This window comes from Lysobacter enzymogenes (genome assembly GCF_023617245.1).
GTDB lineage: Bacteria > Pseudomonadota > Gammaproteobacteria > Xanthomonadales > Xanthomonadaceae > Lysobacter > Lysobacter yananisis.
This window is the reverse complement of the sequence record NZ_CP067396.1, coordinates 5,915,344-5,971,592: the sequence shown is the minus strand read 5'-3', so window position 1 is coordinate 5,971,592 and position 56,249 is coordinate 5,915,344. Positions and strand designations below refer to the sequence as shown.

Genomic DNA, 56,249 nt, shown 5'->3' with positions numbered 1-56,249 from the left:
AGAGCGGTGACGCCGGCGTCGCCGGCCAGGGCACACGAGCGTCCCATCGCCGTATGCCCCGCCCAGGGCCGCAGTCCCGGGCCCGGTCTGGGGCCGAATAGGCATAATGCCGGCAATGCCGAAACAGACGCCCCTGCCTTTCCCCGACGCCGCGCCGGCCGACGCCGCGCCCGCCTCGGGCGATGCCGTGCCGGCCGCGACGGATCGACCCGATCGCGCCGCCGACCCGGAGCAGGACCGCGCCAGCGCCACTTCAGTCTCATCGAACATGCCCCAAGCGTCCGACCCGAATCCTTCCGAGCAGCCCGGCCAGGCGGCCGCCGAACGCGACGACAGCGTCCGTCCCGCGGCCGACGGCAGTGCAACTGTCCGCACCGCGGCCGACGGCGCCGGCTCCGCCGCGCCCGCGGAAAATGGCGCCGACAGCGCCGACAGCGCCGACAGCGCCGACAGCGCCGACAGCGCCGACAGCGCCGACAGCGCCGACAGCGCCGACAGCGCCGACAGCGCCGACAGCGCCGACAGCGCCGCTGTGTCCGTGCCCGCCGGCACCGGCCATGCGGCGTCCGCCGCCGGCTCGTCCGGCCCCAGCGACCCGCCCGACGAGCACGACCCAGAACAGCCCGAACTGCCGATCGCGCCGCCGGCCGCTGCGGCCGCACCCGCCGCCGACCCGGCCGCGGCCGCGCCGCGCCCGTGGTGGGCGCGCCTGCTCGGCCAGCTGATGGCGCCGTGGGTCTCGCTGACCGTCGAGCCGAAGAACCCGCAGCAGCACATCGCCGAGCAATGGCACGGCCGCCCGGTCTGCTACGTGCTCGAAGACTACGGCCTGTCCAATGCGCTGATCCTGGAGCGCGCCTGCCGCGAGAGCGGCCTGCCCTCGCCGCTGCAACCGCTGCCGGGCGATCCGCTCGGACGCAAGCGCGCCTACGTGGCGCTGTCGCGGCGCAACGCCGGCACCCTGGCGCCGGCCGGCCCGCCCTCGGCCAAGACCCACTCGGGCTCGCTGGCGCGGCTGCTCGACGCGCACCGCGCCGACCGCCAGCTCGACGTGCAGCTGGTGCCGGTGTCGATCTTCGTCGGCCGCGCGCCGGACCGCACCAGCGGCTGGTTCTCGGTGCTGTTCTCGGAAAACTGGACCCTGGTCGGCCGCTTCCGCCGGCTGCTGGCGATCGCGCTCAACGGCCGCCACACCACGGTGCGGTTCTCGCCGCCGGTGTCGCTGCGCGGCATCGTCGACGAAGGGCTGGAGCCCGAGCGCACGGTGCGCAAGCTCTCGCGCGTGCTGCGTACCCACTTCCGCCGCATCCGCGCGGCGGTGATCGGGCCCGACCTGTCGACCCGGCGCATGCTGATCGACCGCGTGCTCGCCAGCGATCCGGTCAAGGAAGCCATCGCCGACCAGGCCCGCCGCGACAGCACCGACGTCGCCGAAGCGTGGAAGAAAGCGCATGCGATGGCCTACGAGATCGCCGCCGACTACTCGCATCCGGTGGTGCGCTCGGCCAGCTTCCTGCTCACCCCGGTGTGGAACCGCATCTACCGCGGCGTGCTGGTCCATCACCTGGACAAGCTCAAGCAGGAAGCGCCCGGCTTCGAAGTGGTGTACGTGCCCTGCCACCGCAGCCATCTCGATTACCTGCTGCTGAGCTACCTGCTGTACACCAAGGGCATCGTGCCGCCGCACATCGCCGCCGGCGTGAACCTCAACCTTCCGGTGGTCGGCACGATCCTGCGCAAGGGCGGCGCGTTCTTCCTGCGCCGCAGCATCCGCGGCAGCGCGCTGTATTCGGCGGTGTTCTCCGAATACGTGGCGCAGCTGGTCGCCGGCGGCTACTCGATCGAATACTTCATCGAAGGCGGACGCTCGCGCACCGGCCGGCTGCTGCCGCCCAAGGGCGGCATGATCGTGATGACCGTGCGCGGCTTCCTGCGCCAGCCGACCCGGCCGGTGCTGTTCCAGCCGGTCTACATCGGCTACGAGAAGCTGATGGAGGGCAACAGCTACCTCGACGAGCTGTCGGGCAAGCCGAAGGAAAAGGAATCGATCTGGCAGCTGCTGTGGGGCATCCCCAAGGTGCTGCGCTCCAACTACGGCCAGGTGGTGGTGAACTTCGGCGAGCCGATCAAGCTCGGCGACATGCTCGCCGAGCACGCGCCGCAGTGGGACGGCCGCCCGCTGGAGGAAGACGACAAGCCGCAATGGCTGTCCGACACCGTCGATGCGCTGGCGCAGCGGATCCAGGTCAACGTCAACCGCGCCGCCGACGTCAACCCGATCAACCTGCTGGCGCTGGCGCTGCTGTCCACGCCCAAGCACGCGATGGGCGAGGCCGACCTGCTCGCGCAGATCGCGCTGAGCAAGACCCTGCTGGCGGAACTGCCGTACTCCGACCGCGTCACCGTGACTCCGCACACGCCGCAGGAAATCGTGGCGCACGGCGAAGAGATCAACGTGCTCGAACGCATCGCCCATCCGCTCGGCGACGTGCTCGGCGTGGACGAGGACAAGGCGGTGTTGCTGAGCTACTTCCGCAACAACGTGCTGCACCTGTTCACCGCGGCGTCGTGGATCGCCTGCTGCTTCCAGCACAACCGGCGCATGAGCCTGGCCGGCGTGCTGCGCCTGGGCCGCAGCGTGTATCCGTTCCTGCAGGCCGAACTGTTCCTGCCGTGGAGCGAGGACGAATTCGCGCAGCGCCTGGCGCGCACAGTCGAGGTGTTCATCCGCGAAGGCCTGCTGGAGAAAGTCGCCGACGACGACGGCGGCATCCTCGCCCGCAACGCCGGCCAGACCGACGAGGTGTTCCGCCTGCGCGCGATCGGCCACTCGCTGCAACAGGCGTTTGAGCGCTACTACATCGCCATTTCGGTGTTGGTGAAGAACGGCCCGGGCACCTTGTCGGCGGCCGAACTGGAAAGCCTGTGCCAGCTCGCCGCGCAGCGCCTGTCGCTGCTGTACGCGCCGGCCGCGCCGGAGTTCTTCGACAAGACCCTGTTCCGCGGCTTCATCCAGAAACTGCGCGAACTGCGCCTGGTGTGGCCCGACAGCGAGAACAAGCTGGCCTTCGACCAGCGCCTGGACACCTGGGCCAAGGACGCCAAGGTCATCCTCGGCCGCGAACTGCGGCATACGATCGAGAAGATCAGTCCGGAGATGGCGGCCAAGCCGGCGGCGGCGCCGGCGGCGGGCTGAGGCCGCCGCCGCTATGGCGCGTTTGCGCAAAAACTGCGCTCAAAACTAATCCGCCAACCGACCGCGATCGCGAACGCGAGCACGTGCGATACGCCGGTGCGTTTTATGGCCGCTTTCAGCGATTGTCCGACCGTGTCGGCTAATGGAATACTGCCGCGCTTTCAGGGGATGCTCGAAGGGGTCGTCAGTCGTATGAAGAGGTTGTTGCCGTTCGCCGCGGCTGCTTTCGCGTGCGCTTTTGCGCCCGCGGCGGCTGCGGTCAAAGAGGATGTGGCCGGTTACACGGCAGAGCGTTCGGCGTTGGCCGCTTCGCTGCCGGTGAAGATCGTCGTGCTCGATACCCGCGTACGGCCGCAGATCGGGCTCACCCATCGCGCTATCGCCGATGAAAGGCCGCGGGCGCCGGACGTGCGAGCTGCCGCGTTGGGTGCCGCCTTGGCCGGGGGATTGCTGCCGGCATTGGCGATAGCGGGCGCGGAGCGGCAGAAATTCCACAACTGGGCCAGGGATGCTTTCGCTCCGATCAAAGCGTCCGGTTGCGATTTGCGGATCGACCCGTCTTTGCCCAAGGCCGTTTCCGATGCGGTGCGCAGGAGCGCCTGGGGCGCTTCGACGCCGATCGAGACGGTGTTCGCCGACGGGCGTGGCGTGGATAGGGCGATCGAGCAGGGCGCGCCGCGCCAAGTTGTGAGCCTCAGCAGTTCGCTGGCGCCGGACATGAATGCGCTAGTTACGACCGCGCAGATCCAGGCCTATGCCCAAACCGAAGGCGCACCGCGTTGGCAACGTGAGCCGGTTTGGCGCGATGAGCTGATCGTCGTGTCCGATCTTGTGGAGGTTCCCTCGAAGACGCAGGCCGACGTCGACCGATTGGCCGAACAAGAGCGGGCGCGTTACCAGGCCACCGGCAACGCGGAGAAGATCCGCAAGCTCAATGCACAGGGCGGCGGAGACCGGTTCGACCGCAAGCTCGCCCTTGAGGCGCAACGGCAGCACGAGCGCAACATGGAGGAGGCGCTAGCCGGCATTTGGCCGCTCGAAGTCGAGAAGCGCATGCGCGCGGATGCCTGGAGCGCGAACGATTGCGCGCGAATGCGCGAGGCGATCGATCAGGCCGGCCTGGATCTGGGGCGGATGCTGGACGCTCTGTACGCGCAACAACTGCCGCCTCGACTCGACCGCGAAGCCAAGCCGGTGTCGGACGATGCAAACGGCCGCCATCCGCACCCGCTGCCGGGCGGCATCTATGTTTATCGCGCCGACTACGACCAGATTCCCCTGGGTTATCGCCAGGACCTGTTGAAAGTCGACGACTGAGGCGGGCAGGCGCCGCGCGCGGCCGAGGTGGGGCGGCTGGGCGCGGCGGCCGGTGCGGTCTCCCTGCCCCGGCCGGATGACGATGCAGGCTGATATTCGTCACTCTCGATCCGGGCGGTGCTCAGCTAACATGCCAGGACGTTCCGTCTGGGTTCCAGCCGATGTCCGTCGTCACCCCGGCATCAGACCTCGCCGCCGCTGCATCCGGGCCGTCCTTGGGCGACAGCCCCGGCGCCTGGCGCGAAATCCCGCTGCTGTCCGCGCGCCTGCTGTGGCGGCACTGGCCGGCGTTGGCGTTCTGGTTCTTCGCCCAGCGGGTCTGCTACGACCTGTTGATGGACCTGGCGGTCAAGCTCGGCGAGCGCTCGCTGCTGCTGTCGTTCGCGGCGCTGTCGGTGCTGATCGTGACCCAACTGGCCGGCACCATCTTCATGTTCCAGTCGCTGCGGCCGTCGCTGCCGATGCTGGCCGGCGGGGCGACCACGCCCGACACCCGGCCGGATCCGCGCGCGGTGCGCAAGCAGTGGATCACCGCGCTGGCGATCGCGCTGCTGCCGTTCTTCGCCTATTACGTCGGTTGGGGCTTGATGGAGAGCCTGCGCCGCTATTTCACCACCGCCTACATCTTCGGCGTGTGGGAGCGCGAGGACCTGCGCCACGTGCTCACCCTCAAGGGCCTGTGGATCGCGCTGGCGGTGGCCTGGGCGGTGCGCTGGTTCAGCAAGCGCCGCGCCGTTGCGTCCGGGCATGCGTCGTGGAGCGTGCTGGCGACGGTTTGCGAAGCCTATTGGGTGTTCGTCGGCGTCGCCGCGATCGGCCAGATGGTCAAGGCCGGGCAGGAGTGGTGGCACCAGCGCGCGGTGTACGTGGCGGTGAGCGATTGGTGGGAAAGCCCGACCGCGCTGTTCAAGCTGCTGGCGCCGGCCAAGCGCGCGCTGGCGCCGGCGTGGGAGTTCGTCGCCACCGCCGCGGGCGCGGTGGCGTTGCCGCTGATCTGGCTGGCGATCACCGCGATCGTCTACGGCATCGATCTGCGCAAGGCCCAACGCATCGACGCCGCCGACGCGCCGCTGGAGCGCGCGGTGGCGCGGTTCAAGGCCATGCACTTCACCCTGCGCATGCTCGCCGACAAGGCCAGCGCCGGCTGGACCAGCAAGGGCGTGCCGGTGGTCAACAGCCTGCGCCTGGTGCTGCGCGCGGGCCTGCCGGCGCTGCTGACGCTGTGCGTGTGCTGGCAGCTGCTGGCGTACCTGGATTCGTGGTCGTGGCGCTGGATGCAGCAGTGGGTCGGGCCGACGGACCCGGGTTGGCAGCGGGTGCAGGGGCAGATCTACGCGGTGTTCCTCAACACGCCGCTGTCGTTCCGCACGTCGTTGCTGACCGATGTGCTGCGCGTGGTGTTGCTGGCGGCGACGTTCGACCGGGCGATCGCGCGGCTGCCGCGGGTGGGGTGAGAGGGCGAACGCCCCTGGGTTTCGCGGCGTTGCCGCGACACGACTTCGACGTTTCTGGAAGGCTTCCGAGCGAGGGCGGCTTCGACGGTGGGAGGGGCTTCAGGCCCGACGCTTTTGTCCCAGGTCGCTTCGACGCGGTTGAGCGAAAAGCGTCGGGCCTGAAGGCCCTCCCACGAAGGCCTTCGGCGAGAGCCGTCGCGCGCCATTGCGGCTACAGCGCGAATTCCAGATAACGCCCGCCGACGGTCTCCGAGCGCTTCATCTCGATGCGCGCGCGCAGGTCCTCGAGGCGCTGCCCGCGCGGCAGCACGAAGGCGTGCTGGAACGCGAACGGCCGGCCCGGCACCGCCAGCACCTGCTTGAAGGCGTCGTCGTAGCCGCTGCCGCAGGTTTCCGGCAGGCGCGGGCCGGACAGGCGCGGCAGCGCGGCGCCGCCGGTGTCCCAGCGCCGGCCCTGGGCGTCGACGATCGCGCCGCGGCAGCCGTCGAGGTCGACGGTCTTGGTGCCCGAATCGGGGATCACTTCGTAGCGCAGCAGCACCACTTCGGCGTCCTTGCGCAGCGGGCCGCGCAGGCGCGGGTCGCGCGCGGGCACCGACTCGGCCGCGACCAGCTTCCAGCGCGCGCCGGCGAACGCGGTCCAGTCGTGTTTGTTGGCGGCCACCGCGATGCTGGGGTTGAGCAGGCGGTACTGCCGCAGCGCATCGCGGTACGGCAGCCACAAGGCCAGCGCGCCGAGCACGGCGGTGCCGGCCAGCCAGCCGGCGTTGCGCCGCCACCAGCCGGCCGGCGGCGCGGCGGGCGAGGCGGCGGGTGCGGCGGATGCAGTGGTGTCGTCGGTCGTCGTCATCGGTGCGGCGCTCACATGCGCAGGTCCAGGACCGGCTTGGCGTCGGCGCGCAGCTTGTCGGCCGCGGCCTTGTCCAGTTTCAGGTCGACATCGACCAGGCTGTCGCCGCCTTCGGGCAGCAGCAGGCCCCAGTAGAACTGCAGGTGCGCGCCTTCGAGCTTGTCCGGCGGCAGTTCGAAGAACCAGGCGCCGGTCTCGGCCAGCCCCGGCGCCAGCTCGCGCTCGCTGAGGTTGATGCCCTTGAGTTTCGGCCGCTCCTTGTTGGAGGCGACATACACCAGCCCGTCGCGGGTGCGGATCTGCGCGGTCAGGTAGCCCGGGCGCTCGAGCGCCTCGACCTTGGCCAGCACCGACAGCCACACGCCGGGACTGCGCAGCACGCGGTCCTCGGGATGGCTGAAGTCGCCCTTGAGCAGATAGGCCTGGGCGACCTTGAGCTTGCCGACCTCGACCGCGAAATTGCGCCCGGCCGCGCGCGCGGCCGGCGCCGGCTGCAGCAGCGGCGCGTCGCGCTGTTCGTAGCTGGACTGGCCGTTGCGCAGCGCCACCACCGCCGCCAGCGCCAGCGCGATCCACAGCGCGTCGCGCCAGCGCCAGCGCGGCAGCCGCCAGCGCGCGTGGGCCGGCGCGGGCGCGGGCTGCGCCGGAGTGGGCGAGGGCGCGCTCATGGCGCCACCAGCCGGTCGCGCAGATCCTGCACGGGCAGTTCGAACTTGGCCTTGGGCGAGTCCTGGATCCAGCCGCTTTCGCCGTTGAGGTAGGCCTTGGCCTTGTAGTCGCGGCCGAACAGGCCGAACGTCTGCGACGGCGCGTAGACGTAGCCCGGCGGCAGTTTCCACACTAGATCCACGCGCTGTTTCAGCCGCGGGTGCAGGTCGCCCAGGATCGTGTGGTCGTCCGCGGCCAGCGGCAGGTCGGCCTTCACCGCCTCGCGCTTGGGCCCGACCAGGATCAGGTCCTTGATCAGGTAGTCGTAGCTGCCGAAGCTGCGCCCGGTGCGGTTCTCGATGTCGGCCTGCAGCACCAGGTAGAGCTGGTTCGGTTCGATCCGGCCGCCGGGGCGGTAACGCGCCACCCAGGCGCGCAGCGGCGTCACCGCCATCGCCCCGGACTGCGCGCGCTGGCCGGCCGCATGGCTCGGCAGCGGCTTGGTCTTGCTCTTGGCCGGCTTGAAGCCGCCCAGGGCGATGGTCGCGACCAGCGCGGTCGCGGCCACGGCCGCGGCGGCCTGCCACCACGGATTGCGCGCTGCGCCGATCAGTTCGTCCTTGTTGGCCATGCCCGGACCCGTTGCGAGTGCGCGCACCGTAGCACAGGGGCCGCGGCCGGCTGCAGCCAATGGCGTCACCCGGCGCGCATGACAGCTGCCATGCGCGCGGCGCCGACGCTCAGGCCGGTTCGTCGGGAATCAGCGCGCTTTCGAGCCGGGCGATGCAGTCCTTGAGCCACAGCTTGCGCTTCTTGAGCCGCTTGACGGTGAGTTCGTCGGCCTGCGGGTCCAGGCCGAGCCGGTCGATGGCCGCGTCGAGGTCGCGATGCTCCAGCCGCAGGTCGGCGAGCTGGCGGGCGATTTCGGCGGCATCGGCGCTGACGGTCATGGCTTGAGCTTAAACCGCCGCCGTGTCCGCCGTCATCGTCCGTCGCGCGTCGCGCTGAAACCCGCGCGGCGGCGGGCTGCGGGCGGTGCGGGGCGTGTTCACCGACCCTTGGCGTAGAATCGGCGGCCTGATGAGCACCGTCCTGCCCCTAGCCGAACCCATCCGCCGCGCCCGCGATGCCGCCGCTCCCGCCGATCCCGAGCGTCTCGGCGCGCGCCTGCGCCATCAGGTCGGCCGCGCCATCGCCGACTTCGGCATGATCGAGGACGGCGACAAGGTCATGGTCTGCCTGTCCGGCGGCAAGGACAGCTACACCTTGCTGGACATCCTGCTGCAGCTGCAGAAGAAGGCGCCGGTGAAGTTCGAGCTGGTCGCGGTCAACCTCGACCAGAAGCAGCCGGACTTTCCCGAGCACGTGCTGCCGCAGTACCTCGAATCGATCGGCGTGGCGTACAAGATCCTCGAGCAGGACACCTACTCGGTGGTCACCCGGGTCGTGCCCGAGGGCAAGACCATGTGCTCGCTGTGTTCGCGCCTGCGCCGCGGCGCGCTGTACACCTACGCCGCCGAGCAGGGCTTCACCAAGATCGCGCTCGGCCACCACCGCGACGATTTGGTCGCCACGTTCTTCCTGAACCTGTTCTTCCACGCCAAGCTCAGCGGCATGCCGCCCAAGCTGCTGTCCGACGACGGCCGCCACGTGGTGATCCGGCCGCTGGCCTACGTGCGCGAGGACGACATCGTCGAGTACGCGGCGGCGAAGCAGTTCCCGATCATCCCGTGCAACCTGTGCGGCTCGCAGGAGAACCTGCAGCGCAAGCAGGTCAAGCGGATGATGGACGCCTGGGAACGCGACACGCCCGGGCGCCTGGAGATCATCTCGCGCGCGCTCGGCGACATCCGGCCGTCGCAGCTGAGCGATCCCAAGCTGTTCGATTTCCTCGGCCTGGGACAGGCCGGCAGCGCGGCGTCGAAGCCGCCGGTGTGGCTGGACGAGGCCGGGTCCGACGATCCGGTCGCGCAGATCGGATGATCCGTCGCTGCATCCTCCCATCGTTCCCGCGCAGGCGGGAATCCAGGACTTTTCGTGCGGGAACGCATGAAGTCCGCGGACGCCCGCTTTCGCGGGAATGACGAAACCCGGCAGGCGCGAGCCCGCGACGCCGACTCCCCCTCCTCGATTTACTTTCCTGGTTCCCGAATGTTCTTCCGCAATCTCACGTTCTTCCGCTTCCCCACCACCCACGACCTGGCCGAGCTCGACAAGGGCCTGGAAGAGTGCCGGCTCAAGCCGGTCGGCCCGCTGGAGCTGTCCTCGCGCGGCTTCATCTCGCCGTTCGGCCGCGCCGACGAAGAAGCGGCCATCAGCAACCGCATCGGCAGCGCGATCTGGCTGACGGTCGGCGGCGAAGACCGTCTGCTGCCCGGCGCGGTCATCAACGACATGCTGGCCAAGAAGCTCGCCGAGATCGAGCAGAAGGAAGGGCGCAAGCCCGGCGGCCGCACCCGCAAGCGGCTCAAGGACGAACTCATCACCGACCTGATGCCGCGCGCCTTCATCAAGCCCAGCCGCACCGACGCGATCATCGATCTCGAACACGGACTGGTGATCGTCGACAGCTCCAGCCGCAAGACCGCCGAGAACGTGATCAGCGAGATCCGCCGCGCGGTCGGCAGCTTCCCGGCGCTGCCGCTCAACGCCGAAGTCGCGCCGCGCTCGATCTTGACCGGCTGGGTCGCCGGCGAACCGCTGCCGGACGGGATCATGCTCGGCGACGAATGCGAACTGCGCGACCCGGTCGACCAGGGCGCGGTGGTCAAGTGCCAGCGCCAGGAGCTGGAAAGCGACGAGATCGCCAAGCACCTGGAAACCGGCAAGCAAGTCACCCGCCTGGCGCTGAGCCTGGACGACCACGTCTCGTTCGTGATCGGCGAAGACCTGATCGTGCGCAAGTTCAAGCTGCTCGACGGCGCGGTGGACCAGCTCGAACACAGCGACGGCGACGGCCTGCGCGCCGAGCTGGACGCGCGTTTCGCGCTGATGAGCGCGGAGGTCAAGCGCCTGTTCGTGGTGATGGAGAAGGCGCTGAAGCTGTCGAAGGTCGAGGCCTGATTTCGCGCGCGGGTCGCGGATGCGGCGCGACCTGCCGCAACGCGGTCGCGGCTCGCGCCGCTCCTGCAGGGAGCGGCCGTAGCCGGCGTCTCGCCCTGTAGGAGCGGCGCAAGCCGCGACCGCGACACCGCGATTACGGCGAACCTCGCCCTTGCCCGCGTTGTGCCTGCCGCCGCAACGAAAAATCGCCGCCGCCTCGCGCTATGCTTCGCCCCATGGCGGTCCCACACCCATGACGAGCCTCCTGCGCCTGCTGACCGGCCGGCCGCCGGCCGCGCCGCGCACGATCTCGCGCGAGACCGTCGCCATCGTCCTGGCCAACGGCCAGCGCGTCGAGGTGCTGCGCGTGCGCGATCCGCGCGCGCGCCGGATCAAGCTCAGCGTCGACGAGCGCGGCCCGCGCCTGACCCTACCGCTGCGCGCCAGCGAGATCGCCGGGCAGCGCTTCGTGATCGAGCACGGCGACTGGCTGCTGGCGCAACTCGCGCGCGCCGGCACCGACGCGCCGGGGCTGCAGCCGCACCGCACCGAAACCCTGCCTCTGCGCGGCACGGAGGTGCCGTTGCGCTGGCAGGACGCGCGTTACCTGCGCATCCAGACCGGCGAGGACGCGATCGAGATCGCCGCGCCCGAAACCGTCGCGCTGAAGTCGCTGCAGCGCGCGCTGCGCGATTTCTACGAAGGCCAGGCCCGCGCCGACGTCGGCCGCTGGCTGCCGCGCTACCTGCCCGGGTTGCCGCGCGCGCCGGCGCGGTTGCGTTACCGGGTGATGTCCTCGCAATGGGGATCGCTGGCGCCGGACGGCGCGCTGTCGCTGGACCTGTCGCTGGTGCTGGCGCCGCCGGCCGCGTTCGAATACGTGCTGGTGCACGAGCTGTGCCACCTGATCCATGCCGACCACTCGCGCTCGTTCTGGCGCGAGGTCGAGCAGCGCTGCCCGCAGTGGCGGCTGCAGCGCGAGTACTTCCGCGACTCGGGCCGCGCGCTCAAGGCGCGGCTGCGCAAGCTGATCGCCGCGGACGAGTGACGCCGGCGCGGCGCCTGGGCGGATGCCGGCGCGGGATTGAACAAGGCCGCTTGCGGCCGCCGATGCGGCCGTGCGCTTCGAGCCGGCCGGGATGAGTCGATCGACCCATCCGAGCCGGTTTGCCCGAGTCGGTCGATCCCCGTCGAGCGATCCCGTTTGCGCGATCCTGATCGAGCGGTTCCGTTCGATCGATCCCGTTCGAACGATCCAGCCAACCGGCCGGGTCCCCGCCGGCTCGCCCCGGTCGGTGTCGCTAACGCAGCGCGCCGCTCAGCCGGCGAGGAAGCCGCGGAACAATTCGCCGACCACCGCCGGTTGTTCCATGTGCAGGTGATGCGTGCCCGCGCGCGTGTGCAACACGCCGTCGCGCAGCAGGCCCGCGCGCTCGCGCCGCAGCGCATCGGGCATGTAGCTCTGCGCCGGATCGGCCCAGATCATGCAGGTCGGGCTGTCGATCGCGCGGATCAGCGAACGCATCTGCCCTTCGCTCATGCGCTGGGCGCTGGTGAGGGTCAGGCGCGGGTCGCTGCGCCAGACGAAGCCGGCCGCGCCGGCGTCGCCGCGCACCGGGGCGATGCCGCGCTCGACCAGCAGCCGCGCCACCGGTTCGCTGAGGTCGTTGGCCATCATCCGCACCTTGATCGCGATGGCGATGTCGTCGAACACGCGCAGCTGCTTGGCGCCGACCGCGGCCATGCCGGCGAAGGCCTCGCGCAGGCGGGTGCCGACCCGCTCCTCGGGTTCGGACAGCGAGCCCAGCGCTTCGATCAACAGCAGCTTGTCCACGCGCTGCGGTACCGCCGCGGCGAGCATGCTGGCGGTGGCGCCGCCGAGCGAGTGGCCGAGCAGGTGGAAGCGCTCCCAACCCAGCGCGTCGGCCACCGCCAGCGCGGCGCGCGCGCCGGAGACCAGGGTGTATTCGGCCGCCGCCGGCAGGTGCGCGCTGGCGCCGTGGCCGGGCAGGTCCGGCGCGACCAGGTCGTAGCCGTCGAGCCACGGCGCCAGCGGCACGTAGCTGGCGGCATTGTCGAGCCAGCCGTGCAGCGCCAGCAGCTTGGGCGCGTGGCTGCGACCGTTGCGCAGGCCGGCGAGGCGGCCGAACACGGTATCGACGACGAATTCCTGCATTGCGGCCATCGCGGCATCCTGTAGCGAAACGGCGCCCGCGCGCGGGCGTTCCAACGGGTGGTGGGGACGGGCGCCGGCCCGGTCGGGCTCGCCCGACGCGGCGCGGACGATCCGCAGCGGTCGGCCCGCAACGCTTGGATTAGAGCAGCCCGGGTTAGAGCAGGCTCACCAGCCGGCGTCGAACGGCGCCCATGAGAGCACGCGCCGGTGACAACGCGCATCGGCCGCGGCCGTGGAACGTGCCGGCGCGCTCACTCGCGGCGACGCGTTTCGGGCAGCGGGCGCGGTGGCCGATGTCGAATCGACGCGTTCGCAGCCGGCGCGTATGGCATCGACGGGCTTCGCATCGACAGGCTTCGGAACGTTCGGACTTCGAATCGGCACGACTTCGGCAGGCCGTGGATCGCCGGGCTGACTCGCATCGGCCCGGCTCGCCCGGGATCGAGCGCTCGCGCAGCGTCGAAGCTGAAGCCGGCCGATTACGGATCGGCCGGCAGCCACCCGGCCAGCTCGCGCCGCACGATCCCGGCCAGCGCCTGCGCGTGCGCCGGCGATTCGTTGAGGCAGGGCACGTAGCGCAGCTTGCCGCCGCGCGCGGCGAAATCTTCGGCCAGCATCATCGCCACTTCTTCCAGCGTCTCCAGGCAGTCCACGGCGAAGCCCGGCGCGACCACGTCGACCTGGCGCACGCCGCGCGCGGCCAGCGCGGTCAGGGTGTCGGCGGTGGCCGGCTCCAGCCAGGGCTCGCGGCCGAAGCGCGATTGGTAGCTCAGCGTCCAGGCATCCTCGGCCAGGCCCAGCGCCTGCGCGATCGCGCGCGCGCTGGCCTCGCACTGGCGCGGATACGGGTCGCCGGCCGCGGCCAGCCGCTGCGGCAGGCCGTGGAAGGAGAACAGCAGATGTTCGCCGGGACCGTGGGCGGCGCGGTGGCGGCGGATCGATTCGGCCACCGCGGCGACCCAGTCCGGATCGGCGTGGTAGTCGTGGACCAGGCGCTTGTCCAGGCCCTGCGCCGCATCGAGCACATCGCCGACCGAGGCGGTGGTGGTGGTCGAGTACTGCGGATACAGCGGCAGCGCCAGCACCCGCTTGATCCCCTGTTCGCGCAATCGCTGCAGGGTCGCGCGCCACGACGGCTGGCCGTAGCGCATCGCGTGGATCACCCGCAGTTGCGGCAGTTCGCGCTGCAGCGCTTCGGCCAGGCGGCGGGTGTGCACCGCCAGCGGCGAACCTTCCGGCAGCCACACGCTGGCGTACTTGTGCGCGACCTTGCCGCTGCGCAGCGGCAGGATCGCGAAATGCAGCAGCGGGCACCACAGCCAGCGGCTCATGTCGACGACGCGACGGTCGTGCAGGAATTCGGCCAGATAGCGGCGCACGGCCGCGGTGTTGGCGGCGTCGGGCGTGCCGAGGTTGACCAGCACCACGGCGGTGTCGGCGGCGGGAGCGTCGTTGCTTGCGGTCGCGGGCATGCGCATAGGATGACATCCGCGCGCGGGCGAGGGGCATCGTTTGTTCGAATCGCCGGCATCGACGGCGCCGATGGACGGCCCGATGGACGGCCCGGCGGTCGGCCGCCGGCGCGGTTCGGCCCGCGCCGAAACCCCGGCGCCGCCCGCGCAGCGCGCCGCCCGCGGATCGCGCTCGCGCGGCGGACGGATCGGCGCGGCCGCGCCGGCGCGGCCTACAATGCGGCCGTCTCGCGCTCGCGCGCGGCCGCCCGTACAGCGTCAGTTCGGTGGCGATTCATCGCTTTCGCACTAGCTTGAACCGATCGCCGCCGTCGCGGTCTGTACGTCCGGTCGCCCGCGCAGGCGTCCTTATCCGCGAATCGCTCGCACCACACCGCCGGAGCCGTCCATGTCCCGTCCGCAGTCCCGCCTCCTGAGTCTGAGCCTGGCCCTGAGCCTGGGCCTGTCCGCCACCGCCGCCGTGGCCGGTCCCGATGAGGACCAGCGCGCCCGCGATGCGATGCGCGTGCTCGGCGACATCCAGCAGATTCCCGAATCGGCGATTCCCGACAAGCTGTTCGACGAGGCCCGCGCGATCGTGGTCGTGCCCGACACGCTCAAGGTCGGCCTGGTGTTCGGCGGCCGCCGCGGCCACGGCCTGGTGTCGGTGAAGAATCCCGACGGCACCTGGTCCAATCCCAGTTTCATCAAGCTCACCGGCGGCAGCGTCGGTTTCCAGGCCGGCGTGCAGTCCTCCGACATCGTGCTGGTGTTCCGCGGCGCGCGCGGCCTGGACTCGATCGTCAACGGCAAGCTGACCCTCGGCGGCGACGCCAGCGTCGCCGCCGGCCCGGTCGGGCGCACCGCCGCGGCGGCCACCGACGGTCAGCTCAAGGCCGAGATCTGGTCGTGGTCGCGCGCGCGCGGCCTGTTCGCCGGCATCGCCCTCGACGGCGCGGTGCTGTCGATCGACGATGCCGCCAACCAGGCGGTGTACGGCAGCGGCAACACCCCGCGCATGATTTTCGAGGGCCGCGCCAGCGGCCAGCCGTCCAACGCCGTGGTCGATTTCCGCGACCGCCTGGAAGAGGCCAGCGCGGCCGCGCGCGCCAAGCGCGTGGCCGAGGACCAGCGCCCGGAACTGGGCACCACGGTGTATCCCGCGCCCGGCGTGACCGTGGCCCCGCCGGCCGGCGCCGCGCCGACGCAGGCCGCGCCCGCCCATCAGCGGCTGGCGCCGGCCCAGCCGGCGCAACCGCAGCCGGTGCAGGGCCAGCCGGCGCCGTTCGAGAACGTTCCGGCCCAGCCCAACCCGGCCAAGGTCGAGCCGCTGCCCTGAGCGCGGCCCGCGGCGCGGCGGTTTCCCGATTCAGGCGGGACGCCGCCGCCGCACGGGCGTGCGGGCCGCGCCGCTGCGCCCGCCGCGTCGGTACACCGGCGTTCGCCGCGCCTGCGCGAGCGCCGCACCTTGCCGGTTCCGGCCGGTGGCGCAGCAGGACTTATGCCACATCGGCTTAAGGACGGTTGCGGTATCCTTGCCCCTTCATCATCGAGTAGCGAGCATCGTCATGGGCGCCTGGGGCATCGGTCATTGGATCATCGTCCTTGTGATTGTTCTGCTGGTGTTCGGGACCAAGCGCCTGGGCAGCGTGGGCAAGGATCTCGGCGATGCGGTGAAGGGTTTCAAGAAGGGCATGGCCGACGACGAGGACAAGCAGCCCGGCCAGCTCAAGGACGAGACGCGCAACAGCAGCGACAGCAATACGTCCGCGCGCAACGACGAGCGCAACCAGCGCTGATCCGGCGCCGCCCCGTCTCTTCCGCATAGCCACGCACGCATGTTCGACATCGGCTTCTCGGAAGTCTTCGTGATCGCGATCGTGGCCCTGATCGTGCTCGGGCCCGAGCGCCTGCCCAAGGCGGCGCGCTTCGCCGGGCTGTGGGTGCGGCGCGCGCGCGCGCAGTGGTATTCGGTCAAGTCCGAGCTCGAGCGCGAGCTGGCCGACGATGAGCTCAAGCGCAGCCTGCGCCAGGCCCAGGACGATTTGCGTTCGGCGCAGCAGCAGTTGCGCGACGGCGACCGCGCCCTGCGCGAAGGCGTGGACGATCTCAACCGCCGCGTCGCCGGCACCGGCGCCGCCGCTGCGGCCGCCGACGATGCCGCCGCCGCGCCGCGCGATCCGGCGGCGCTGGAAGATCAAGCCTTGGGCGACGGCGCCTCGAACGGCGCGGCTTCGGACCGCGCGGCCGCGTACGCCGCGCCCGCGCACGCCGCGGCCGACACCGCGCACGCCGAGCCGTCGCACCTGGACTACTCCGGCGCCAGCCAGCCCGACTACCGCCCCTCCACCGCACAGACGCCGAACGATGAGCGACGCTGATTCCCGCTCCGGCGATCCCAACGACTACACGCCCGAACCGCGCTTGCTCGATCACCTGATCGAACTGCGCGCGCGCCTGCTGCGCGGCGTGGCCGGCCTGATGGTCGTGTTCCTGGGCCTGCTGCCGTTCGCCAACAAGCTCTATCACTACCTGGCCACGCCGCTGCTGGCCAAGCTGCCGGCCGGCAGCCAGCTGATCGCGGTCGAAGTGGCCTCGCCGTTCGCCGCGCCGTTGAAGCTGGCGTTCTTCGCCGCGCTGATGATCTCGATGCCGTGGCTGCTGTACCAGGCCTGGGCCTTCGTCGCTCCGGGCCTGTACAAGCGCGAGAAGCGCCTGGCCCTGCCGCTGCTGGTCTCGGCGCTGGCGCTGTTCTACATCGGCTGCGCGTTCGCGTTCTTCCTGGTGCTGCCGTCGGTGTTCGGCTTCCTGGTCAAGGTCACCCCGGCGGGGGTGTCGATGATGACCGACATCAACGCCTACCTCGACTTCGTGCTGATCCTGTTCCTGGCCTTCGGCATCAGCTTCGAGGTGCCGGTGGCGCTGGTGATCCTGGCGCTGCTGGGCTGGGTCACGCCGGCCCAGCTCAAGGAGGCGCGCGGCTACGCCATCGTCGGCATCTTCATCGTCGCGGCGGTGATCACCCCGCCCGACGTGATCTCGCAGCTGATGCTGGCGATCCCGATGTGCGTGCTGTACGAGCTGGGCATCATCGCCGCGAAGTGGGTCGCCACCGAGCGCGCGCGTCCGGCCGACGACGCGTCCGAGCCGTGAACGCGCCCGGCGCGCCCGCCGGGTTCTGGCCGCGTTACCTGGCCTGGTCGCTCGACGCGGCCCTGGTCGCCCTCGCCACCTGCCTGCTCGGCGCAAACCACTGGCGGCTGCTGATCGCCGCCGCCGCGCGGGCCTGGGATGCGCTGAACCAGCGCGTGGCCGATGCGATGGCCGCCTCGGCGCTCGACGACCTGGCCTTCGGCGGCTTCCTCGGCCGCCTCGGCGCCGACCCGCAGGTGCATGCCGCGGCCGCCGCGGCGACCGCCGCGCTGCTGTCGCTGGTGCTGGGCTGGCTGATGGTCTACGCCGTGCTCGGCTTCGCGCTCGAAGTCGCCTGCATCGCCTTCACTTCCTGGCGCGCGACCCCGGGCAAGCGCGCGCTGGGCCTGTACGTGGCCGCGCGCGACGGCGGCGAACTCGGCGCCGGACGCGCGGCGCTGCGCTACCTGGGCGGGTCGCTGTCGTGGCTGAGCTTCAACATCGGCCACCTGGTGGCGATGGCCAAGCCCGAGCACCTGGCCCTGCACGATCGCCTCGCAGGCGCCAGCGTGCGCCGCCGCGGCGGCGCCGGACTGCCGCCGTGGGGCTGGGCATGGCTGCTGCTGCAGCTCGCCGCGGCGCTGGCCGCGTGCGTGTGGCTGGCATGGACGATGCAGGCGAGCCTGGACGAAGCGCTGTACGCCGCGCTGTGAGCCGCGCGGCAACGCGCGCGACAAGCCGCGCTCAGGCCTCGAAGCGATCCTGCCGCGCCGGCGGTTGCGGCGTCGCGCCGCCGGCCGCCGCGCCGTCGCCGTCCTGGGCGAACACATCGCGCCAGGCGTAGTAGCAGGTGCCGCACATCACCACCAGGAAGGCCATGCCGTAGGCGGTGAACAGCACCCAGGCGAGCAGGTGGCCGAGCATTGGCGTCACCGAGGCGCCGAGCACCATCACCACCAGCGCGGCGACGCTGACCAGCAGGCCGGCGAGCATCGCGCCGAGCATGAACAGCATGGTCGCGAACAGGTACGAACCCAGGTTCCACAGCGAGGCGCCGAAGCTGCGCTTGACCGCGTCCGACAGGCCCAGCCCGGAGAACATGATCTGCGGCACCGACACCAGCACCACCGCGGTGCTGAAGTAATAGAACAGCAGCTGCGCCAGCGCGACCAGCGCCGGTTGCTCGGCGGTCGGCACGGTGCTGATGCGGCCGGTGATCGCGCCGCGCACCATCTCCTGGTACTGCGCCCAGAAGTCCTCGCCGGTGGCCCACAGCAGCAGCGAGCCGCAGATCAGCGCCAGCGCGATCTGGATCAGGCCCAGCAGCGCCAGCGGCAGGGTGCGGTGCAGGCGCAGCGGCGCGAACAGGTCGCGCGCGCGCACCGGGCGGCCGTTCTCGGCCTCGCGGATCACGTGCATCAGCCCGCCCAGCAGCACCGGCAGGACCAGCGCCGCGGCCAGCATCGCGATCGCCAGGATCCGGAACAGGCCTTCCAGGTCGGGCTCGCCGCCGAGCCGCAGCGGCATCGTGAACACGTACATCACCAGGTACAGCACCGCGATCAGCAGCAGCGCGGCGCCGAAGATCGCGCGCGGATTGCGCGTGCCCAGGTTGATCGCGCGCAGCAGCCATTGCGCGCCGTGGGTCAGCGGCACCTTGCGTATCGACGGGGTCATCGGATCGGTTCCGGGCATGGCGAAGCGGGCGGGCGTGGCGGAAGCGGCGGCGCCGGCGCGGCGGGCACGGTCAGCGGCCGTGCAGCGCGCGGGCGTGGCCGACGAAGCGGCGCAGCACCCGGCGCGCATGCGGCGCCGCGCTGATCTCGCGCGCGACCGTGCGCGGGCACAGGCCTTCGTTGCGCAGCGCGTCCTGGCGCGCGCGCACGTAGCCGCGCATGTGGCCGGCGCTGAATTCGGGATGGAACTGCACGCCCCAGGCGCGCTCGCCCCAGCGGAAGGCGTGGCAGGCGTCGTGGCTCGAGCGCGCCAGCACGGCCGCGCCCTCGGGCGCGCGCAGCACCGTCTGCAGGTGGGTGGCCTGGGCCGGGAACCGTGCCGGCAGGCCGGCGAACAACGGATCGGCCGCGGCGGTGGGGTGCAGTTCCAGGTGCACCGTGCCCATCTCGCGCCCGCCCGGGTGGTTGCCGACTTCGCCGCCGAGCGCGTGCGCCAGCAACTGGTGGCCGTAGCAGATGCCGAACAGCGGCAGCCCGGCGTGGGCGGCCTCGCGCAGCCACCGCGCGCTGCGCTCGCTCCATGGCGCGCGGTCGGTGACCATCGCGCCCGAGCCGGTGACGATGGCGCCGGCGAACCCCTCGCGTCCGGGCAGGTCCTCGCCGGCCTCGACGTTGACCACCACCGCCTCGTCCCGGCCCAGGCCGGCGGCGACGCGGATCCAATGCGGGAAGCCGCGATGGCGGCGCATGGAGGGGACCGGCTGGCCGGTCTCGAGGATCAGGAAGGGCGGCTTCACGGGGCGCTGGCGGGTACGGCCGGGTCCGGCGGGGGAGGGCCAATGATGGCCCGACTCGGGGGAAAAGTCCTGAAATTTCAGGGCTCGCCGCTATACTAACCCGCTTTGCCGCAGCGCAGACGAGACCATGAGCGCGACCGACGCACCGACCACCGCGATCACCTTCCAAAGCATGATCCAGCGCTTGAACGCCTACTGGGCGGAGCGCGGCTGCGTGCTGATCCAGCCGCTGGACCTGGAAGTCGGCGCCGGCACCTTCCACCCGGCCACCTTCCTGCGCGCGCTCGGCCCGGAGCCGTGGAACGCCGCCTACGTCCAGCCCAGCCGCCGCCCCACCGACGGCCGTTACGGCGAGAACCCCAACCGCCTGCAGCGCTACTACCAGTACCAGGTGGCGATGAAGCCCAGCCCCGACAACATCGTCGAGCTGTACTTCGATTCGCTCAAGGCGCTCGGCGTGGACCCGCGCGTGCACGACCTGCGCCTGGTCGAGGACAACTGGGAATCGCCGACCCTCGGCGCCTGGGGCCTGGGCTGGGAAGTCTGGCTCAACGGCATGGAAGTGACCCAGTTCACCTACTTCCAGCAGGCCGGCGGCATCGAGTGCAAGCCGGTGCTCGGCGAGATCACCTACGGTCTCGAGCGCCTGTGCATGTACCTGCAGAACGTCGACAACGTCTACGACCTGGTCTGGACCTACGGCCCGGACGGCACGCCGGTGACCTACGGCGACGTCTACCACCAGAACGAAGTCGAGCAGAGCGCGTACAACTTCGAGCACGCCGACGTCGAAGAGCTGTTCCACCGCTTCGACGCCTGCGAGAAAGAAGCGCAGAAGCTGATCGACCTCGGCCTGCCGCTGCCGGCCTACGACCAGGTGTGCAAGGCCAGCCACAGCTTCAACCTGCTCGACGCGCGCCGCGCGATCAGCGTGACCGAGCGCCAGCGCTACATCCTGCGCGTGCGCCGCATCGCCCAGGGCGTGGCCGAGGCCTACTTCGCCCAGCGCGAGAAGCTCGGTTTCCCGGCGCTCAAGCAAGCGAACGCAGAAGCCGCCTGACCTCATGAAGCCCCTCTCCCGCTCGCGGGAGAGGGGTTGGGGTGAGGGTTCTACCCGCATCGTCGAAACTTTCCCGGCGCCGTCCGCAGGACGCGCGGCGACACCGCAAAGGCCACCGCATGAGCACGACCCAACCCCTCCTGATCGAACTGGGCACCGAAGAACTGCCGGTCAAGGCGCTGCCGGGCCTGGCCCAGGCCTTCTTCGACGGCGTGCTCGACGGCCTGCACAAGCGCGGCGTCGGCTTCGACCGCAACGGCGCCAAGCCGCTGTACACCCCGCGCCGCCTGGCCGTGCTGTTGAACGCGGTCGACACCCGCCAGCCCGAACAGCGCAGCGAGGTGCTCGGCCCCTACCTCAACATCGCGCTGGACGCCGACGGCCAGCCGACCAAGGCGCTGCAGGGCTTCGCGGCCAAGGCCGGGGTCGAGTGGACGGCGCTGGAGAAGACCAGCGACAACAAGGGCGAGCGCTTCGTCCACCGCGCGGTCAAGCCCGGCGCCGACACCGCCAGCCTGCTCGGCGAGATCGTGCGCGAGGCGCTCGCGGCGATGCCGATTCCCAAGCCGATGCGCTGGGGCGACCACGACTACGGCTTCGCCCGTCCGGTGCACTGGCTGGTGGCGCTGCTGGGCAAGGACGTGGTGCCGGCGCAGGCGCTGGGCGTGAGCAGCGACCGCATGAGCCGCGGCCACCGCTTCATGCACGACAAGCCGGTGTGGTTCAGCGCGCCGCAGGACTACGTCGAATCGCTGCGTGCCGCGTTCGTGCTGGTCGATCCGGACGAGCGCCGCGAGCGCATCGTGCGCGAAGTCGAGGCCGCCGCGAGCGCCGACGGCGGCCGCGCGCGCATCGACGAGGGCATCCTGGAAGAGGTCAACGGCCTGACCGAATGGCCGGTGGCGGTGGCCTGCGGCTTCGAGCGCGAATTCCTCGCGGTGCCGCAGGAAGCGCTGATCGCGACGATGGAAGCGAACCAGAAGTTCTTCCCGGTGCTCGACGCGTCGGGCCAGCTGACCGAGCGCTTCGTCGGCGTGGCCAACATCGAGAGCCGCGACGTCGCCGAGGTGCGCAAGGGCTACGAGCGCGTCATTCGGCCGCGATTCGCCGATGCGAAGTTCTTCTTCGATGAGGACCTGAAGCAAGGGCTGGCGTCGATGGGCGAGGGGCTGAAGACGGTCAAGTATCAGGACAAGCTGGGGAGCGTGGCCGATAAGGTCGCGCGGGTGACGGCCTTGGCGCGCTCCATCGCCGCGCAGGTCGGCGTCGATCCGGAGCAGGCCGCGCGCGCGGCGTCGCTGTCGAAGAACGATTTGCAGTCGCGCATGGTCAATGAGTTTCCGGAACTGCAGGGTATCGCCGGGCGGTACTACGCCAAAGCCGCCGATCAAAGCAGCGAAGTTTCCGATGCGATCGACGAGGCCTACATGCCGCGTTTCTCGGGCGATGCGATCGCGCCGTCGCCGCTGGGTCGAGTCGTCGCCATCGCCGAACGCCTCGATACGCTGGCGGGTGGTTTTGCCGCGGGATTGAAGCCGACGGGCAACAAGGATCCTTTCAGCTTGCGTCGCAACGCGTTGGGGTTGGCGCGCACTCTGCTTGAAGGCGGATTGGATCTTTCGTTGCAAGGGCTGCTCGACGAAGCGATCAAGCTCCAACCGGTGCAAAAGCAGGGCGGTAGCGGCGATCCGTTCGGCCTGTTCGAGCTAAGCGAATTCGTCTACGACCGCTTGCGCAACTATTACGGCGAGCGCGGTATCGTAATGGCGCAGCTGGAGGCAGTGAGCGCCGTCGCCCACGGTTCGCTGCTCGACTTCGACCGCCGCCTCACCGCCATCGCCGAATTCGCCAAGCTCCCCGAAGCCGAAGCCCTCGCCGCGGCCAACAAGCGCAGCCGCAACATCCTCAAGAAGGTCGAGGGCGAAGTGCCCGACGCCATCGACCCGGCGCTGTTCGCCGAGCCGGCCGAGCGCGAGCTGGCCGAGGCGGTGGATGCCGCCGTTGCCGACACCGATCCGCTGCTGGCCCGGCGCGACTACGTCGCCGTGCTCGGTCGCCTGGCGCGGCTGCGGCCGCAGGTGGACGCGTTCTTCGACAAGGTCATGGTCAACGTCGACGACGCGGCGGTGCGCAACAACCGGTTGGCCTTGCTCAAGCGCTTGTCCGACCGTCTGGGCAGCGTGGCGGCGATCGAGCATTTGTCGATCTGACCGCTCGCCGCGCGTGCGCGGCGGCCCCCTGTAGGAGCGGCGCGAGCCGCGACCGCGGTAATCGGCGTGCGGCGAAAGATCGAAGTGTGGGGTGGCGTCGCGACCTGAGCGAAGAGCGTCGGGCCTGAAGGCCCTTCCACGGGGAAGGCGGGGCACTGCGCGGCAACGAAGGGCCCCACGCAAACAAAAAGCCGGCTTTCGCCGGCTTTTCGTTTTTCCGCGACGCGCCCGCTTACTGCGAGCTGGCGCCGAACTTCCAGTTCACCTCGACCATGTACGAACGGCCGTAGATGTTGTAGTTCAGCGAGTTGTAGTAAGGGTAGACGTCGAAGGTCTTGTCGCGCTGCGGCATCTTGTTGAACAGGTTGTTGACGGTGAAGCTCAGCGACAGGTCGTCGCCGAACTCGTAGCTGGCGCTGCCGTTGAAGCTCAGGTGCGCGCGCATGCGGCCGGCGTTCTCGGCCGAGTAGCCGGCCGGGTCGACCTGGGCGGCGTAGTTCGGGGTGCTGCCGTAGCGCACGCCGTACAGGGTCGTGGTCCACGGGCCCTTGTTCCAGCTCAGCGAGGCGCTGCCGATGCTCTTGAACTCGGACGAGTAGAACGGCTCGCGCAAGTAGTCGATGGTCGGGTCGCCCGGGTACTGCTGGTTCTCGTGCTTCAGGGTCACGTTGTAGTTGGCGCCCAGCGCGAACGAGCCCCAGATGCCGGTCTCCCAGCGGTAGTTGAGCTTGGCGGTGAGGCCGCGAACTTCTTCCTTCGACACGTTGATCGGGTTGGTGCGCACGCTGTCGAGCTGCAGCGGCACCGGCGCGTCCGCGGGCAGGCGGGTGATGCGCGCGAGCGCGTCGGCGCAGGTCGGCGAGTTCGCGTCGAGCTGGCCCAGGCGGCAGGCCGATTCGTTGCGCAGCACCGCGTCGATGTTGAGGTCGTTGACCTCGTCGTCGATCTTGATGTTGTAGTAGTCCACGCTGACGTCGAAATTGCCGCTCGGCGCCCACAGAATGCCGGCGCCCCACGACTTGGCGGTGATCGACTTGAGGTCCTTGGCGCCGCTGCGGCGGCCGGACACCGATTCGGCGTTGTAGGTGCAGTTGCCGATGCTTTCGTCGGGTTCCTCGGTCGCGCAGCGGTAGTAGTCGACCACGCTGGTGTAGTAGCCGCTGTCGCCGGCGAACACGTAGGCCATGTCCGGCGCCTTGAACGCGGTGGCGTAGTTGGCGCGCAGCAGCAGCGACTGGATCGGGCGGTACTCCAGGCCGATCTTGTAGGTGCCGTCTGAATCGGAACTGGCGCCGACGTTCTTGTACTTGTCGTAGCGGCCCGACAGGCTGGCGGTGAGCTGGCTGAAGATCGGCACGCGGAACTCGACGCCGAGGGCCTGGTTGCGGCGCTTGCCCTGGCCCTGGGTGCCGGTGAGGCTGAAGAAGTCGCCGGCGACCACGCGCGGGTCGGTCGGGTTCTTCCACGACTGCTCGCCGGCCTGCAGCACGGTGGCGAATCCGACCGCGCCGGCCGGCAGGTGGAACAGCTCGGTGTTGGTCAACTGCAGGTTGAAGTTCTGGGTCCAGGTCTCGGACTTGGTGCGGATGATGTCGGTGATGCTGTTGAACTCGGCCGGGGTCAGCGCGCGGTAGAAGCCGCTGTCGTCGGTCGGCGCGTACACCGGGTAGGGGCCGACGTGGTCGATCACCGGGCCGAGGAAGCGGCGCTCGAAGAAGTCGTCGGCGGCCGCGCTCAGCAGCCAGCGCTGTTTGCTGTCGACCTTGTACTGCGAGCGGGCGAAGTAGGCGTCGTAGTTCCAGTTCGATTCGCCCAGGCTGCCGCGGCCGCCGAAGGCGAGGTTGTAGGAGTCGCTGGTCTGGCGCTCGTTGGTGGCGTCGACGTCGCCGGTTTCCTCCGGCGCGAACACGCGCTGGTAGGTTTCGTAGCGGCCGCTGGTGTCGTTGTAGAAGATGCCGTTGGTGTCGACCGAGGTGGTCCAGAAACGGGTGCCGGGGTTGGCCTCGGACTTGTTGTGGCCGACCAGCAGCGTGCCGTACAGCTCGGTGCGGTCGTTGAGCGCGTAAGAGGCGTTGAAGTAGCCGCTGAGGTCGCGCTTGCGGTTCATGATGGTGAGGTAGCCGACGTCCTCGCGGCTGCCGCAGTAATAGCCGCGGCCCGGGCGGAAGTCGCGGGTCAGGGTGCCGTTGAACAGGTTGCCGAGGGCGCCGCAGGCCGCGCCCGGATCGATGTATTCGTTCGGCAGCACGTCGGCGTTGATGCGCACGAAGTTGCGCGAGCCGTAGCGCGCGTCCGGATCGGGATTGTCGTTGGTCGAGTCGATGCGGCGGCGGTCGTAGCCGTAGATCGGGTCCTGCATGCTGTACTGCAGGCCGTAGGTCAGGCTGAAGGGGCCGACCTCCTTGCCGCCGATCAGCTGCAGGCGCGCGTTCTCGCCGCCGCCGCCGTCGTAGCCGCCGAAGCGGAAGTTCAGGTGGGTGCCGTCGACGCGCTTCTTGAGGATGATGTTGACCACGCCGGCGATCGCGCTGGAGCCGTAGATCGCCGACTGGTTGCCCGGCGCGATGTCGATGCGCTCGACCATCGCGGTGGGAATGCTGGCCAGGTCGGTGAAGTTGCTCTGGCCGTTGTAGAGCAGCGGATAGTCGGCCATCGGCCGGCCGTCGATCAGCACCAGGGTGAAGCCCGGGTCCAGGCCGAGCAGGCTGATCGGCTCGGCGTTGGTGGTGAAGCCGCCGGTGAACTGGCTGTCCTGCACCGCGCCGGTCGCCAGCGGCTGCGCGCGCAGCACGTCGTAGACGTCCTTGAAGCCCTGGCGCTTGATGTTCTCGGCGCTGATCGAAATCACCGGCGTGGCGGTCTCGATTTCGCTGCGCGGAATCAGCGAGCCGGTGACGGTGACCTTGTCGATCTCGGTCGGCGCAGAGGACGGCGCGGCGTCCTGGGCGCGGGCGGGGGCGGCGATCGCGGCGGCGGTGAGGGCCGCGCCGATGGCGGCGGTCAGCAGATGGCGGTGCACGGTGTCGGAGCTCCTGGGTTCTGGGCGGCGCCGCGGCAGCGGGCGCACCTGGGGGACGATTCCATGGCATGGGAGATCGCAGGGCCGACGCGGCGCAGGCATGGCGCAGCGGTGCCGAAAAAGCAGAATGAGCGAGTCCCCGATGCCGAAATTACGCGTTGCGAACGGTCGTACGCAATACGTCTGCGCGGAATGCGACCCGTGTCCGCAATCGATGCACAAAAGGTAGGGGGATGGCCTTTATTTGCGTTGCGCACCGGCATCGGGCGAGGCGGGCGGACGCGAACGGCTTGCAGCGGATTCGCCCTCCGGCGTTCGCCGGACGGCGCGGTGCGCCGTCGTTGCGCGCATCGCCCGGCGCGCGCTGCGCGGAAGCGGCGCGGCGTGCCGTCGCGGCGGCATCACGCATTGTTGACGCGCCCTCGTGTTGTTAAAAATTCTTAAGCAATACAAGCCGTTACCGGTTATCCTCCGTGCCATGCGATCGATCCCCCGTCTCTTCCTCGCCGGCGCCCTGGGCCTCGGAGCCGTCGGCGCGGCCCAGGCGGCCAAGGTCGAAAAAGTCGATATCCACGGCCTGGACGAGGCGATGACCAACAACGTCCGGGTCTCGCTGTCGTTGGTGGACAGCATCGGCAAGGAAGTCTCCGGGCGTCGCCTGGGCTATCTGCTGCGCGAAGCCGAGAACGAGACCCGCGAGGCGCTGGAGCCGTTCGGCTATTACTCGCCGACGATCAAGGTCGAGGATTCGCGCGGCACCCGCCTGATCGCCACGCCGTCGACCGACACCGCGGCGCAGGCCCGCGACGACGATCGCGGCGCGCCGGGCGAGCGCGACGGCGCGGCCGCGAACGCGAACACGAACGCGAACGCGAACGAAGCCGAGGCCGGCGCGAACGCCGCCGGCGGGGCCGGCGACGGCGCAAGCGATGCGCCCGCCGCGGCGCCGGCGCGCGGCGGTTCGTCCTCGCCGCCGATCCGGGTCACCATCACCGTCGACAAGGGCGAGCCGGTCAAGGTGCGGCGCTCGGACATCGCCATCCTCGGCGCCGGCAGCGACGACCGCTATCTCAACCAGGACCTGGCCGCGTTCCGGCCCGGCCCCGAGCAGGTGTTCGACCACGCGGCCTACGAGGCCAGCAAGACCAAGATCAGCCGGCGCCTGGCCGAGCGCGGCTATTTCAACGCGGATTTTTCTTCGCGGCGGGTGGAAGTCACGCGCGCGCAGCACGCGGCGGACATCGACCTGGTGTGGACCAGCGGCCAGCGCTACGACATGGGCGCGATCAGCTTCGAGCAGACGCCCAAGCGCATCATCCGCGACAGCCTGCTGCAGAAGCTGGTGTATTGGGAGCAGGGCAGCTACTACCACCAGGGCAAGCTCGACCGCTTCCGCGAATCGCTGGCGCGGCTGGATTATTTCTCCAGCATCGACATCGAACCGCTGCCGGACCAGGCGAGCGACGGGCAGGTGCCGGTCAAGGTGACCCTGACCCCGGCCAAGCGCAGCATCTACACCGCCGGCGTCAGCTACGGCACCGACAGCGGCGCCGGCGTGCGCCTGGGCGTGGAGCGGCGCTACGTCAACGACCGCGGCCACAAGGCGCTGGCCCAGGTCGACTTCGCCCAGCGGCGCAAGACCGCGACCCTGCAGTACCGCATCCCCGCATTCGCCTGGCTCGACGGCTGGTACACCTTCAGCCTGCAGGGCAGCGACGAACAGACCGACTACATCGATTCGCGCCGGATCGAACTGGTCGCCAGCCGCAGCGGCAAGATCAACCAGCACTGGACCGCGACCGCCTCGCTGCACGGCCTGCGCGAGCGCTGGGCCTATTACGACGAATTCGACGACGACCCGGAAACGCGCCAGAACTACCGCACCGCGACGTTCCTGTATCCCTCGCTGCGCGCCGAATACGTCGACGTCGACGACAAGCTGTATCCGCGCAAGGGCATCAGCGCGACCGGCCTGATCCGCGGCGGCCTGGAAGCGGTGGGTTCGGATGCGAACTTCATCCAGGCCCAACTGACCGGGCGCTGGTTCAAGGGCCTGGGCGAGCGCAGCCGGTTGATCGCGCGCGGCGAGATCGGCCACACCTTCACCAACTCGCTGACCGACATGCCGCCGTCGCTGCGCTTCTACGCCGGCGGCGACCGCAGCATCCGCGGCTACGAGTGGCGCGAGGTCGGCCCGCGCATCCCGCCGGCGGAAGGCCGCAAGGCCTATGCGCTCGGCGCCAAGAACGTGGTCACCGCGAGCATGGAGTACGAGCACTACGTCAACGAAAGCTGGGGCGGCGCGGTGTTCGTCGACAGCGGCAGCGCGTTCGACGACCAGAAAGACCTGAAGATGCGCACCGGCGTCGGCGTCGGCGTGCGCTGGCGTTCGCCGGTGGGCCCGCTGCGCATCGACATCGCGCGCGGCCTCGACGACCCGGATTCGGGTTTCCAGATCTACCTCAATATCGGCGCCGACCTGTAAGGCGCGCACAGGACTTTTCCGCAGCTGATGAGCGACACGCCCCCGCCGCCGCCGCCGCCGACCCCCACCGCGCAGGAGCTGCTGCTCGAACGCCGCCGCCGTCGCCGCGCCGCGGCCCGACGCTGGGCCTGGCGCACCAGCATCGCCGCGGCGGTGTTGACCCTGCTGATCGCGTTCGCCGCGTACTGGCTGATCTCCACCATCGCCGGCCGCGACGTGCTGCTGGCGCAGATCGTCTCGCGCCTGCCGGCCGATTCCAGCTTCACCTGGAAGTCCGCCGAAGGCCCGCTGTCGGGCCCGCTGACGCTGCGCGATGTGCGCTTCGCCTACAAGAAGACGGTATTCACCGCGCAGCGCATCTACCTGGACCCGGCGCTGCGCCCGCTGCTGGGCCGCAAGCTGCGCCTGGACGCGATCCAGGTCGAGGGCGCCACGCTCGACATCGAGAAGAGCGACGAGCCGTTCGAACTGCCGCGCTGGCCCGACGTGCTGCCGCAGATCGAACCGCCGCTGGCGCTGCAGGCCGACGACGTGCGCATCGACGGCTTCAAGATCGCCCAGGCCGGCGAGCACCTCATCGACGTGCGCCAGTTGCGCGCCGGGCTCGACGCGCAATCGGGCAAGCTGCACGTGGAGAAATTGGTCGCCGACACCGACCGCGGCCGCTTCACCGCGCACGGCGATTACCAGCCCAGCCGCGATTTCAAATCCGACCTCACCGTCACCGCGGTGTTGCCGAGCGCGCCGGGCCGCACGCCGCCGCGCCTGGGCCTGGTCGCGCGCGGCGACCTGTCGCGCATGGACGTGGCCGTGGCCGGCGCCGCGCCGGGGCCGGTGCGCATGACGCTGACCTTGCGCGGCAAGGAAGAGGCGCCGGACTGGCGCTTGCACGCGAAGGCCGACGCGCTCGACATCGGTCTGCTGACCGCGCCCGACGCCAAGCCCAGCGATACGCCGATGGCCTTGCGCTTCGACGCGCAGGGCAGCGGCGGCGTCGCCGCGCTGGAAGGCGAGTTCCGCCAGGGCGATATCGCGGTCGAGGTGCTGCCGTCGAAGGTCTCGCTGAAGGAGCAGGTGCTCGACGTGCAGCCGCTGGCGCTGCGCTTGTTCGACGGCACCGCCACGCTGCGCGGCCACGCCGATTTCACCGACGCCGACAACGGCCGGTTCAAGTTCTCGATCAACGCGCGCGGCCTGAGCTGGGGCGGCCAGGCGCCGCCGACCACGCTCAAGTCGGTGGCCAAGCCTTCGCAAGCGCCGCAGACGCCGGCCACGCCGGCGGTGACGCTGGAAAGCGCCGACTTCGGCTTCGCCGGCACGGTCAAGGACTGGGCCGCGATCGGCAACGCGCGGCTGCTGCGCGACAAGCAGGCGGCGACGGTCGAGTTCGACGGCCGCGGCAACGATCAACGCATGAGCTTGAAGTCGCTCAAGGCCAAGATGCCGACCGGCCTGCTCGACGCCAGCGGCGACGTGGCGTGGGCGCCGAAGCTCGGCTGGGACCTCAAGGCCGCGTTGTCGGGCTTCGATCCCGGCTATTTCGCGCCGGAATTCAAGGGCGCGGTCGACGGCAAGCTGGCCAGCACCGGCGCCACCCGCGACGACGGCGGGCTGGAGATCCAGGCGACCGCCGAACAGCTCGGCGGGCGCCTGCGCGAACGGCCGCTCGGCGGCCGCGGCCGCTTCCTGATGCACGGCGCCGCCACCGGCAAGACCGGCGACGCCTACGAAGGCGAAGTTGCGCTGAGCCTGGGCGGCAGCAAGCTCGAAGCCAAGGGCAAGTACGCGCAGAGCATCGACGTCGACGCGAAGTTCGCGCCGCTGCAGTTGAACGATCTGCTGCCGAGCGCGTCGGGCAGCCTCAACGGCACGCTCAAGCTCACCGGCGCCGCCGATGCGCCCAATGTCGATGCCGATCTCACCGGCAGCGCGCTCAAGTACGGCGACTACCAGGCCGCCAGCTTCAGCGCCAAGGGCAAGCTGCCCTGGCGCGGCCGCGGCGGCCAGCTGGCGCTGCGCGCCAGCGAACTCGATGCGGGCATCGCGCTGTCGTCGCTGAGCGTGGACGCGCAGGGCGCGGTGGAAGCGCTGCAACTGCAGGCGCAGGCGCGCAGCGACGTCGCCAACCTCGACCTGTCCGGCCACGCCGACAAGCGCGGCAACGTCTGGTCCGGCGCGCTGGCCTCGCTGCAGCTGGCGCCGAGCAAGGGCGCCAGCTGGCGCCTGCAGCAGTCCACCGCGTTCCGCTGGAACGGCGACAGCGGCGGCTTCAACGACGCCTGCCTGGTCTCCAGCAGCGGCGGTTCGCTGTGCGCGGCCGCCGACTGGCCGCGCCGCGGCGTCGAACTCAAGGGCCACGGCCTGCCGCTGCTGCTGGCCCAGCCCTACCTGCCCGAGCGCAGCGACAAGCGGCCGTGGATCCTGCGCGGCGAAATCGCGCTGGACGGCGAACTGCGTCCGGCCGGCAAGGGCTGGCGCGGCAACTTCAACCTCAGCTCCGCCGGCGGCGGCCTGAAGTTCAGCGAGCGCGCGCGGCGCGAACTGGTGCGCTACAACGCGCTCTCGCTCAAGGCCAGCTTCGACACCCAGAAGCTCAGCGCCGAACTGAAGTCCGGCTTCAACGACGACGGCCGCATCGAGGCCACCGTCAACACCGGCTGGGACGCGTACGCGCCGCTCTCGGGCAATGTCGCGGTCGACACCGACGAGCTGACCTGGGTCGAGCTGTTCTCGCCCGACATCGTCGAGCCCAAGGGCAAGCTGGAAGGCCGCATCGGCCTGGCCGGCACGCGCAGCAAACCGCTGTTGAGCGGGCAGGCGCGGCTGTCGCAATTCACCACCGAGGTGCCGTCGCTGGGCATCGTGCTGCAGCAGGGCGACGTACGCCTGGACGCGCAGCCCGACGGCAGCGCGCGCATCGCCGGCAGCGTGCGCTCGGGCGAGGGCACGCTGAACGTCGACGGCACGCTCGGCTGGCAGGGCGACGACACGCCGCTGGTGTTGAACATCCGCGGCACCAACGTGCTCGCCTCCGACACCCGCGACCTGCGCGCGGTGGCCAATCCCGAGCTGACCGTGCGCTACGCGGCCAAGCAGCCGCTCAACGTCACCGGCAAGGTCACCATTCCTTCCGCGCGCGTCGATCTGGAACGCCTGGACCAGGGCGTGTCGGTGTCCGAGGACGTGGTCGTGCTCGATCCGGTGAATCCCGAGGACACCGGTTCTTCGCCGCTGGAACTCGACCTGACGCTGGCCGTCGGCGACGACGTCAAGCTCAAGGGCTTCGGCCTGGACGGCAAGCTCGGCGGACAGATGCGGGTGCGCTCGCGGCCGGGCCGCGAGATGACCGCGAGCGGCGCGCTCAGCGTGGAAGGCCGCTACGAAGCGTACGGGCAGAAGCTGCAGATCACCCGCGGCAATCTGGCCTGGAACAACGGCCCGGTGTCCGATCCGATCCTGGACCTGCGCGCCGAGCGCGAAGTCGGCGCGGTCAAGGCCGGCGTCGATATCGGCGGGCGGGTCAGCGCGCCGCAGGTCAACGTCTGGTCGGATCCGGCCAGCTCGCAGTCCGAAGCGCTGGCTTACCTCACCCTGGGCCGTCCGCTGTCGAATTTGACCGGCGACGAGAGCAAGCAGCTCAACGCCGCCAGCGCCGCGCTGTCGGCCGGCGGCGGCCTGCTGGCCTCGCAGCTCGGCGCCAAGATCGGCCTCGACGACGCCGGCGTGATGGAAAGCCGCGCGCTCGGCGGGTCGGTGCTTGGCGTCGGCAAGTACCTGTCGCCGAAGCTCTACGTCGGCTACGGCGTATCGCTGCTCGGCACCGGCCAGGTGCTGACGCTGAAGTACCTGCTGCGCAAGGGCTTCGACGTCGAGATCGAATCGAGCACGCTGGAGAACCGCGCGTCGGTGAACTGGCGCAAGGAGAAGTGAGTCCGCGGCGGAGCGCATGCTTCGCTGACGGGTTCGATTCGATCTGAGCGGAAGGCATCGGGCCTGAAGGCGCTCCCACGACAGCGAGCCGGCTGGGCGTGTGGGGGCGCCTTCAGGCCCGATGCTTTTGTGCCGGCCCGGATCGGACCCGGCCGCGATTAGAATGCGCGCACCGCCCACGGACCCGGGCGCACTCACCAAGGACCGCTCCATGCTGCTGGAACTGGCCATCGGCGACGCCTACGGCGCCGGTTTCGAATACGCCGCCGACCGGATCGTGCGCGAGCGCAACGACGGCGCGCACTACGTCCGCCACCCGCGCCACGCGATCGAACCGGGCTGCTACACCGACGACACCCAGATGAGCCTGGCCATCGCCGAGGCCTTGGCCGAGGGCGATCCGTGGACTCGCGAATCGCTGGCCGAGCGTTTCGTCGCGGCGTTCAAGCGCGATCCGCGCGAGGGTTACGCCAGCCGCTTCCATGGCCTGCTGACCGAAGTGCGCGACGGCGCCGACCTGCTCGCGCGGATCGTGCCCGACAGCGCCAAGAGCGGCGCGGCGATGCGCGCGCCGCCGATCGGCGCGCTCGCCGACACCGCCGAGGTCGTGCGCCGCGCCGAACTGCAGGCGCGCATCACCCACGACACGCCCGACGGCGTCGCCGCCGCGGTCGCCGCGGCCCTGTGCACGCATTACTTCGTCCATCGCCGCGGCGCCAAGGACGGCTTGGCCGGGTATCTCGCCGCGCACGTGCCCGGTCCGTGGCGCGAGCCATGGCGCGGCAAGGTCGGCGCGCTCGGCATGGACAGCGTGCACGCGGCGGTCGCCGCGGTGCTCGCCCATTCGCGCATGAGCGAACTGCTGCGCGCCTGCATCGCCTACACCGGCGACGTCGACACCGTCGCCACCATCGCGCTCGCGGCGGGCGCGTGCAGCGAAGAGATCGCGCAGGACTTGCCGGCTTCGCTGTACGACGGACTAGAGAACGGACGCTACGGCCGCGAGTATCTGATTGCGTTGGATGCGCGGCTGATGGCGCTGGCGACGCGATAAGCCGGCGCCTGGCGGCGACAAGCGCCGCGCGGGGCCGACGGTCGTGGCCTGCGCCGCATCGGCAGCGGTCAGGGCGTCCCTGGCGCGGGAGCTGGCCGACCGGTGGGCGCTCGCAGACCCGCTGTTCGCCGCGGAAATCCGCTCGCTCATCGGACTCGCACTGGTGCCGTGCGTCGGCGTGTTCTGCGTGCGGCCTATATTCGCCGCTTATGCCGTGCCGCGCGCGGACAAGCCTCGGCGCTGATGCGACAATCGCCCGCGAGCGATCGGCCCGGCCGGCCGCACCGGAGCCACGCATGAATCTGCTAGCCCACGCCCGCCTGATGGCCGACTACAACCGCTGGATGAACCAGCGCGTCTACGCCGCCGCCGCGCGACTGCCGGCCGAGGCGGTCGCGCAGGACCGCGGCGCGTTCTTCGGCTCGATCCTGGGCACGCTCAACCACTTGATGACAGCCGATCGGATCTGGCTGCGCCGCTTCGCCGAGCATCCCGCGCGCTACGCCGCGCTGGAACCGCTGCGCGCGCAGCCGGCCCCGACCGACTTGCGCGCGATCGCGTACGACACGCTGCCGGCGCTGCGCGCCGCGCGCGAGGAACTCGATGCGCGGATCGTGGACTGGATCGGCGAAACCGCCGAAGCCGATCTCGACCAGGCCTTGGTCTACGCCAACACCCGCGGCGTGGTCTCGCGACGGCGCTTCGGTTTGTTGCTGCTGCATTTCTTCAATCACCAGACCCACCATCGCGGCCAGGTCACCACGCTGCTGACCCAGGCCGGCGAGGATGTCGGCGGCACCGATCTGCTGGAACTGATTCCGACGCTGATGGCGGACGCGGACGGCGACTGAGGCTCAGCCGGCGCAGGTCTGGCGGATCGCCTGCACTTCGCGCAACACTTCGCTGCCGTCCGGCCGCGCTTCGCCGATGCTGCGCAACAGGCCGTCGAGGCGCGCGCGCGCCTGGCCGCGTTGCGGGCCGGCGCAGCGCAGTTGCGCGGCGTAGGCCTGGGCGCGCCAGCCGAGCTTGCGCAGGGCTTCGTCGTTGATCGGCAGTTCCGCCAGCGCGTCCAGGTGCGCCAGCGCGGCGGCGTCGCCGGTGGCGGCCTGGGCGCGCGACAGCGACAGCTCGGCGGCGCGCGCGCGCGGGTCGCGCTCGCCGTAGGCCGCGCGGGTCAGCGCGCGCGCGCGTTGCAGGCGCGGCAGCGCGGCCGCGCGCGCGTCGAGGGCGAGGTCGATCTCGCCGAGCAGGCGCTCGCTCTCGCCGACCGTGCCGGCCTGCGCGCCGTCCTGGCGGATGCGCAGGCGCCGCACCTGCTCCAGCAGTTCGCGCGCTTGCGCGTCGCGGCCGGCCTCGTGCAGCACCAGGGCCTGTTCGGTCATCAGCTCGGCCAGGCGGCCGGCCTGCGGATGGCGGCGCGCGATCTGCAGCGCGCGTTCGAGTTCGGCCAGCGCCCGCGCGAGGTCGCCGCGCTCCCACGCGACCACGCCGAGCGCGCCGTGCACGCCGATGAGGTCGGCGTGCTCCGGACCCAGGCGCTGGGCCAGCAGGTTGCGGATCAGCTCCAGGTCCTTCTGCGCTAGCACGAACTGGCCTTGGTCGATGTGCAGCGCCGCCAGTTGCCGGCGCACCTCCAGGGTCGCCGGGTGCTGCGCGCCGTTGACTTCCAGCGCGATCGCCAAGGCTTCGCTGGCGTCGCGCTCGGCATCGTCGAGCCGGCCCAGGCCGCGCCGCAGCACCGCCAGATTGCGGCCGATCTCGACCTGCAGCGGATGGCGGTCGCCGACGCTTTGCTGCAGCTTGCGCCGCGCCTGTTCGAAACCCAGCAGCGCCTCGCGGTCCTGGCCGGCATCGGCCTGCAGGCCGGCCAGGTCCATCAGGTTTTCGACTTCGCCCACGTCGGTGTTCTCGCGCATCTCGCGGCGGATCGCCAGCGAGCGCTCGAACAACTGGCGCGCGCCCTGGCGTTCGCCGTTGGCGCGGCGGCAGCGGCCGAGTTCGGAATAGAACTCGCTGGCCTGCAGCGGCAGCTGCGCCTGTTCGCGCCGGGCCAGGTCGAGCGCGGGCTGCATCAGCGCGGCGCAGTCGCGCGGCTGCGCCAGCAGGCGCAGCACCTTGCCGCGCTGAGTCAGCGATTCCAGGCGCAGGCTGTCGGGGATGTCGTCGGTGGCGGCGATCAGCTGCGATTGGCGTTGCAGCAGCCCGCGCGCCTCGTTGTAGTCGCCCAGGCTGATGCGCATGCGCGCGATCACCCCGAACAGTTCGGCGCGCGCGCGCGGCTGCCGCGCCAGTTCGCGGTTGCCGCGCGCGACCGAGGCGTCGAGCAGGCCGCGCAGGTCCAGCGCCTCGCCCTCGGGCGTGCCGCGCGCGCTTTCGAACAGGCCGACCATGAAGTCCTGCATCGCCTGCGCGCGCGCCGCTTCGACCACCGCCTCGCGCGCCTGCCACGCGACCACGCCGAGCGAGGCGCTGAGCACCACCGCCACCAGCGCCGCGGTCGCCAGCGCCCAGCGGTGGCGCGCCACGTACTTGTTGATCCGGTAGCGCACGCTCTGCGCGCGCGCCAGCACCGGCCGGCCGGATTCGAAGCGCTGCAGGTCCAGCGACAGCGCTTCCACCGAGGGATAGCGCTGCTCCGGGCGTTTGGCCAGGGTCTTGAGCACGATGTTGTCGAGATCGCCGGCGAGCTGCCGGCCGAGCCGGCGCAGCGAGCCCGGATCGAGGTCGGGATCGTTGGCGTCGGCGTAGCGCAGCACCGCCTGCGAGGGCCGCAACGGATCGGCGGCGAGGATCGCCTCTTCCCATTCCGCGTCGGTCTGGCGCTTGAGCTTGTACGGCTTGGAATCGGTGAGCAGTTCGTACAGCACCACGCCGAGCGAGTAGACGTCGGTCATGGTGGTGACCGGCTCGCCGCGCACCTGCTCGGGCGCGGCGTAGTGCAGGGTGAAGGCGCGCGCGCCGGTGCGGGTCTGCTCGGGCAGCGGCACGTCGTTGCTGTCGAGCAGCTTGGCGATGCCGAAGTCGAGCAGGCGCACGTCGCCGGCCGGCGTCACCAGGATGTTGGACGGCTTGAGGTCGCGGTGGACGATCAGGTTCGCGTGGGCGTGGCTGACCGCGTCGCAGATCTGCTGGAACATGCGCAGGCGCTTGTCCAGCGGCGTGCGCTGGTTGCGGCAGTAGTCGGTGATCGGCTCGCCTTCGACGTATTCCAGCGCCAGGTACGGCAGGCCGTCGCGGGTCACGCCGGCGTCGAGCAGGCGGGCGATGTAGGGATGCGCCAAACGCGCGAGGATCTGCCGCTCGCGGGTGAAGCGGGTGCGCAGGTTGGTGTCGGTCAGGCCCGGGCGCAGCAGCTTCAGCGCGACCCGGCGCTGGTACAGGCCGTCGGCGCGCGAGGCCAGCCAGACCTGGCCCATGCCGCCTTCGCCGAGCAGGCTTTCCAGGCGATAGCTGCCGACCTCCACGCCCGGGCGCATGCCCGACTGCTGCGGCGTCACCAGCGGTTCGGACAGGAAGTCCTCGTGGCCGTCTTCCAGGCCGATGAGCTCGGTCAACTCCGCCGCCAGCGACGGATCGTCCGCGCCCAACTCGCGAAGACGTTCGGCGCGCGCATCCGGTTCCAACTCGAGCAATGCATCGAGCAGCGGCGAAAGTCGCAACCAGCGTTCGGCGTCCATCGAGTCAGCCGCGCACCCGCGCGCGCAGGGCGGCGAGCAAGAGCAGCGGAGCGACGGCGATGTCGATCATGGCGTTGCGCATTCCTTGCAGGCGCGCAGCGCGCGCGGACCGCGGCGCGGGCGCGCTCAGCGGCCGGGTTCGTCCTGCAGCGACGCCAGCAGGAACAGCCGCGCCTTCTGCCAGTCGCGGCGGATGCTGCGCTCGGAACGTTGCAGCAGCGCGGCGATTTCCAGTTCCGACAGGCCGGCGAAATAGCGCAGTTCCACCACCTGGGCCAGGCGCTGGTCGACCGCGGCGAGCTTGGTCAGGGCCGAATCCAGGCCGAGGGTGTCCTCGTCCAGGCGCAGGCCGCCTTCGACATCGTCGGGCAGTTCGGTGACGCGGTGCAGGTCGCCGCCGCGCTTCTGCGCCAGGCGCTGGCGCGCGTAGTCGACCACCACGCTGCGCATCGCGGAGGCGGCGTAGGCGAAGAAGTGCGCGCGATCGTCGAACTGCGCTTCGCGCCGGCCGACCAGCTTGAGGTAGGCCTCGTGCACCAGCGCGGTGGCGTCCAGGGTCTGGCCGTGCTGGCCGGCGAGCTGGCGCCGCGCCATCGTGTGCAGTTCCTGGTACAGCGTGGCGAGCACGCGGTCGAGCGCGCCGCGATCGCCCTCGCGGGCGGCGTCCAGCAGGATCGTGATGTCAGCGCTTTCGGCCATGTCGCCCCCAATTCGGTCCAGACTATAGCGCGTTCAGCTTGGCTTGGAAGCGACACAGGTGGCAGCAAACCTGCGTTGGAACGCCGCAATCGATTGCCGCCAGACGACACTCGGAATGCACACGAATTACCCCGCCGCGCTAACGCACGAAGCGCCGTCGCGATGACACGCCGGCGCACCGCAGCGATCAACGGCAAGCGCGCGCCGATCCGGACACGCGACGCGGCGCGGCGAGCGTGCCAAAGCCGCATTCAGCGTTGGCAGTGGCCGCACCACACCGTGGTGCGCTGGCCGATGCTGGCCTGCTTCAGCGGCCGCCCGCAGCGCGGGCAGGGTTCGCCGCCGCGGCCGTAGGCGGCCAGTTCCTGCTCGAAATAGCCCGGCGCGCCGTCGGGGCTGATGAAGTCGCGCAAGGTGGTGCCGCCGCGCTGGATCGCGTAGCCCAGGATCGCCTTGATCGCCCCGGCCAGCTCGGCATAGCGCTCGCGCGAGACCTTGCCGGCCGCGCGCAGCGGCGACACGCCGGCGGCGAACAGCGCTTCGGCGGCGTAGATGTTGCCGACGCCGACCACGACTTTCTGATCCATCAAAAACGTTTTCACCGGCGCCTTGCGCCCGCGGCTGAGCGCGAACAGGTAGTCGCCGTCGAAGTCGTCCGACAGCGGTTCCGGGCCGAGGCCGCGCAGCAATTCATGGGTTTCGCCGGGCGCCTGCCACAGCAGGCAGCCGAACCGGCGCGGGTCGTTGAAGCGCAGCACGCGGTCGTCGTCGAGCAGCAGGTCGACGTGGTCGTGGTCGCGCACCGGGGTGTCGGCCGGCAGCACGCGCAGGCTGCCGGACATGCCCAGGTGCAGCAGGGCGCTGCCGGCGGCGGTGTCGACCAACAGGTACTTGGCGCGCCGGCGCACCGCGTCGATGCGCTGGCCGGGCAGGGTCTCCTCGATCGCCGCCGGGATCGGCCAGCGCAGGTCGGGCCGGCGCAGGATCGCGGTGACGACGTGACGGCCTTCCAGGTGCGGCGCGAGGCCGCGGCGGGTGGTTTCGACTTCAGGCAATTCAGGCATGGTCCCAGCGTACTATCCCGTCCGGGCCGGCGCGCGCAGCGTCGGCGCGAAACGCTTACGTATCCATGCGAAGCGGGAGTCCGCCATGCCGCAGGCCGAAGTCGAGGCAGTCGCCGAGGGAGTCGAATCCGCCGTGCCGCCCGGGACGCCACGAGCGCGGCGCCGGGCTTCGCGCGGCGCGGCGGCCGAAGAGGCCGGGGCGGAAGACGCGCCGGTGCGGCGGGCCGGGGCGCGGACGCCGGCCGGATCCGGGCATGGCGCCACGTCGCGCACTTCCGACCGGCGGCCCGACCTGCGTTCCCACACCGACGCGGCCAAGGCCGCGCGTCCGCCCGGCCAGCGCCTGCGCGCCCATGCCACGCGCGAGATCGACCAAGCCCTCGACGCGCTCGGTTGGGGCGGCAACCGCATCCACGCCGGCGTGCATCTGGCGCGCAAGAACCTGCGCCGCGCCCGCGCCACCCTGGCGTTGGGTGCGGACGGGCTGGGGCCCGGCGCGGCTCTGGTCGACCGCGAACTGCGCGACCTCAACCGCGACCTGTCGCAGCTGCGCGATGCGCACGCGCTAGTCGAGACCCTCGACCGCCTGCTGCGCGGCGAACTCGCGCCCGACGCGCGCCGCCTGCTGGCGCGCGCGCGTCGCGCCGCCGCCGCCGCGCGCGCCGCCGCGGCGCGCCGCGCGCGCGAGGACGATCCCGGCCTGGGCCGTCGCCGCGCGCTGCTGCAGGTGCTGCGCGCCGCGTTGCTGGCGATGCCGTGGGCGCAGCTGCAGCCCGAGCATTGGCGCGCCGCCGTCGCCGCGAGCCTGCGGCGGGTGGCGCGCGCCGGCGAGCGCGCCCGCGCCAGCGGCGGCGACGAGGACTGGCACGACTGGCGCCGGCGCGCGCGGCGGCTGTCGCAGCAACAGCGCGCGCTCAAGAGCGCCGGGCTCGGCGCGGACGCGCCGACGTTCGACAAGCGCCAGATCGAGCGGCTCGGCGAGGCGCAGGACCTGAACCTGCTGCTGGACCATTGCGGCAAGGGCTCGCCGTTCGCCAAGGCCGAGCGCGGCGCGCTCAAGGCGTTCGCGCGCGGCGAACTGGCGGGTGCGCGCGAACGCATTCAAGCGGGGAGCGAGGGACGTTCTCCGGAGTGAGTGCGGTGCGTCGTGGCTGCGTTGGCGCGGCGCGGCTCGCGCCGCTCCTACAAGGGGCGGCCGCGGCTTCGATTGCCGCCCATAGGAGCGGCGCGAGCCGCGACGGCCCCAATCCCCGCGATCCTGAACCGTACAGGCCTCCGTCGCCCGCCTGAACCGCCCGGTCCTGCCCGGTCCGCTGCGGCTTGCCCGTTGGAATTCACGACCCCATCACAGCCTTCGGCCGGCCGTACCGGCGCGAACGGTGGGCCCGGAGTGGCATCATCGGCTATATATACAACTGTCCTTTAATTGCCCCGCCACCCCAACGGCTGCCCAAAGCCATCGCTGCCCCGGAGTTCGCAATGCCCGCGTCCCTGATCGATTTCCTCGCCGGCGGCCTGGTCCAGGCCCGCTTCTGGGAATTGGCCGTGTATTTCCTGGTGGTGACCCAGCTCACCATCTTGTCGGTCACCTTGTACCTGCACCGCTCGATGGCGCACCGCTCGGTCGACTTCCACCCGGTGCTGGCGCACTTCTTCCGCTTCTGGACCTGGCTGACCACCTCGATGATCACCAAGGAGTGGGCGGCGATCCATCGCAAGCACCACGCCAAGTGCGAGACCGAGGAAGACCCGCACAGCCCGCAGTTCAAGGGCATCGACACGGTGATGTGGCGCGGCGTGGAGCTCTACCGCGAGGCCCGCACCGAGCGCGAGGACATCGAGAAGTACGGCAAGGGCTGCCCGGACGACTGGATCGAACGCAAGCTCTACACCCCGTGGGCGACGATGGGCCCGGTAGTGCTGCTGTTCGCCAGCTTCGCCCTGTTCGGTTTCGCCGGCGTGGCGATCTGGGCGCTGCAGATGGTGTGGATCCCGTTCTGGGCCGCCGGCGTGGTCAACGGCCTGGGCCACTGGTGGGGCTACCGCAATTTCGAAACCACCGACACCGCGACCAACCTGACCCCGTGGGGCTTCTGGATCGGCGGCGAGGAACTGCACAACAACCACCACGCGTTCCCGAGCTCGGCCAAGTTCGCCCTGCGCAAGTGGGAGTTCGACATCGGCTGGACCGCGATCCGCGGCCTCGCCGCGCTGCGCCTGGCCAAGGTGCTGCGGGTCGCGCCGACCCTGGACGTGCGTCCGAACATCGCCATGCCCGACGGCGAGACGCTCAAGGCGCTGCTGGCGATCCGCTTCCAGGCCATGACCGACTTCTACCGCAACGTCACCCTGCCGACCCTGCGCGAGGACGCCGGCGACCGCGTGCGCGCGTTGCCGCGGCGGCTGCGCAAGGGCCTGGCCGACGGCGGCCGCTGGCTCGACGACGGCGCCCGCGCGCGCCTGCAGACCTGGGTGGCCGAGCGTCCGCGCATGGCCCAGCTGGCCGATTTCCGCCAGCGCCTGGCGCAGGTGCTGGACGACCGCTCGCACGACGCCCAGGCCACCCTGCAGCGTCTGCACGCCTGGTGCGTGGAAGCCGAGGCCAGCGGCATCCACACCCTGCAGGCGTTCTCCGAACGGCTCAAGGGCTACGCGCTGGCGCCGGTGCGGCACTGACCGCCGCGCGCCGCCGCCAAGCGACACCGACGAACCCGCGCTCCGGCGCGGGTTTGTTTTTGTGCGAACGAGACGCCGGTCCGTCCGCGCGGGCGCGGCGCGGATAGCGTCGTGCGCTTGGGAATCCGGCGCCGCCGTCCGGCCGCGCCGCACACGGAGGTGGCGCATGTCCGCGGATCGACCGTCCAGCCTTCGCTGCCGCCGCTGCGCCCGCGCGCGCCCCGCCTTCCGCTTGAGCCTCCAGGGACGAACCCACCATCCGTGACCGCGCCCGCGCCACGGACCGGCGCCCGCGATCGCACGCGCAAGGAGAGAGCACGATGAAACTGTTCCGCAGCAAGCGCTTCAAATTGCTGGCCCTGTCGGCGCTGTTCGCCGCCGGCCTGGGCTTCGGCGCGGCGCAGGCCGGCGCCACGCAGGAATGCTTCCCCTCCGACAACTGCCCGCACGGCGCCTGGGTCGGCGGCTGCTGCGATCCGGCCTGAACCGCCGGCGCACCGCCGCGGGCCGCTCGCCTCCGCCGCAGGCGCAGGCGCGCGCGCGACGGCCCGGATTCCGCGTCCGGGCCGTCGGCGCCGCTCGCGGCGGCGTTGCCGCGCGGTCCGTCCCGCCCACGCACTTCTCCAGGAGAACGACATGAGTCACCTGCGTACCCGCCGCGCCAGAGCCTTGCTGCTGGCCGTGCTGTTCGCCACCGGCATCGGCTTCGGCGCCGTCCACGCCGATACCAAGTACGCCGAGGGCTGCGCGCCCAAGTCCGGCTGCCAGTTCGGCGGCACCCGCTTCGGCTGCTGCGTCGACGACAGCTGACGCGGCCGCGGCCGGCGCCGCGCGCGCCGGCCGCGCGCGGCGCTTGCCCGCCGCGCCCGCGCGCGGCAGGCTGCGCGCTGGTCCTTTCGCGGATGCGCGCATGCGCCTGCCCACGTTCCGCCCGTCTGCCTTCGCGCGGCTGTCGTCCGCGCTGCTCGCGCTCGCGCTGTGCGCCCTGCCGGCGTCGGCGCAGGAGGTGGCCTCCACCGGCGACTACCTCGCGCGCATGGACGCCGACCGCGACGGCCGGGTGTCGCTGCTGGAATACCAGGACTGGCTCAGCTACGCCTTCGACGCGATGGACGCCAACCGCGACGGCGTCCTCGACGCGTCCGAACAACCGGCCAGCGGCCGCGGTGCGCGCGCGCCGCTGACCCGCGAGGCGCACCGCAAGACCCTGGCCGAACGCTTCGCTCGCCAGGACCGCAATCGCGACGGCTTCCTCGACGCGCGCGAGTTGGCCTCGCCGCCGCAATGACTGCGTGGGTGGCTATCCCCCTGTAGGCGCGGCGCGAGCCGCGACCGCGGGGTAGCCGTTTGCGTCGTATGCGCGGCGTCGCGGTCGCGGCTCGCGCCGCGCCTGCAGGCGTGAACCGCAGCGCGATGCGCGTGCCATCCCACCGCAAGCGCAAGCCGCGTCGCAACGCCCGCATTGCGCAATTGCCGCGCGCGCGATGCGCGTGGTACCTAGTCGCGATGGATTACGCACTGCCCCAGGGCGAACTCGACACCCTGTTCGCCGGACCGCAATCGGTCGGTTCCGAGCAACGCCGCGACCTTGTCGCCCTCATCCTCGAACGCCTGCGCCAGCGCTTCGGCGAACGCCTGCTCGCGGTCGCGCTGTACGGCTCCACCGCGCGCGACAGCGACGGGCCGTATTCGGACCTGGAGCTGTGGGCGGTGCTCGACGACGCCGCGTTCGGCGCCGACTTCGACGAGTCGCTGGAGTGGGTGCACGGCCGCGGCAAGGCCGAGGTCAACCTGATGTCGCGCAGCGCGGTGGAAGCGTTCGCGCGCGAAGTCGACGAGGCCTGGCCGATCAGCCACGGCCAGTTCGTGCACGCGCGCGCGCTGTGGATCGCGCCGGACCACGGCGCGCTGTTCGAGACCTTGCGCTCGTTGGCCGCGCATCCCGACGACGCGGCGGTGGAACGGGCCATGGCCGAGATCGTGGTCGGCGAGCTGTACGAATTGGTCGGCAAGCTGCGCAACCGCTACGCGCGCAAGCCGCTGGCGCTCCTGGCCGGCGAATTCGCCGTGCACCTGGCCTGCCTGGTCGGCCTGGCCGAGCGCCACGTCTACGCCTGCGCCGGCACGATGTTCGACGAAGCCGCCGACCTGCCGGGACCGGACGGCGCGGTGGAGCTGTACCGGCTGGTCGCGCGCGGCGAACTCGGCGATGAAGCGGTGCTGGTCGCGGCGCTGGAGCGGGCCTGGACCGGGGTCGAAGCCTGGGCGCACGAGGTCGCGCTGGTCGAAGCGCTGCAGCGGCGCTGTGTGGCGGGCGAGCGCTGAGGGGCGGGCGGATTCGTCGCGGCGGACAGGACAGCGTCGGGCCTGAAGGCCCTCCCACGACAAGCCCCCGCAGCGAAGGTCCTCCCACAGCGAAGGTCCTCCCATAGCGAAGGTCCTGCTAGAACAACGTCCTCCCAGAACAAGACCTTCCTGGAACAAGGTCGTCCCGCAGCGGCCGAGGCCCCGGGGCTGTTGTGGGAGGGCCTTTCAGGCCCGACGCTTTCGGCTCAGCTCGCCGCGCACCCATCCGCGCTACCCTCGCCCCATGCCGCCCCTGTTCCATCCCTGGCTGCGCGAAGCCCGCCTCGCCGCCCTGCGCGGCGGCGGCTGGCGGCGCTGGCGCGGCGGTCTGGCGATGCTGGCGGCGATCGCCGCGGCCGGCCCGCTGTTGCGCGCGTTCGGCGGCGAAGCCGCCGCCCTGCCGGCCGCCGTGCCGAGACTGATCGCGCAGCTGCCGCTGCCGTTCGCCCTGCTCGCGCTTGCCTGGGCCTACGCCAGCGCCCGCGCGCGCCTGGGCGCGCTCGACGACCGCCTGCGCCACGGCTGGTGGGCGGCCGCGCCGATCGCGCCGGCGCGCATCGCCCGCACCCTGGTCCTGCTCGCCGCGCTCGGCGTCGCGGCGGCGCTGTCGGCGACCGCCGCGTTGCTGCTCGCGCTCGACGGCGACGGCGCGCGCCTGCGCACCGCGTTCGCGGTGCTCGCCGCCGGCCTCGTGCCCGGCGTCGCGTTCGGGCTGGCGGCGGCGCTGCGCCAGCGCCGCCGGCCGGCGCAGCGGGTGCGCGAAGGCGCGCGCGAGCCGCTGTTCGGCCTGCGCTGGCTCGACGACGCGCGCCTGCCGCACCTGAGCGACTGGCAGCGGCGCGAGGCGCTGCTGCGTTGGCGCCGCGGCGGCCACGCCTGGATGATCGGCGCAGTGCTGATGGCGCTGCCGGGCTCGACCGCGCTGGCCAGCGGCGCCGGCGTGTTGCTGATCGCCACCGCGCTGGCCTGGTTCAGCCTGCTCGCGCAGGCCTGCGCCGCGGCGAGCGTCGCCGCCGCGCGCGCGCTGGCGGCCTTGCCGGTGCCGCGCCGCGGTTTCGCCCGCGCGGCCTGGCGCTATCCGGCCTTCGCGTTCGCCTGCGCCTGCGCGCTGGCGGCGCTGGGCGCGGGCCTGCTCGGTCTGGGCTGGCGCGCCGCGCCGGCGTGGCTGGTCGCCGTCGCGCTGCTGTGTCTGCCGGCATTGGCGGCCCTGCGCGCGGGGGCGCGCCGATGAGTCCAGTCCTGGAACTGCAAGGCCTGCACCACCGCTACGACCAGCACGCGGTGCTGCACGGCATCGACCTGGCCCTGGCGCCGGGCGATTTCGCCGCGCTGATCGGCCCCAACGGTTCGGGCAAGACCACCTTGCTGCACTGCCTGGCCGGCCTGTTGCGGGCGAGCGCGGGACGGGTGCTGATCGGCGGCCACGACCTCGACCGCGACCCGCTCGCGGCCAAGCGCGCGCTCGGCTTCGCGGTCGATCCGGCGCGGCTGCCGCCGCTGCTGAGCGGCCGCGAATGCCTGCGCCTGTTCGCCGGCGCGCGCGGCCTGGACGCGATACCCGAACCGACCCTGGCGCTGTGCGCGACGCTGTCGCTGCAGCCGATGCTCGACCGCCGCATCGGCCAGTACTCGCTGGGCACGCGGCAGAAACTGGCGATCGCGCTGGGCCTGCTCGGCGAACCGCCGCTGCTGGTGCTGGACGAACCGCTCAACGGCCTGGACCCGCTCAGCGCCTACGCGCTCAAGCGCCACCTGCAGGAGCTGGCGCGCGAACGCGGGGTGGCGGTGTTGCTGGCCACGCATTCGCTGGACGTGGCCGAGCGCTTCATCACCCGCGCCGCGCTGCTGGTCGAAGGACGCTTGCGGCGGCAGTGGGGCGCGGGCGAACTCGATGCGATCCGCGCCGACCCAGCGCGCTCGCTGGAGCAATCGATGGTGCAGGCGCTGGCGGGCGATTGAGATGCCAGGCGACGTGAGCTCCTTGTAGGAGCGGCGCAAGCCGCGACCGCGACACTGCGCTTGCGGCGCCACCGGCCATTGCCTGCGGAACCTACGACCGTGACTTCCGGTTTGCGTCGTATGCGCAGTGTCGCGGTCGCGGCTCGCGCCGCTCCTACAGGGGTTTCCCGCCGTTCGCGGCGGCGCTTGCGGTTCGTTTCGCCGCATTCGCCTGATACCATGCCGGCGTTCGCAGAAGAGAGGCGCCGGCTCCGGCCGCCGCCCGCCGAAGGCGCAGGCTCCCATAATCGCTCAGGCCCGGTCCGCCGACCGGAACACTGCAACGACATCGCCGATCTGGAGAGAGGCCGCTTCGACGGCCCACCGAAGGGGCAAGCGGCCCGGCCATGCCGGCGCCGCGCAAACTCTCAGGTAAAAGGACAGCGGGAGCGGCGCCGCGGCCGAGGCTGCGGAAACCGATGCGCATCGCTGCGCGCGCTCCGGCGCGCGCGGTCCCGCCGTCCGCCTGCGTCCGCTCCGCGGCGCGGCGTCCGCGCGCATCCGTCTCCGTCGCCGCCGCGGTTTCCCGATCCTCGCCGGAGACCCGCCCGTGTTGCTGCAGATCATCTACCTCATCGCCATCAGCGCCGAAGCCATGACCGGCGCGCTCGCCGCCGGCCGCCGGCGCATGGACTTGTTCGGCGTGGTCATCATCGCCTGCGTCACCGCGCTCGGCGGCGGCTCGCTGCGCGACATCGTGCTCGGCCACTATCCGCTGGGCTGGGTGCGCCATCCCGAGTACCTGGGCTACACCGTCGGCGCCGCGTTCGCGGCGACGTTCCTGGCGAAGAAATTGCACTATTTACGCCGTACCTTCCTGTGGCTGGACGCGCTGGGCCTGATCGCGTTCACCCTGATCGGCTGCGCGGTCGCGCGCGAAGCCGGCCACCAGCCGGCGATCGTGGTCGTCGCCGGCATGCTCACCGGCGCGTTCGGCGGCGTGTTGCGCGACGTGCTGTGCAACGAGATTCCGCTGGTGTTCCAGCGCGAACTGTACGCGGTGATCTCGCTGCTGACCGGCATGGCGTATCTGGGGTTGCTGCGCCTGGGCGTGGCCGAGAACGTCGCGGTGCTGGCCTGCCTCGGCGGCGGCTTCGCGGTGCGCCTGCTGGCGATCCGCTACGAATGGGAAATGCCGAAGTTCGTCTACCAGTGACTCATTCGGCCAGCGCCTGAGCGACGCGTTCGCGCAGCGCCGGCACCAGTTCGCGCTCGAACAACGGGTTGCGCTTGAGCCACAGGTTGTTGCGCGGGCTCGGGTGCGGCAGCGCGAGCAGGCGCGGCCAACGCTCGCGCCAGGCCATGACCGCTTCGGTCAACGAAGCGGCATCCGGCAGGTGCCAGGCTTGCGCGTACTGGCCGATGGCCAGGGTCAGCCGCAGCTCGCGCAGATGCGGCGACAGCTTCGCCTGCCACGCCGGCGCGCATTCGGGCCGCGGCGGCAGGTCGCCGGACTTGCCCTTGCCGGGATAGCAGAACCCCATCGGCACGATCGCCACGCGCGCGGCGTCGTAGAAGGTGGCGCGATCCAGCCCCAGCCAATCGCGCAAGCGCTCGCCGCTGGCGTCGTCGAACGGAATCCCGGATTCGTGCACCTTGCGTCCCGGCGCTTGCCCCGCGATCAACAGCCGCGAGGTGGCGCTGGCCTGCAGCACCGGCCGCACGCCGTGCGGCAGATGCGCGGCGCACAGGGTGCAGGCGCGGATGTCGCGCAGCAGGGTGGGGAGGGGCTGCATCGGCTTATGGTAGTTCGGGTTCGCGATTCGTTTCTTCGCGCTCTTCATCCCCGCCTTCGCGGGGGTGACGGTAGGTGGGGCGCGGTGGCTCGTAGCCGGTCCCGATTCCCGATTCCCCAAAAAACTGCGCCGGCCCGAAGGCCGGCGCAGTGATGCGAAGCGAAAACCGTCACTCGGTGATATCGCGATCCTTCGTCTCCGGCAGGAACAGCGCGCCGATCACCACCGTGAACGCCGCCACCACCACCGGATACCACAGGCCGCTGTAGATGTTGCCGGTGGCCGCGACGATCGCGAACGCGGTGAACGGCAGGAAGCCGCCGAACCAGCCGTTGCCGATGTGGTACGGCAGCGACATCGAGGTGTAGCGGATGCGGGTCGGGAACAGTTCCACCAACCATGCCGCGATCGGGCCGTAGACCATCGTCACCAACAGCACCAGGAAGGTCAGCAGCGCGATCACCATCGGCTTGTTCATCTGCGCCGGGTCGGCCTTGGCCGGGTAGCTGGCGGCGGCCAGCGCGTCGGTCAACTGCTTGCCGAAGGCTTCGGACTGGCTCTTGAACGCGGCGCTGTCGAGCGCTTCGCCCTCGAAGCTGGTCAGGACGGTGCCGCCGATGCTGACCGTGGCGACGCTGCCGGCCGCGCCGGGCGCGTTCTGGTACGGAATGCCCTTCTTCGCCAGCGCCGACTTGATCACGTCGCAGGACTGCTTGAACGTGGCCTTGCCGACCGGGTCGAACTGGAACGCGCAGCGCGCCGGATCGGCGGTGACGGTGACCGGCGAGGCGGCGACCGCGGCTTCCAGCGCCGGATTGACGTTGTGGGTGAGCGCCTTGAACACCGGGAAATAGGTCACCACCGCGATCAGGCAGCCGCCGAGCACGATCACCTTGCGTCCGATCTTGTCCGACAGCCAGCCGAAGAAGATGAAGCCGCCGGTCGCCAGCGCCAGCGCGATGGCGATGAAGATGTCGGCCTGGTTGGGGTCCATGCCGAGCGTCTTGGTCAGGAAGAACAGCGAGTAGAACTGGCCGCCGTACCACACCACCGCCTGGCCGGCGGTCGCGCCGAGCAGGGCCAGCAACGCGATCTTGCCGTTCTTGGAGAAGAAGCTCTCGGTGATCGGCGCCTTGGAGGTCTTGCCTTCGGCCTTCATCTGCTGGAACAGCGGCGACTCGGCCAGCTGCATGCGGATCCACACCGACACGCCGAGCAGGATCACCGAGACCCAGAACGGAATGCGCCAGCCCCAGGCTTCGAACGCGTCCTTGCCCAGGTAATTGCGGCAGCCCCAGATCACCAGCAGCGACAGGAACAGGCCGATGGTCGCGGTGGTCTGGATGAAGCTGGTGTACAGGCCGCGCTTGCCGTTGGGCGCGTGCTCGGCCACGTAGGTCGCCGCGCCGCCGTACTCGCCGCCCAGGGCCAGGCCCTGCAGCAGGCGCAGCACGATCAGGATGATCGGCGCGAGGATGCCCAGCGTCGCGTAACTGGGCAGGATGCCGACCAGGAACGTCGACAGGCCCATCAGCACGATGGTGACCAGGAAGGTGTACTTGCGCCCGATCATGTCGCCGAGGCGGCCGAACACCAGCGCGCCGAACGGCCGCACCGCGAAGCCGGCGGCGAACGCGAGCAGGGCGAAGATGAACTGGCTGGTCTCGTTGAGGCCGCCGAAGAACTGCTTGCCGATGATCACGGCGAGCGAGCCGTACAGATAGAAGTCGTACCACTCGAACACGGTGCCGAGGCTGGAGGCGAAGATCACCTTGCGGTGGTCCTTGGTGAGCGGCGCCGAATGCGCGCCGGCGGTGGTGCTGGACATGGGCTGTTCCCCCGAACAGTGGATGGAAGCGGGTTGTGGCCCGCCGGGGCGTTTTGTTTTCGTCTTGCCGCGCGGCGTCGTACCGACCGCGTCGAATCCTTCATCCCGTCATCCTCGCGAACGCGGGGATCCAGGGCATTTCGTGCGAGAACGCTGGAGGTTCCTGGACTCCCGCCTGCGCGGGGACGACGATTCCGGGGCGACGCGGTCGCCGCCCCGGCATGGCTTCGATCAGAAGCTGTACTTCACATGCGTCTGCAAGCGATTGAGCTCGCCCTTCTCGCCGGTCTCGATCTCGCGCTGGCCCCAGATGTACTCCGCGCCGATGTCGAGCTTCGGGATCGGGGTGTAGATCAGGTTGACGTGCGCGGACTGCGCCGACTTGGTGATGCCCAATCCGGTCAGCGCGGTCTGGTTGTCGTACTGCGCCCGCGAATAGAACAGGTTGCCGCGCAGCTTCGGGCTGAACACGTGGCGCCAGCCGACGAAGCCGGCGACCAGGTCGATGTTCTCCAGGTCGCCGGTGGCGTCGAGCACCGCGTCGTTGTTGAGCGCCAGGCCGACGTAGCGGCCGATGCCGCTGCCGGCGGTGACCATGTAGCGCAAGTCGTCGCTGGCGCCGACGTTCCACTTGCCCGACACGCTCAGGCCGTAGCCGGTGGTGCTGTCGTTGATCCGGCCGGACTGGTACTTGAGCTGCCGCGCCAGCGCGCCGACGCTGAAGTGGCCCCAGTCGCCCTTGGCGGTGTAGCGCGCGGTCACGTCGGGCACCGCGCCGTCGTCGCCGGCGACCTGGGCCATGTTGCCGCGGAACGGCGTGTACACCGTCTCCGGATTCTCGACCGAGAACGACCACGGCCCGCTGGTGTAACGCAACTGCGCCTGGCGCACGAACACCGTGCCCTCGGTCGGGCCGAGGAAGTCGACCGTGTCCGGCAGCGCGTTGGCGTCCTGGAAGTTCGACCAGGTCTGGCCGGCCAGCCACTTGTTCCAGGTCACGTAAGCGTGGCGCAGGGTCAGCGCGTAGGTGTTGGTGGCGACCTCGTTGCCGGTGAACGCGGTCGAGCCGCCGCCGAACAGATCGAATTCCAGGTAACCCTTGAGCTTGTCGCCGCTGTCCAGGTCGGTGTCGGCGGCGAACCAGAAGCGCGAGAAGTTCGCGCCCATGTCGGTGTCGCTGCCGCCCTCGCGGGTGGCCTTGGCGCCGACCGGGATCGCCTTGGGCACGTAGAACAGGCGGCCGACCGAACCGTCGGCGATGTCGCCGGCGTCGGTCGAGGTCACCGACGCGTCGAGCTTGATGAAGCCGCCGTAGCTGAAACGCGTGCCCGGATTGGCCGAGGGACTGATGGTGGTGGCCTGGATCGGATTCTTGACCGCCGGCGCCGGCGCCGGCGTCGCCGCGATCGCGGGCGCCGCGGCCTGTGCGGCCCTGACCTCGGTGACCTGGGTCTGCACTTGCTGCTGCGAGACCAGTTGCTGGACCATGCGCTCCAGTTCGGCCACGCGCGCTTCGAGTTGCTGTTCCTTGGCGGTCTGGGCCAGGACGTGGCCCGGCAGCATCAGCGCCAGCAGCACGCAGGACGCCAGCAGCGAGCGGCCGCGCCCGGCGTGATTTGCAGCGCGCGCCCCCGCGCCGCATGTGAGCAGGCTAGACAACATCGTGATTCCCTCCCGAGGAATGCCGTCCGGAACGAACGGCCGCGGCCAGCCTGCGCGCCGCGGCGGCGGCGCCACCATTCGCCATTGGTCGAAAAAAGACGCCTGTCTGCGCGGCTTACGACCATCGTCTAAGAGCGCGGCGCTGCGTGGGATGTTGCGCTGCGGCACACTGAGGGCAGGTCGGGCGAGGCCGGACGCGGCGTCCGTCCGCTATCCTCTTCGGTCCCGCGTTCCACCCCTCGCGTCGTCCCCACGCAGCCACGGCATCTCGCACGGAGCCCCCATGAGCAACCCCGCCAGCGTCCATCCCGTCGATCCGGCCTTCGCCGCGAACTCGCGCTACACGCGCGAGGAGTACGAGCGCCAGTACGCCGAGTCGGTGCGCGACCCGGACGCGTTCTGGGGCCGCGTCGCCGAGCGCCTGGACTGGTTCAAGCCGCCGACCAAGATCAAGAACGTCAGCTACGACCTCGGCGATTTCCGCATCAAGTGGTACGAGGACGGCGAACTCAACGTCAGCGTCAACTGCCTCGACCGCCACCTCGCCGCGCGCGGCGACAAGACCGCGCTGTTGTTCGAGCGCGACGATCCGAACCAGCCGGCCGAGCGCATCACCTATCGCGACCTGCACGCGCGCGTGTGCCGCCTGGCCAATGCGCTGCGCAACCTCGGCGTCGGCAAGGGCGACCGCGTCACCATCTACCTGCCGATGATTCCCGAGGCGGTGGTGGCGATGCTGGCCTGCGCGCGCATCGGCGCGATCCACACCGTGGTGTTCGGCGGCTTCGCCCCGAACTCCATCGCCGACCGCATCGCCGACAGCGCCAGCAAGTTGGTGATCACCTCCGACGAAGGCCTGCGCGGCGGCAAGAAGATCGCGCTCAAGGCCAACGTCGACGCCGCGCTGAAGCTGCCGGGCACCAACTCGGTCGAAACCGTGATCGTGGTGCGCCACACCGGCGCCGCGGTCGACATGCAGATGCCGCGCGACCGCTGGTACGACGCGGTGGTCGAAGGCCAGCCGGACGAGTGCGAGCCCGAGCGCATGAACGCCGAAGACCCGTTGTTCATCCTCTACACCTCCGGCAGCACCGGCAAGCCCAAGGGCGTGCTGCACACCAGCGCCGGCTATCTGGTCTATGCCGCCTTCACTCACGAAGCGGTGTTCGACCTGCGCGAGGACGACGTCTACTGGTGCACCGCCGACGTCGGCTGGGTCACCGGCCACAGCTACATCGTCTACGGCCCGCTCGCCAACGGCGCCACCGCGCTGGTGTTCGAGGGCGTGCCGAACTATCCCGACGTGTCGCGCTTCTGGAACGTCATCGACAAACACCAGGTCACGATCTTCTACACCGCGCCGACCGCGATCCGCGCGCTGATGCGCGACGGCGAGGAGCCGGTCAAGAAGACTTCGCGGCAATCGCTGCGCCTGCTCGGCACGGTCGGCGAGCCGATCAATCCCGAAGCCTGGCGCTGGTACTACGATGTGGTCGGCGATGGCCGTTGTCCGATCGTCGACACGTGGTGGCAGACCGAGACCGGCGGCATCCTGATCACCCCGCTGGCCGGCGCCATCGACCTCAAGCCCGGTTCGGCGAGCAAGCCGTTCTTCGGCGTGCAGCCGGCGCTGGTCGACGCCAACGGCCAGGTGCTGGACGGCGAGGCCGAGGGCAACCTGGTGCTGACCGCGTCGTGGCCGGGGCAGATGCGCACGGTCTACGGCGACCACCAGCGCTTCATCGAGACCTACTTCAAGACCTATCCGGGCAACTACTTCACCGGCGACGGCTGCCGCCGCGACGCCGACGGCTATTACTGGATCACCGGCCGCGTCGACGACGTCATCAACGTCAGCGGCCATCGCATCGGCACCGCCGAGGTCGAGAGCGCGCTGGTGCTGCACCCGAAGGTGGCCGAAGCGGCCGTGGTCGGCTTCCCGCACGAGCTCAAGGGCCAGGGCATCTACGCCTACGTGACCCTGATCGCCGGCGAGGCGCCGAGCGAGGAACTGCGCAAGGAACTGGTCGCGTGGGTGCGCAAGGAGATCGGCCCGATCGCCACGCCCGACCACCTGCAATGGGCGCCGGGCCTGCCGAAGACCCGCTCGGGCAAGATCATGCGCCGGATCCTGCGCAAGATCGCCGAGAATGCGCCGGATCAGCTGGGCGACACCTCGACCCTGGCCGATCCGTCGGTGGTGGAAAGCCTGGTCAACGAGCGGCTCGGCAAGTAAGCCGGCCGCGCGCGCGGTCGGGGCGATCCCCGCCGCGCGTGCGCGTCGCGGCCGCGGAGGCGTCGCGACCTCGGGTTTGCGCTGCGAATCCGAAGTTCGCGGTCGCGGCTTGCGCCGCTCCTACAGGCAGCCCAGGTAGGAGCGGCGCGAGCCGCGAGCGCGCCGCCACGCCAACGGCGCCATCTGAACGCCGCCGCTGAACCCCACGCACCCACCCGCGTTCTGCGACGCGGTTCCGTCCCGCGTGCGCCCGGCGCCGCCCACCTTCACCCATCGTCCAATAGCCGGCGGCGCCCCGCCTGGACGTAAGATCGTCCCATCCCGTCGTCCGCAGCGGACCCACCCACGAGGCCGCCCCATGCCCACCTTGCTGATCGCCGACGACCATCCGCTGTTCCGCGAAGCCCTGCGCGGCGCGGTCGCGCGGGTGCTGCCGGATGCGGCCCTGCGCGAGGCCGACAGCGTCGACGCGCTGTACGCCCTGGTCGAGGCCGAATCCGACGCCGACCTGCTCCTGCTCGACCTGAACATGCCCGGCGCGCAGGGCTTCAGCGCGCTTGTGCACCTGCGCGCGCTGCACCCGCAGTTGCCGATCGTGGTGGTGTCCGCGCGCGAGGAGCCGTCGACGATGCGGCGCGCGCTCGACCACGGCGCGGTCGGCTTCATTCCCAAGTCCGCCGACGCGGCCACGCTCGGCGAAGCCATCACCACCGTGCTCGACGGCGACCGCTGGGCGCCGCCGGCCGCGGTCGCCGCGCCGGCCGCCAACGCCGACGAACACGAAGCCGCGCAGCGCCTGCGCGAACTCACCCCGCAACAGTTCCGGGTGCTGCAGATGCTCGGCGCGGGTTTGCTCAACAAGCAGATCGGCTACGAACTGGGCGTCTCGGAAGCCACGGTCAAGGCCCACGTGACCGCGATCCTGCGCAAGCTCGGCGCCAACAACCGCACCCAGGCGGTGCTGATCGCCGGACGCCTGGCGCTGGACCCCGGCGCGATCGTGCCGCCGCCGGAAGAGGCGGAGTAAAACCGGCGATCCCGGCTGTTGTGGGAGTGCTGTTGTGGGAGGGCCTTCAGGCCCGATGCCTTCCGCTCGGATCGCCGCGACCTGAAACAAGAGCATGGGGCCTGAAGGCCCTCCCACAACGGCCGCCGCGGAGCGGCTCAATCCGAACGATCGCGACCCAGCCCCAGCTCGCGCATCGCCGCCGCATACGCGCGATCGATCTGCATCAACCGCCACTGCGCCTGCCGCCGCGCCCGCGCGCCCAGGTGGGCGACGCGCTCGGGCACATGCGCTTCGCGCGTGGCCCGGTGCGCGGCCTCGATGCCGGCGCGGTCGGCGTCGGCAGTCACGCCCAGCACTTCGTGCCAAGGCGGATCGGCCTCGAACGGCGACTCGCCGGGTGCGGCCGGTTCGCTGCCGCGGCGGCGTCGCAGCCAGACAGCGGCGGCGACACCGCAGGCCAATGCGCCGCCGATGATGGCGATCCACAGCTCGATGGATTGCATCGCGATCGCTCAGTCCTCGCCTTCGCGCGGGAGAACGCCCGACAGGTCTTCGTCCATGCGCAGGAACCCGCGCAGCCCGGGCGCGACCTGCGCGCCGTGGGCGAGCAGTTTCTCGCGCATCAGCAGATACAGGCGGTTCTTGTCCGCGCCTCGCCAGTAGGAATACGACAACACGCTTTCGCGCAGCTCGGGCGTGCGCAGCGACAGGGAGCGGGCATCGCCCGCGGCGGCGACGATGTCGCGCCAGGCGATGCGCACGCGCTTGTGCAAGCGGATCACGGTGAGGCCGTCCTCGTCGCCCTCCAGGGTGACGGCGGTCAACATCAGCGCCGCCCCGGAGCCGCCGAACAACATGGTCGTCACGGCCACGCCGATCCACACGCGCTGGTAAGCGGCGATCGCGGCCAGCACGACGGCGCCTGCGCAGGCGAAGGCGCCGAAGCCGAACAGCCAGGGCGTGCCGACGGTGCAGCGGCGAGGTTTGGATGGGGTGGGCGGCATGACCGGCCGATCCTTGGCAGCGCGTAAGCGGGAGCGTCATCCTAGCCCACCGGCTCGCCTCGCCGCAGGCCCCGTCCGGGGCGGGCAGCGAGGGAGTGGACGCCGGCGCTTGAGGTCCTTGCGGTCGATTCGTCGCGATCCGTCGCAACGCGAAGTGGCCAGGCATCCGGAGCTTATGGTGTCGGCGACGCGGGCCGATCTCAAGCCGAAACGCGCACGAAAAACCGCCTCGTTCAGCGGAAAAAGTTAACGATTCAGGCTCGCGGACGGGAACCGGCGCTTGAGCGGCTCGCGCGGCGAAGCGAGGATGCGCAGGCGTCTTCCTCGTTCATCTTTTTGCGAGCGCTTGCATGGCCATCATTCGCGTTCCCAGCCCGATCTGCGCCGCGCTCGTCGCGTGCGTCCTCGCCAGCGGCCCGGCACCTGCGGCCGGGCGCGCCGCCGCCGCGCCGCGCGCGGGGTTCGTCGCCTTGTTCGATGGCCGCAGCACCCAGGGCTGGCACCTGTACGGCCGGCGCGGCGAGCCGGTCGCCGGCTGGAGCGTGCGCGACGGCGCGCTGGTGCGCAGCGGCGCCGGCGGCGACCTGGTCGGCGACGCGCAGTTCGGCGATTTCGAACTGCGCCTGGAATGGAAGATCGCGCCCGGCGGCAACAGCGGCGTGTTCTACCGCGTGCGCGAGAACGACGAACCGGTCTACCACGGCGCGCTCGAATACCAGGTGCTCGACGACCGCCGCCATCCCGACGCGCGCAACGGCGCCGACCGCCTCGCCGGCGCGCTGTACGGCCTGTATCCGCCGGCGCGCGCGGCGGCCAG

At 70.8% G+C, this 56,249-nt stretch carries 47 protein-coding genes and 1 riboswitch (2 of these 48 only partly in view); of the genes, 30 read left to right on the top strand and 17 right to left on the bottom strand.

Features of this window, described 5'->3' with window-relative positions:
- From JHW41_RS27700 to JHW41_RS24875, 4 genes are all read left to right on the top strand, one after another.
- On the top strand, positions 1–10 hold the end of the coding sequence (locus tag JHW41_RS27700) for a DUF6053 domain-containing protein (RefSeq protein ID WP_428995432.1). The gene continues 170 nt to the left of window position 1, outside the view; 10 of the gene's 180 nt are visible here — the last part of the coding sequence; its start codon lies off the left edge, out of view; it ends in the stop codon at positions 8–10.
- Positions 11–268: 258 nt separating this feature from the next.
- Entirely contained in the window at positions 269–3,196 is a 2,928-nt protein-coding gene (gene plsB / locus JHW41_RS24885; RefSeq protein ID WP_250448235.1) for a glycerol-3-phosphate 1-O-acyltransferase PlsB, read from the top strand.
- Between the two features lie 105 nt (positions 3,197–3,301).
- The gene (locus tag JHW41_RS24880; RefSeq protein WP_250448233.1) at positions 3,302–4,513 is read left to right on the top strand and encodes a hypothetical protein; all 1,212 of its coding nucleotides are present in this window, start codon (positions 3,302–3,304) and stop codon (positions 4,511–4,513) included.
- A gap of 161 nt (positions 4,514–4,674) precedes the next feature.
- Complete coding sequence (locus JHW41_RS24875) at positions 4,675–5,967, top strand: hypothetical protein (protein ID WP_250448231.1); 1,293 nt, start codon at positions 4,675–4,677, stop codon at positions 5,965–5,967.
- Between the two features lie 211 nt (positions 5,968–6,178).
- Here JHW41_RS24875 and JHW41_RS24870 read toward each other — a convergent pair whose 3' ends face one another.
- From JHW41_RS24870 to JHW41_RS24855, 4 genes are all read right to left on the bottom strand, one after another.
- Positions 6,179–6,817 carry a hypothetical protein gene (locus tag JHW41_RS24870; RefSeq protein ID WP_078996240.1) on the bottom strand — a complete coding sequence of 213 codons (639 nt, stop codon included), beginning with the start codon at positions 6,815–6,817 and terminating at the stop codon, positions 6,179–6,181.
- 11 nt (positions 6,818–6,828) lie between these two features.
- Positions 6,829–7,485, bottom strand: a complete 657-nt coding sequence (locus tag JHW41_RS24865) for a hypothetical protein (protein WP_250448229.1) — start codon at positions 7,483–7,485, stop codon at positions 6,829–6,831.
- Positions 7,482–8,096 carry a hypothetical protein gene (locus JHW41_RS24860; protein WP_057945804.1) on the bottom strand — a complete coding sequence of 205 codons (615 nt, stop codon included), beginning with the start codon at positions 8,094–8,096 and terminating at the stop codon, positions 7,482–7,484. Before JHW41_RS24860 ends, JHW41_RS24865 begins: the two co-directional genes overlap by 4 nt.
- Positions 8,097–8,205: 109 nt before the next feature.
- Positions 8,206–8,415, bottom strand: a complete 210-nt coding sequence (locus tag JHW41_RS24855; RefSeq protein ID WP_057945805.1) for a YdcH family protein — start codon at positions 8,413–8,415, stop codon at positions 8,206–8,208.
- A 130-nt stretch (positions 8,416–8,545) separates the two neighbouring features.
- Here JHW41_RS24855 and ttcA point away from each other — a divergent pair, with 130 nt between their 5' ends.
- The 3 genes from ttcA (at position 8,546) to JHW41_RS24840 (ending at position 11,555) form a co-directional block, all read left to right on the top strand.
- On the top strand, positions 8,546–9,448 hold the full coding sequence (gene ttcA / locus JHW41_RS24850; protein WP_078996243.1) for a tRNA 2-thiocytidine(32) synthetase TtcA: 903 nt from the start codon (positions 8,546–8,548) through the stop codon (positions 9,446–9,448).
- A gap of 168 nt (positions 9,449–9,616) precedes the next feature.
- Entirely contained in the window at positions 9,617–10,528 is a 912-nt protein-coding gene (locus tag JHW41_RS24845; protein ID WP_057945807.1) for a recombination-associated protein RdgC, read from the top strand.
- A gap of 232 nt (positions 10,529–10,760) precedes the next feature.
- On the top strand, positions 10,761–11,555 hold the full coding sequence (locus JHW41_RS24840; RefSeq protein WP_250448227.1) for a M48 family metallopeptidase: 795 nt from the start codon (positions 10,761–10,763) through the stop codon (positions 11,553–11,555).
- A gap of 270 nt (positions 11,556–11,825) precedes the next feature.
- Here the strand turns inward: JHW41_RS24840 and JHW41_RS24835 are convergent, their stop codons facing one another.
- A complete protein-coding gene (locus JHW41_RS24835) occupies positions 11,826–12,692 on the bottom strand; it encodes an alpha/beta hydrolase (RefSeq protein ID WP_057945809.1) in 867 nt (288 codons plus the stop codon).
- A gap of 470 nt (positions 12,693–13,162) precedes the next feature.
- Positions 13,163–14,155, bottom strand: coding sequence for a ferrochelatase (gene hemH / locus JHW41_RS24830; protein WP_078996263.1), 993 nt, complete (start codon positions 14,153–14,155; stop codon positions 13,163–13,165).
- Between the two features lie 388 nt (positions 14,156–14,543).
- Between hemH and JHW41_RS24825 the strand changes: the two genes are divergently transcribed.
- The 5 genes from JHW41_RS24825 to JHW41_RS24805 all read left to right on the top strand — a co-directional run bounded on the left by JHW41_RS24825 (position 14,544) and on the right by JHW41_RS24805 (position 17,979).
- Entirely contained in the window at positions 14,544–15,473 is a 930-nt protein-coding gene (locus tag JHW41_RS24825) for a lipid-binding SYLF domain-containing protein (protein ID WP_428995431.1), read from the top strand.
- A gap of 229 nt (positions 15,474–15,702) precedes the next feature.
- Positions 15,703–15,933, top strand: coding sequence for a Sec-independent protein translocase subunit TatA (tatA, locus tag JHW41_RS24820; RefSeq protein ID WP_057945811.1), 231 nt, complete (start codon positions 15,703–15,705; stop codon positions 15,931–15,933).
- A gap of 39 nt (positions 15,934–15,972) precedes the next feature.
- Entirely contained in the window at positions 15,973–16,515 is a 543-nt protein-coding gene (gene tatB / locus JHW41_RS24815; RefSeq protein WP_250448225.1) for a Sec-independent protein translocase protein TatB, read from the top strand.
- Entirely contained in the window at positions 16,502–17,287 is a 786-nt protein-coding gene (tatC, locus tag JHW41_RS24810) for a twin-arginine translocase subunit TatC (RefSeq protein WP_078996264.1), read from the top strand. Before tatB ends, tatC begins: the two co-directional genes overlap by 14 nt.
- Positions 17,284–17,979, top strand: coding sequence for an RDD family protein (locus tag JHW41_RS24805; protein ID WP_250448223.1), 696 nt, complete (start codon positions 17,284–17,286; stop codon positions 17,977–17,979). The genes tatC and JHW41_RS24805 overlap by 4 nt, the downstream gene beginning before the upstream one ends.
- Before the next feature lie 31 nt (positions 17,980–18,010).
- Here JHW41_RS24805 and JHW41_RS24800 read toward each other — a convergent pair whose 3' ends face one another.
- Together JHW41_RS24800 and JHW41_RS24795 are read right to left on the bottom strand one after the other, a co-directional pair.
- Positions 18,011–18,943 carry a hypothetical protein gene (locus JHW41_RS24800; protein ID WP_250448221.1) on the bottom strand — a complete coding sequence of 311 codons (933 nt, stop codon included), beginning with the start codon at positions 18,941–18,943 and terminating at the stop codon, positions 18,011–18,013.
- 70 nt (positions 18,944–19,013) lie between these two features.
- Positions 19,014–19,739, bottom strand: a complete 726-nt coding sequence (locus JHW41_RS24795; RefSeq protein WP_284499520.1) for a glutamine amidotransferase — start codon at positions 19,737–19,739, stop codon at positions 19,014–19,016.
- A gap of 127 nt (positions 19,740–19,866) precedes the next feature.
- On the opposite strand from JHW41_RS24795, the gene glyQ reads away from it, so the two are divergent.
- Complete coding sequence (glyQ, locus tag JHW41_RS24790) at positions 19,867–20,799, top strand: glycine--tRNA ligase subunit alpha (RefSeq protein ID WP_250448219.1); 933 nt, start codon at positions 19,867–19,869, stop codon at positions 20,797–20,799.
- Positions 20,800–20,918: 119 nt separating this feature from the next.
- On the top strand, positions 20,919–23,009 hold the full coding sequence (gene glyS, locus JHW41_RS24785; RefSeq protein WP_250448217.1) for a glycine--tRNA ligase subunit beta: 2,091 nt from the start codon (positions 20,919–20,921) through the stop codon (positions 23,007–23,009).
- A 232-nt stretch (positions 23,010–23,241) separates the two neighbouring features.
- Here the strand turns inward: glyS and JHW41_RS24780 are convergent, their stop codons facing one another.
- Positions 23,242–25,974, bottom strand: coding sequence for a TonB-dependent receptor plug domain-containing protein (locus JHW41_RS24780; protein WP_250451270.1), 2,733 nt, complete (start codon positions 25,972–25,974; stop codon positions 23,242–23,244).
- Positions 25,975–26,506: 532 nt separating this feature from the next.
- Between JHW41_RS24780 and JHW41_RS24775 the strand changes: the two genes are divergently transcribed.
- From JHW41_RS24775 to JHW41_RS24760, 4 genes are all read left to right on the top strand, one after another.
- Positions 26,507–28,513, top strand: coding sequence for an autotransporter assembly complex protein TamA (locus JHW41_RS24775; protein WP_250448215.1), 2,007 nt, complete (start codon positions 26,507–26,509; stop codon positions 28,511–28,513).
- Between the two features lie 27 nt (positions 28,514–28,540).
- A complete protein-coding gene (locus tag JHW41_RS24770; protein ID WP_250448213.1) occupies positions 28,541–32,443 on the top strand; it encodes a translocation/assembly module TamB domain-containing protein in 3,903 nt (1,300 codons plus the stop codon).
- Positions 32,444–32,654: 211 nt separating this feature from the next.
- Positions 32,655–33,497, top strand: coding sequence for an ADP-ribosylglycohydrolase family protein (locus JHW41_RS24765; protein WP_057945820.1), 843 nt, complete (start codon positions 32,655–32,657; stop codon positions 33,495–33,497).
- Positions 33,498–33,793: 296 nt separating this feature from the next.
- Complete coding sequence (locus JHW41_RS24760; RefSeq protein ID WP_250448211.1) at positions 33,794–34,348, top strand: DinB family protein; 555 nt, start codon at positions 33,794–33,796, stop codon at positions 34,346–34,348.
- A 3-nt stretch (positions 34,349–34,351) separates the two neighbouring features.
- Here JHW41_RS24760 and JHW41_RS24755 read toward each other — a convergent pair whose 3' ends face one another.
- The 3 genes from JHW41_RS24755 to mutM form a co-directional block, all read right to left on the bottom strand.
- Positions 34,352–37,174, bottom strand: coding sequence for a serine/threonine-protein kinase (locus JHW41_RS24755; protein WP_250448209.1), 2,823 nt, complete (start codon positions 37,172–37,174; stop codon positions 34,352–34,354).
- A 126-nt stretch (positions 37,175–37,300) separates the two neighbouring features.
- On the bottom strand, positions 37,301–37,873 hold the full coding sequence (locus JHW41_RS24750) for an ECF-type sigma factor (RefSeq protein ID WP_057945825.1): 573 nt from the start codon (positions 37,871–37,873) through the stop codon (positions 37,301–37,303).
- Positions 37,874–38,124: 251 nt separating this feature from the next.
- Positions 38,125–38,937, bottom strand: coding sequence for a bifunctional DNA-formamidopyrimidine glycosylase/DNA-(apurinic or apyrimidinic site) lyase (gene mutM, locus JHW41_RS24745; RefSeq protein ID WP_057945826.1), 813 nt, complete (start codon positions 38,935–38,937; stop codon positions 38,125–38,127).
- A gap of 85 nt (positions 38,938–39,022) precedes the next feature.
- On the opposite strand from mutM, the gene JHW41_RS24740 reads away from it, so the two are divergent.
- The 9 genes from JHW41_RS24740 to JHW41_RS24700 all read left to right on the top strand — a co-directional run bounded on the left by JHW41_RS24740 (position 39,023) and on the right by JHW41_RS24700 (position 47,113).
- Positions 39,023–40,072, top strand: coding sequence for a CHAD domain-containing protein (locus JHW41_RS24740; protein ID WP_250448207.1), 1,050 nt, complete (start codon positions 39,023–39,025; stop codon positions 40,070–40,072).
- A gap of 344 nt (positions 40,073–40,416) precedes the next feature.
- A complete protein-coding gene (locus JHW41_RS24735; RefSeq protein ID WP_057945828.1) occupies positions 40,417–41,613 on the top strand; it encodes a DesA family fatty acid desaturase in 1,197 nt (398 codons plus the stop codon).
- 320 nt (positions 41,614–41,933) lie between these two features.
- Entirely contained in the window at positions 41,934–42,098 is a 165-nt protein-coding gene (locus JHW41_RS24730; RefSeq protein ID WP_157490315.1) for a hypothetical protein, read from the top strand.
- 151 nt (positions 42,099–42,249) lie between these two features.
- A complete protein-coding gene (locus tag JHW41_RS24725) occupies positions 42,250–42,423 on the top strand; it encodes a hypothetical protein (RefSeq protein WP_158229958.1) in 174 nt (57 codons plus the stop codon).
- 100 nt (positions 42,424–42,523) lie between these two features.
- The gene (locus JHW41_RS24720) at positions 42,524–42,901 is read left to right on the top strand and encodes a hypothetical protein (RefSeq protein ID WP_250448205.1); all 378 of its coding nucleotides are present in this window, start codon (positions 42,524–42,526) and stop codon (positions 42,899–42,901) included.
- A 218-nt stretch (positions 42,902–43,119) separates the two neighbouring features.
- Positions 43,120–43,938 (top strand): kanamycin nucleotidyltransferase C-terminal domain-containing protein, encoded by an 819-nt coding sequence (locus JHW41_RS24715; RefSeq protein ID WP_250448203.1) that lies wholly within the window; start codon positions 43,120–43,122, stop codon positions 43,936–43,938.
- A 265-nt stretch (positions 43,939–44,203) separates the two neighbouring features.
- Positions 44,204–45,190 carry a hypothetical protein gene (locus JHW41_RS24710; RefSeq protein ID WP_250448201.1) on the top strand — a complete coding sequence of 329 codons (987 nt, stop codon included), beginning with the start codon at positions 44,204–44,206 and terminating at the stop codon, positions 45,188–45,190.
- Positions 45,187–45,918, top strand: coding sequence for an ABC transporter ATP-binding protein (locus JHW41_RS24705; RefSeq protein ID WP_250448199.1), 732 nt, complete (start codon positions 45,187–45,189; stop codon positions 45,916–45,918). The genes JHW41_RS24710 and JHW41_RS24705 overlap by 4 nt, the downstream gene beginning before the upstream one ends.
- Positions 45,919–46,244: 326 nt before the next feature.
- Positions 46,245–46,349, top strand: a riboswitch (glycine riboswitch).
- A 158-nt stretch (positions 46,350–46,507) separates the two neighbouring features.
- On the top strand, positions 46,508–47,113 hold the full coding sequence (locus JHW41_RS24700) for a trimeric intracellular cation channel family protein (RefSeq protein ID WP_250448197.1): 606 nt from the start codon (positions 46,508–46,510) through the stop codon (positions 47,111–47,113).
- A gap of 1 nt (position 47,114) precedes the next feature.
- On the opposite strand, the gene JHW41_RS24695 is transcribed toward JHW41_RS24700, so the two are convergent.
- The 3 genes from JHW41_RS24695 to JHW41_RS24685 form a co-directional block, all read right to left on the bottom strand.
- The gene (locus tag JHW41_RS24695; protein WP_250448195.1) at positions 47,115–47,693 is read right to left on the bottom strand and encodes a uracil-DNA glycosylase family protein; all 579 of its coding nucleotides are present in this window, start codon (positions 47,691–47,693) and stop codon (positions 47,115–47,117) included.
- A 169-nt stretch (positions 47,694–47,862) separates the two neighbouring features.
- Positions 47,863–49,521, bottom strand: a complete 1,659-nt coding sequence (locus JHW41_RS24690) for an MFS transporter (RefSeq protein WP_057945834.1) — start codon at positions 49,519–49,521, stop codon at positions 47,863–47,865.
- 231 nt (positions 49,522–49,752) lie between these two features.
- The gene (locus JHW41_RS24685) at positions 49,753–51,084 is read right to left on the bottom strand and encodes a DcaP family trimeric outer membrane transporter (protein WP_250451268.1); all 1,332 of its coding nucleotides are present in this window, start codon (positions 51,082–51,084) and stop codon (positions 49,753–49,755) included.
- Between the two features lie 382 nt (positions 51,085–51,466).
- Between JHW41_RS24685 and acs the strand changes: the two genes are divergently transcribed.
- Together acs and JHW41_RS24675 are read left to right on the top strand one after the other, a co-directional pair.
- Positions 51,467–53,419: an acetate--CoA ligase gene (acs, locus tag JHW41_RS24680; protein WP_250448192.1), complete on the top strand. Its 1,953-nt coding sequence runs from the start codon at positions 51,467–51,469 to the stop codon at positions 53,417–53,419.
- Between the two features lie 358 nt (positions 53,420–53,777).
- Entirely contained in the window at positions 53,778–54,446 is a 669-nt protein-coding gene (locus tag JHW41_RS24675) for a response regulator transcription factor (protein ID WP_057945836.1), read from the top strand.
- A 137-nt stretch (positions 54,447–54,583) separates the two neighbouring features.
- Here JHW41_RS24675 and JHW41_RS24670 read toward each other — a convergent pair whose 3' ends face one another.
- Both JHW41_RS24670 and JHW41_RS24665 read right to left on the bottom strand, forming a co-directional pair.
- Complete coding sequence (locus tag JHW41_RS24670; protein WP_250448190.1) at positions 54,584–54,931, bottom strand: hypothetical protein; 348 nt, start codon at positions 54,929–54,931, stop codon at positions 54,584–54,586.
- A gap of 9 nt (positions 54,932–54,940) precedes the next feature.
- Positions 54,941–55,432 carry a hypothetical protein gene (locus JHW41_RS24665; RefSeq protein WP_250448188.1) on the bottom strand — a complete coding sequence of 164 codons (492 nt, stop codon included), beginning with the start codon at positions 55,430–55,432 and terminating at the stop codon, positions 54,941–54,943.
- A gap of 350 nt (positions 55,433–55,782) precedes the next feature.
- Here JHW41_RS24665 and JHW41_RS24660 point away from each other — a divergent pair, with 350 nt between their 5' ends.
- A protein-coding gene (locus tag JHW41_RS24660; RefSeq protein ID WP_250448186.1) for a 3-keto-disaccharide hydrolase crosses the window boundary here: on the top strand, positions 55,783–56,249 show its 5' portion. It continues 244 nt past the right edge of the window; 467 of the gene's 711 nt are visible here — the first part of the coding sequence; it begins with the start codon at positions 55,783–55,785; the stop codon falls past the right edge of the window.

Excerpts from the sequence above, each read along its gene's own strand:
- plsB (WP_250448235.1), top strand. The coding sequence starts at position 269 with ATGCCCCAAGCGTCCGACCCGAATCCTTCCGAGCAGCCCGGCCAGGCG.
- JHW41_RS24880 (WP_250448233.1), top strand. The coding sequence starts at position 3,302 with ATGGCCGCTTTCAGCGATTGTCCGACCGTGTCGGCTAATGGAATACTG.
- JHW41_RS24875 (WP_250448231.1), top strand. The coding sequence starts at position 4,675 with ATGTCCGTCGTCACCCCGGCATCAGACCTCGCCGCCGCTGCATCCGGG.
- JHW41_RS24870 (WP_078996240.1), bottom strand. The coding sequence starts at position 6,817 with ATGACGACGACCGACGACACCACTGCATCCGCCGCACCCGCCGCCTCG.
- JHW41_RS24865 (WP_250448229.1), bottom strand. The coding sequence starts at position 7,485 with ATGAGCGCGCCCTCGCCCACTCCGGCGCAGCCCGCGCCCGCGCCGGCC.
- JHW41_RS24860 (WP_057945804.1), bottom strand. The coding sequence starts at position 8,096 with ATGGCCAACAAGGACGAACTGATCGGCGCAGCGCGCAATCCGTGGTGG.
- JHW41_RS24855 (WP_057945805.1), bottom strand. The coding sequence starts at position 8,415 with ATGACCGTCAGCGCCGATGCCGCCGAAATCGCCCGCCAGCTCGCCGAC.
- ttcA (WP_078996243.1), top strand. The coding sequence starts at position 8,546 with ATGAGCACCGTCCTGCCCCTAGCCGAACCCATCCGCCGCGCCCGCGAT.
- JHW41_RS24845 (WP_057945807.1), top strand. The coding sequence starts at position 9,617 with ATGTTCTTCCGCAATCTCACGTTCTTCCGCTTCCCCACCACCCACGAC.
- JHW41_RS24840 (WP_250448227.1), top strand. The coding sequence starts at position 10,761 with ATGACGAGCCTCCTGCGCCTGCTGACCGGCCGGCCGCCGGCCGCGCCG.
- JHW41_RS24835 (WP_057945809.1), bottom strand. The coding sequence starts at position 12,692 with ATGGCCGCAATGCAGGAATTCGTCGTCGATACCGTGTTCGGCCGCCTC.
- hemH (WP_078996263.1), bottom strand. The coding sequence starts at position 14,155 with ATGCCCGCGACCGCAAGCAACGACGCTCCCGCCGCCGACACCGCCGTG.
- JHW41_RS24825 (WP_428995431.1), top strand. The coding sequence starts at position 14,544 with ATGTCCCGTCCGCAGTCCCGCCTCCTGAGTCTGAGCCTGGCCCTGAGC.
- tatA (WP_057945811.1), top strand. The coding sequence starts at position 15,703 with ATGGGCGCCTGGGGCATCGGTCATTGGATCATCGTCCTTGTGATTGTT.
- tatB (WP_250448225.1), top strand. The coding sequence starts at position 15,973 with ATGTTCGACATCGGCTTCTCGGAAGTCTTCGTGATCGCGATCGTGGCC.
- tatC (WP_078996264.1), top strand. The coding sequence starts at position 16,502 with ATGAGCGACGCTGATTCCCGCTCCGGCGATCCCAACGACTACACGCCC.
- JHW41_RS24800 (WP_250448221.1), bottom strand. The coding sequence starts at position 18,943 with ATGACCCCGTCGATACGCAAGGTGCCGCTGACCCACGGCGCGCAATGG.
- glyQ (WP_250448219.1), top strand. The coding sequence starts at position 19,867 with ATGAGCGCGACCGACGCACCGACCACCGCGATCACCTTCCAAAGCATG.
- glyS (WP_250448217.1), top strand. The coding sequence starts at position 20,919 with ATGAGCACGACCCAACCCCTCCTGATCGAACTGGGCACCGAAGAACTG.
- JHW41_RS24775 (WP_250448215.1), top strand. The coding sequence starts at position 26,507 with ATGCGATCGATCCCCCGTCTCTTCCTCGCCGGCGCCCTGGGCCTCGGA.
- JHW41_RS24770 (WP_250448213.1), top strand. The coding sequence starts at position 28,541 with ATGAGCGACACGCCCCCGCCGCCGCCGCCGCCGACCCCCACCGCGCAG.
- JHW41_RS24765 (WP_057945820.1), top strand. The coding sequence starts at position 32,655 with ATGCTGCTGGAACTGGCCATCGGCGACGCCTACGGCGCCGGTTTCGAA.
- JHW41_RS24760 (WP_250448211.1), top strand. The coding sequence starts at position 33,794 with ATGAATCTGCTAGCCCACGCCCGCCTGATGGCCGACTACAACCGCTGG.
- JHW41_RS24755 (WP_250448209.1), bottom strand. The coding sequence starts at position 37,174 with ATGGACGCCGAACGCTGGTTGCGACTTTCGCCGCTGCTCGATGCATTG.
- JHW41_RS24750 (WP_057945825.1), bottom strand. The coding sequence starts at position 37,873 with ATGGCCGAAAGCGCTGACATCACGATCCTGCTGGACGCCGCCCGCGAG.
- mutM (WP_057945826.1), bottom strand. The coding sequence starts at position 38,937 with ATGCCTGAATTGCCTGAAGTCGAAACCACCCGCCGCGGCCTCGCGCCG.
- JHW41_RS24740 (WP_250448207.1), top strand. The coding sequence starts at position 39,023 with ATGCCGCAGGCCGAAGTCGAGGCAGTCGCCGAGGGAGTCGAATCCGCC.
- JHW41_RS24735 (WP_057945828.1), top strand. The coding sequence starts at position 40,417 with ATGCCCGCGTCCCTGATCGATTTCCTCGCCGGCGGCCTGGTCCAGGCC.
- JHW41_RS24730 (WP_157490315.1), top strand. The coding sequence starts at position 41,934 with ATGAAACTGTTCCGCAGCAAGCGCTTCAAATTGCTGGCCCTGTCGGCG.
- JHW41_RS24725 (WP_158229958.1), top strand. The coding sequence starts at position 42,250 with ATGAGTCACCTGCGTACCCGCCGCGCCAGAGCCTTGCTGCTGGCCGTG.
- JHW41_RS24720 (WP_250448205.1), top strand. The coding sequence starts at position 42,524 with ATGCGCCTGCCCACGTTCCGCCCGTCTGCCTTCGCGCGGCTGTCGTCC.
- JHW41_RS24715 (WP_250448203.1), top strand. The coding sequence starts at position 43,120 with ATGGATTACGCACTGCCCCAGGGCGAACTCGACACCCTGTTCGCCGGA.
- JHW41_RS24710 (WP_250448201.1), top strand. The coding sequence starts at position 44,204 with ATGCCGCCCCTGTTCCATCCCTGGCTGCGCGAAGCCCGCCTCGCCGCC.
- JHW41_RS24705 (WP_250448199.1), top strand. The coding sequence starts at position 45,187 with ATGAGTCCAGTCCTGGAACTGCAAGGCCTGCACCACCGCTACGACCAG.
- JHW41_RS24695 (WP_250448195.1), bottom strand. The coding sequence starts at position 47,693 with ATGCAGCCCCTCCCCACCCTGCTGCGCGACATCCGCGCCTGCACCCTG.
- JHW41_RS24690 (WP_057945834.1), bottom strand. The coding sequence starts at position 49,521 with ATGTCCAGCACCACCGCCGGCGCGCATTCGGCGCCGCTCACCAAGGAC.
- JHW41_RS24685 (WP_250451268.1), bottom strand. The coding sequence starts at position 51,084 with ATGCTGCCGGGCCACGTCCTGGCCCAGACCGCCAAGGAACAGCAACTC.
- acs (WP_250448192.1), top strand. The coding sequence starts at position 51,467 with ATGAGCAACCCCGCCAGCGTCCATCCCGTCGATCCGGCCTTCGCCGCG.
- JHW41_RS24675 (WP_057945836.1), top strand. The coding sequence starts at position 53,778 with ATGCCCACCTTGCTGATCGCCGACGACCATCCGCTGTTCCGCGAAGCC.
- JHW41_RS24670 (WP_250448190.1), bottom strand. The coding sequence starts at position 54,931 with ATGCAATCCATCGAGCTGTGGATCGCCATCATCGGCGGCGCATTGGCC.
- JHW41_RS24665 (WP_250448188.1), bottom strand. The coding sequence starts at position 55,432 with ATGCCGCCCACCCCATCCAAACCTCGCCGCTGCACCGTCGGCACGCCC.